Source organism: Actinoallomurus rhizosphaericola (assembly GCF_024055675.1).
Classification (GTDB): domain Bacteria; phylum Actinomycetota; class Actinomycetes; order Streptosporangiales; family Streptosporangiaceae; genus Actinoallomurus; species Actinoallomurus soli.
This window is the reverse complement of sequence record NZ_JAMXMW010000008.1, coordinates 171718-229265: the sequence shown is the minus strand read 5'-3', so window position 1 is coordinate 229265 and position 57548 is coordinate 171718. Positions and strand designations below refer to the sequence as shown.

At 70.7% G+C, this 57548-nt stretch carries 47 protein-coding genes (1 of these 47 running past the window's edge); 16 read left to right on the top strand and 31 right to left on the bottom strand.

Features of this window, described 5'->3' with window-relative positions:
* Positions 1-102 carry the 5' portion of an SDR family oxidoreductase gene (locus tag NE234_RS19950; protein WP_252781971.1) on the bottom strand. Its footprint begins 651 nt before the window's first position, so only the first 102 of its 753 coding nucleotides appear in the window; its start codon is at positions 100-102; its stop codon lies off the left edge, out of view.
* A gap of 193 nt (positions 103-295) precedes the next feature.
* On the opposite strand from NE234_RS19950, the gene NE234_RS19945 reads away from it, so the two are divergent.
* Both NE234_RS19945 and NE234_RS19940 read left to right on the top strand, forming a co-directional pair.
* On the top strand, positions 296-1501 hold the full coding sequence (locus NE234_RS19945; RefSeq protein WP_252781970.1) for a low temperature requirement protein A: 1206 nt from the start codon (positions 296-298) through the stop codon (positions 1499-1501).
* A gap of 104 nt (positions 1502-1605) precedes the next feature.
* Entirely contained in the window at positions 1606-2550 is a 945-nt protein-coding gene (locus NE234_RS19940; protein WP_252781969.1) for a DUF6924 domain-containing protein, read from the top strand.
* 22 nt (positions 2551-2572) lie between these two features.
* Here the strand turns inward: NE234_RS19940 and NE234_RS19935 are convergent, their stop codons facing one another.
* From NE234_RS19935 to NE234_RS19900, 8 genes are all read right to left on the bottom strand, one after another.
* Complete coding sequence (locus NE234_RS19935) at positions 2573-3349, bottom strand: SDR family oxidoreductase (protein WP_252781968.1); 777 nt, start codon at positions 3347-3349, stop codon at positions 2573-2575.
* Complete coding sequence (locus NE234_RS19930; protein ID WP_252781967.1) at positions 3346-4392, bottom strand: zinc-dependent alcohol dehydrogenase; 1047 nt, start codon at positions 4390-4392, stop codon at positions 3346-3348. The genes NE234_RS19935 and NE234_RS19930 overlap by 4 nt, the downstream gene beginning before the upstream one ends.
* A 91-nt stretch (positions 4393-4483) precedes the next feature.
* Complete coding sequence (locus NE234_RS19925) at positions 4484-5383, bottom strand: amidohydrolase family protein (protein WP_252781966.1); 900 nt, start codon at positions 5381-5383, stop codon at positions 4484-4486.
* On the bottom strand, positions 5380-5544 hold the full coding sequence (locus tag NE234_RS19920; protein ID WP_252781965.1) for a hypothetical protein: 165 nt from the start codon (positions 5542-5544) through the stop codon (positions 5380-5382). The genes NE234_RS19925 and NE234_RS19920 overlap by 4 nt, the downstream gene beginning before the upstream one ends.
* On the bottom strand, positions 5541-7466 hold the full coding sequence (locus NE234_RS19915) for a hypothetical protein (RefSeq protein ID WP_252781964.1): 1926 nt from the start codon (positions 7464-7466) through the stop codon (positions 5541-5543). Before NE234_RS19915 ends, NE234_RS19920 begins: the two co-directional genes overlap by 4 nt.
* A 110-nt stretch (positions 7467-7576) precedes the next feature.
* The gene (locus NE234_RS19910) at positions 7577-8533 is read right to left on the bottom strand and encodes a carbohydrate ABC transporter permease (protein ID WP_252781963.1); all 957 of its coding nucleotides are present in this window, start codon (positions 8531-8533) and stop codon (positions 7577-7579) included.
* Positions 8523-9428: a carbohydrate ABC transporter permease gene (locus NE234_RS19905; protein ID WP_252781962.1), complete on the bottom strand. Its 906-nt coding sequence runs from the start codon at positions 9426-9428 to the stop codon at positions 8523-8525. Before NE234_RS19905 ends, NE234_RS19910 begins: the two co-directional genes overlap by 11 nt.
* Entirely contained in the window at positions 9425-10801 is a 1377-nt protein-coding gene (locus NE234_RS19900; protein ID WP_252781961.1) for an ABC transporter substrate-binding protein, read from the bottom strand. Before NE234_RS19900 ends, NE234_RS19905 begins: the two co-directional genes overlap by 4 nt.
* Positions 10802-11195: 394 nt before the next feature.
* On the opposite strand from NE234_RS19900, the gene NE234_RS19895 reads away from it, so the two are divergent.
* Positions 11196-11978, top strand: a complete 783-nt coding sequence (locus tag NE234_RS19895) for a FadR/GntR family transcriptional regulator (RefSeq protein WP_252781960.1) — start codon at positions 11196-11198, stop codon at positions 11976-11978.
* Positions 11979-12154: 176 nt separating this feature from the next.
* Here the strand turns inward: NE234_RS19895 and NE234_RS19890 are convergent, their stop codons facing one another.
* The 5 genes from NE234_RS19890 to NE234_RS19870 all read right to left on the bottom strand — a co-directional run bounded on the left by NE234_RS19890 (position 12155) and on the right by NE234_RS19870 (position 20874).
* A complete protein-coding gene (locus NE234_RS19890) occupies positions 12155-13669 on the bottom strand; it encodes an arabinofuranosidase catalytic domain-containing protein (protein WP_252781959.1) in 1515 nt (504 codons plus the stop codon).
* 100 nt (positions 13670-13769) lie between these two features.
* Complete coding sequence (locus NE234_RS19885; RefSeq protein WP_252781958.1) at positions 13770-15749, bottom strand: alpha-L-fucosidase; 1980 nt, start codon at positions 15747-15749, stop codon at positions 13770-13772.
* A gap of 120 nt (positions 15750-15869) precedes the next feature.
* Complete coding sequence (locus tag NE234_RS19880; RefSeq protein WP_252781957.1) at positions 15870-17276, bottom strand: endo-1,4-beta-xylanase; 1407 nt, start codon at positions 17274-17276, stop codon at positions 15870-15872.
* 380 nt (positions 17277-17656) lie between these two features.
* Entirely contained in the window at positions 17657-19156 is a 1500-nt protein-coding gene (locus tag NE234_RS19875; RefSeq protein ID WP_252781956.1) for an arabinofuranosidase catalytic domain-containing protein, read from the bottom strand.
* Positions 19157-19344: 188 nt separating this feature from the next.
* Positions 19345-20874 carry an arabinofuranosidase catalytic domain-containing protein gene (locus NE234_RS19870; protein WP_252781955.1) on the bottom strand — a complete coding sequence of 510 codons (1530 nt, stop codon included), beginning with the start codon at positions 20872-20874 and terminating at the stop codon, positions 19345-19347.
* A gap of 482 nt (positions 20875-21356) precedes the next feature.
* Between NE234_RS19870 and NE234_RS19865 the strand changes: the two genes are divergently transcribed.
* From NE234_RS19865 to NE234_RS19855, 3 genes are all read left to right on the top strand, one after another.
* Positions 21357-22373: a LacI family DNA-binding transcriptional regulator gene (locus tag NE234_RS19865; protein ID WP_252781954.1), complete on the top strand. Its 1017-nt coding sequence runs from the start codon at positions 21357-21359 to the stop codon at positions 22371-22373.
* A gap of 229 nt (positions 22374-22602) precedes the next feature.
* Positions 22603-24999, top strand: coding sequence for a ricin-type beta-trefoil lectin domain protein (locus NE234_RS19860; RefSeq protein WP_252781953.1), 2397 nt, complete (start codon positions 22603-22605; stop codon positions 24997-24999).
* Positions 25000-25043: 44 nt separating this feature from the next.
* Positions 25044-27464: a ricin-type beta-trefoil lectin domain protein gene (locus tag NE234_RS19855; RefSeq protein WP_252781952.1), complete on the top strand. Its 2421-nt coding sequence runs from the start codon at positions 25044-25046 to the stop codon at positions 27462-27464.
* A gap of 110 nt (positions 27465-27574) precedes the next feature.
* Here the strand turns inward: NE234_RS19855 and NE234_RS19850 are convergent, their stop codons facing one another.
* Positions 27575-29065, bottom strand: a complete 1491-nt coding sequence (locus NE234_RS19850) for an endo-1,4-beta-xylanase (RefSeq protein ID WP_252781951.1) — start codon at positions 29063-29065, stop codon at positions 27575-27577.
* Between the two features lie 14 nt (positions 29066-29079).
* Complete coding sequence (locus NE234_RS19845; RefSeq protein ID WP_252781950.1) at positions 29080-30906, bottom strand: RICIN domain-containing protein; 1827 nt, start codon at positions 30904-30906, stop codon at positions 29080-29082.
* A gap of 406 nt (positions 30907-31312) precedes the next feature.
* Between NE234_RS19845 and NE234_RS19840 the strand changes: the two genes are divergently transcribed.
* The gene (locus NE234_RS19840) at positions 31313-32713 is read left to right on the top strand and encodes an MFS transporter (RefSeq protein ID WP_252781949.1); all 1401 of its coding nucleotides are present in this window, start codon (positions 31313-31315) and stop codon (positions 32711-32713) included.
* A gap of 17 nt (positions 32714-32730) precedes the next feature.
* Here the strand turns inward: NE234_RS19840 and rfbH are convergent, their stop codons facing one another.
* Positions 32731-34074, bottom strand: coding sequence for a lipopolysaccharide biosynthesis protein RfbH (gene rfbH, locus NE234_RS19835; RefSeq protein ID WP_252781948.1), 1344 nt, complete (start codon positions 34072-34074; stop codon positions 32731-32733).
* 113 nt (positions 34075-34187) lie between these two features.
* Positions 34188-35033, bottom strand: coding sequence for an NAD-dependent epimerase/dehydratase family protein (locus tag NE234_RS19830; protein WP_252781947.1), 846 nt, complete (start codon positions 35031-35033; stop codon positions 34188-34190).
* A gap of 407 nt (positions 35034-35440) precedes the next feature.
* Between NE234_RS19830 and NE234_RS19825 the strand changes: the two genes are divergently transcribed.
* The 5 genes from NE234_RS19825 (at position 35441) to NE234_RS19805 (ending at position 39945) form a co-directional block, all read left to right on the top strand.
* Entirely contained in the window at positions 35441-36661 is a 1221-nt protein-coding gene (locus NE234_RS19825) for a nucleotide disphospho-sugar-binding domain-containing protein (protein WP_252781946.1), read from the top strand.
* A gap of 61 nt (positions 36662-36722) precedes the next feature.
* Positions 36723-37511, top strand: coding sequence for a class I SAM-dependent methyltransferase (locus NE234_RS19820; RefSeq protein WP_252781945.1), 789 nt, complete (start codon positions 36723-36725; stop codon positions 37509-37511).
* A 16-nt stretch (positions 37512-37527) separates the two neighbouring features.
* On the top strand, positions 37528-38151 hold the full coding sequence (locus NE234_RS19815) for a dTDP-4-dehydrorhamnose 3,5-epimerase family protein (RefSeq protein ID WP_252781944.1): 624 nt from the start codon (positions 37528-37530) through the stop codon (positions 38149-38151).
* A gap of 49 nt (positions 38152-38200) precedes the next feature.
* Positions 38201-38818, top strand: coding sequence for a mycothiol-dependent nitroreductase Rv2466c family protein (locus NE234_RS19810; protein WP_252781943.1), 618 nt, complete (start codon positions 38201-38203; stop codon positions 38816-38818).
* A gap of 50 nt (positions 38819-38868) precedes the next feature.
* Positions 38869-39945, top strand: coding sequence for a glycosyltransferase (locus NE234_RS19805; RefSeq protein WP_252781942.1), 1077 nt, complete (start codon positions 38869-38871; stop codon positions 39943-39945).
* Positions 39946-40059: 114 nt separating this feature from the next.
* Here NE234_RS19805 and NE234_RS19800 read toward each other — a convergent pair whose 3' ends face one another.
* Entirely contained in the window at positions 40060-41094 is a 1035-nt protein-coding gene (locus NE234_RS19800; protein WP_252781941.1) for a zinc-binding alcohol dehydrogenase family protein, read from the bottom strand.
* Positions 41095-41288: 194 nt separating this feature from the next.
* On the opposite strand from NE234_RS19800, the gene NE234_RS19795 reads away from it, so the two are divergent.
* Positions 41289-41687: a winged helix-turn-helix transcriptional regulator gene (locus NE234_RS19795; RefSeq protein WP_252781940.1), complete on the top strand. Its 399-nt coding sequence runs from the start codon at positions 41289-41291 to the stop codon at positions 41685-41687.
* Positions 41688-41751: 64 nt separating this feature from the next.
* Here the strand turns inward: NE234_RS19795 and NE234_RS19790 are convergent, their stop codons facing one another.
* Positions 41752-42573, bottom strand: a complete 822-nt coding sequence (locus tag NE234_RS19790; RefSeq protein ID WP_252781939.1) for an oxygenase MpaB family protein — start codon at positions 42571-42573, stop codon at positions 41752-41754.
* Positions 42574-42661: 88 nt separating this feature from the next.
* Here NE234_RS19790 and NE234_RS19785 point away from each other — a divergent pair, with 88 nt between their 5' ends.
* Entirely contained in the window at positions 42662-43294 is a 633-nt protein-coding gene (locus NE234_RS19785; RefSeq protein ID WP_252781938.1) for a TetR/AcrR family transcriptional regulator, read from the top strand.
* 61 nt (positions 43295-43355) lie between these two features.
* On the opposite strand, the gene NE234_RS19780 is transcribed toward NE234_RS19785, so the two are convergent.
* Positions 43356-43553 carry a hypothetical protein gene (locus NE234_RS19780; RefSeq protein ID WP_252781937.1) on the bottom strand — a complete coding sequence of 66 codons (198 nt, stop codon included), beginning with the start codon at positions 43551-43553 and terminating at the stop codon, positions 43356-43358.
* 369 nt (positions 43554-43922) lie between these two features.
* Here NE234_RS19780 and NE234_RS19775 point away from each other — a divergent pair, with 369 nt between their 5' ends.
* Positions 43923-45515, top strand: coding sequence for a purple acid phosphatase family protein (locus NE234_RS19775; protein ID WP_252781936.1), 1593 nt, complete (start codon positions 43923-43925; stop codon positions 45513-45515).
* A gap of 43 nt (positions 45516-45558) precedes the next feature.
* On the opposite strand, the gene NE234_RS19770 is transcribed toward NE234_RS19775, so the two are convergent.
* From NE234_RS19770 to NE234_RS19730, 9 genes are all read right to left on the bottom strand, one after another.
* The gene (locus tag NE234_RS19770) at positions 45559-46578 is read right to left on the bottom strand and encodes an LLM class flavin-dependent oxidoreductase (RefSeq protein WP_252781935.1); all 1020 of its coding nucleotides are present in this window, start codon (positions 46576-46578) and stop codon (positions 45559-45561) included.
* Positions 46575-48266: a dipeptide ABC transporter ATP-binding protein gene (locus NE234_RS19765; RefSeq protein ID WP_252781934.1), complete on the bottom strand. Its 1692-nt coding sequence runs from the start codon at positions 48264-48266 to the stop codon at positions 46575-46577. Before NE234_RS19765 ends, NE234_RS19770 begins: the two co-directional genes overlap by 4 nt.
* Entirely contained in the window at positions 48263-49186 is a 924-nt protein-coding gene (locus NE234_RS19760) for an ABC transporter permease (RefSeq protein ID WP_252781933.1), read from the bottom strand. Before NE234_RS19760 ends, NE234_RS19765 begins: the two co-directional genes overlap by 4 nt.
* Positions 49183-50142 (bottom strand): ABC transporter permease, encoded by a 960-nt coding sequence (locus NE234_RS19755; RefSeq protein ID WP_252781932.1) that lies wholly within the window; start codon positions 50140-50142, stop codon positions 49183-49185. The genes NE234_RS19760 and NE234_RS19755 overlap by 4 nt, the downstream gene beginning before the upstream one ends.
* A 3-nt stretch (positions 50143-50145) precedes the next feature.
* Positions 50146-51744, bottom strand: coding sequence for an ABC transporter substrate-binding protein (locus NE234_RS19750; RefSeq protein WP_252781931.1), 1599 nt, complete (start codon positions 51742-51744; stop codon positions 50146-50148).
* A 14-nt stretch (positions 51745-51758) separates the two neighbouring features.
* Positions 51759-52238 (bottom strand): flavin reductase family protein, encoded by a 480-nt coding sequence (locus tag NE234_RS19745; RefSeq protein WP_252781930.1) that lies wholly within the window; start codon positions 52236-52238, stop codon positions 51759-51761.
* A 31-nt stretch (positions 52239-52269) separates the two neighbouring features.
* A complete protein-coding gene (locus NE234_RS19740) occupies positions 52270-53388 on the bottom strand; it encodes an LLM class flavin-dependent oxidoreductase (protein WP_252781929.1) in 1119 nt (372 codons plus the stop codon).
* 91 nt (positions 53389-53479) lie between these two features.
* A complete protein-coding gene (locus NE234_RS19735; protein WP_252781928.1) occupies positions 53480-54676 on the bottom strand; it encodes an LLM class flavin-dependent oxidoreductase in 1197 nt (398 codons plus the stop codon).
* The gene (locus NE234_RS19730; protein WP_252781927.1) at positions 54673-56025 is read right to left on the bottom strand and encodes an NtaA/DmoA family FMN-dependent monooxygenase; all 1353 of its coding nucleotides are present in this window, start codon (positions 56023-56025) and stop codon (positions 54673-54675) included. The genes NE234_RS19735 and NE234_RS19730 overlap by 4 nt, the downstream gene beginning before the upstream one ends.
* Before the next feature lie 290 nt (positions 56026-56315).
* Between NE234_RS19730 and NE234_RS19725 the strand changes: the two genes are divergently transcribed.
* Complete coding sequence (locus tag NE234_RS19725; RefSeq protein WP_252781926.1) at positions 56316-57032, top strand: chitinase; 717 nt, start codon at positions 56316-56318, stop codon at positions 57030-57032.
* Between the two features lie 100 nt (positions 57033-57132).
* On the opposite strand, the gene NE234_RS19720 is transcribed toward NE234_RS19725, so the two are convergent.
* Positions 57133-57366, bottom strand: a complete 234-nt coding sequence (locus tag NE234_RS19720) for an EF-hand domain-containing protein (RefSeq protein ID WP_252781925.1) — start codon at positions 57364-57366, stop codon at positions 57133-57135.
* Between the last annotated feature and the right edge of the window lie 182 nt (positions 57367-57548).

The window sequence follows — 57548 nt, the reverse complement described above, 5'->3', positions numbered from 1 at the left end:
GGTGTTCGGCGAGGCGGGAACCGCCTCGTGACCGTGCTCGCCGAGCTTCGTCACGAGCTTCGACCCGATCAGGCCGGTGCCGCCGATTACCACGATCTTCATGGGGGGCCTTCCTGTCCGCCGGGGCGCTCTGATCGCCACCCGGTCGCCAGCTAAGACAGGCCACTCGTCCGGGCTGTGACAGCTCGGGCGATAATTTCCCGAAGTCGCGGTCATTCAGCGCGAACTGTCACAGGGGGTGCCGCTGCCCGGTCTTCGTCAGCGGGACGGACGTATGGAGCGACGGGAGTAGGGCGTGCCGCCGACAGAAACCAGGTACCGGATCCGGGTCCGCATGACCCCGCGCGCGATCGACGAGCCGCACCGCACCTCGAGCCCGCTCGAGCTGCTGTTCGACCTCACGTTCGTGGTGGCCGTCGCCGCCGTCACCGACCAGTTCGCACACGCCATCGTCGACGGGCACCCCCTGACCGGGATCGCCCCTTTCCTGCAGGTCTTCTTCGCGGTGTGGTGGGCGTGGATGAACTTCACCTGGTTCGCGTCGTCGTACGACACCGACGACGTCGCCTACCGGCTGCTGACCATGGTGCAGATGGCCGGCGTGCTGGTGCTGGCCGCGGGGGTGCCCGCTGCGGCCCGCCGTTCCGACTACGCCGCCGTCACGCTCGGCTACCTCATCATGAGGTTCGCTCTCGTCGCCCAGTGGCTGCGGGCCGGGGCCGAGGACGCCGCGGGCCGCCGCACCGCGCTGCGCTACGCCGGCGGCATCTCCGTCCTCCAGGCGGGCTGGGTGCTGCGTCTCGTTCTCGCCGAGACGGGCGCCCTGACGTCACCGGCCCAACTGCCGTCCTTCATCGTCCTGGCCGTTCTTGAGCTGGCGGTGCCGCGGTGGGCGGAACGGACCGCGCCCACCACCTGGCACCCGCACCACATCGCCGAACGCTACGGCCTGTTCACGATCATCCTTTTCGGCGAGAGCGTCCTGGCCGCGTCCAACGGGGTCGACCGGGCGCTCGAAGCGGCCGAGCTCAGCGGTCCCCTCATCGTCATCGCCGTGTCGGGCATCGTCCTGCTGTTCGCTCTCTGGTGGCTCTACTTCCTCGTCCCGGCCGGTGAAGGTCTCAACGACCGGCGTCACCGGTCCTACCAGTGGGGATACGGCCACTACGGCATCTTCGCCGCCCTCGCGGCCCTCGGCGCCGGCCTCGAGGTCGCGGTCGAACAGTCGGGGCGTGACCTCGACGCCGGCCCCCTCGCCATCTGCTACGCCGTGGCGATCCCCGCCGCGGCATTCGTTCTCCTGTACTGGCTCGTCCACACGCCGCTCATCGCCGAACCCGTCATCCGCCCGGCCGTGGTGCTGTCCGCCGCCACCGCCGTCCTGCTCCTTCCGCTCGCGGCGCCGAGGGCCGGGGTGGCCGCCGTCATCGCGGCGATCGCGGGCGTCTGCGTCCTGATGACCGCCGTCACCATCCTCCAGAAAGTCGACCGCAGGGCTTGAACGCACCGGTCCGGTCCGGACCAGGATGAGGATCACAGAAAGGACGTCCACCGGCCGGGATCGATCACTACGATGCCACCGCAGCAGCCCGTCGGAGGAGGGTCATGTCATTTCCCAGGCTTCCCCAGCCGGGGCCCGGTGCGGTGTTGCTGGTCTGCACGTGTTACGAGGACGGCACAGCGCTGTGGGGCGGGCTGTTCGACGAGATCGGCGGCCGCCGAGAAGGCGACGTGCTCGTCCTTGGGGACGGCGGGGTGCGGCTCCATCTGGTCGAGGGCACCGGATGGGACTTCCTGCACGGCGGGAACGTCCCGGCGCTCGTCCCGGACGGCGGACCCGTGACGCCGGTCGCCGTCTTGGCGGACAGTTCGGTGGTGTACGGCGGGGACGGGCCGTTGCTCGTCGATCTGGCGGCGATACCCGGGCGCGGCGTCCGGGTCGCGTCGGCCCGGCTCGGCGAGATCCTGGCCGCCCTGCTGGGCGGCGCACTCGCGTTCGAGGACCTGGTGCGGGACATGGACGTGTACGGCATGTACCAGGGCGACGGCGGCCGGCCGGCGTTCCCCGCGCCGACGGCGCCGCCGCATCGGGCCTTCCCCGCACTGCCTCCCACCGCCGCGGCTCTGCTCGTCCGCACCTGTTTCGATGACGAGGAGGGCTGGCGCGCCCTGCTCGACGAGTGGGGCGGAGCCGACGAGGACGGCTGGGTCGGCGTGGACCTGGACTCCGACGAGATCGACGTGGAGAACTATCCGCTGACGGCACTGGTCGTCGACGACCGGGCCTTCGAGGGACTCCCGCCGGGTCAGGTCCCCGCGCTCGTCCCGCCTGAGGAGCACGCCACGCTGGTCGCGCTCGCCGACGCCCGGACCTTCGCCGAGCCCGACCGGCCCCTGACCGTCGTCGACCTGTACGACACGCCGGGGCAGACGGCCGTCCTCCCCTGCCGCATGGTCGGATCGATGGCGTGCAACCTGGAGCTCGCCAACATGGACTTCCACGAGTTCATCGCCGAAGACGGCATGGAGCCGTGGTGGGGGGATCTCTGAAGGGCACAGCGTGCCGCGCCGCTCACCTGCCCAGCCAGCCACCGTCCACGGGGATCAGCGCGCCGTGCACATAGTCGGAGGCGTCCGAGGCGAGGAACACGGCGACGCCGCCGAAGTCCTCGGGCCGTCCCCAGCGCCCGGCCGGGATCCGGTCGAGGATCGCCGCGTGGCGGGCCGGGTCCTCGCGCAGCGCGCGGGTGTTGTCGGTCTCGACATAGCCGGGCACGATCGCGTTGACGTTGACGCCCTGTCCGGCCCATTCGTTGGCCAGCGCCCGCGTCAGGCCCGCGATCCCCGACTTCGCCGCGGCGTAGCCGGGCACGTTGATCCCACCCTGGAAGCTGAGCAGCGACGCGGTGAACACGATCTTCCCCCGGCCTCGTTCGAGCATCCGGCGTCCGACCTCGCGGGTGAGCGTGAACTGGCTGCTGAGGTCCACGGCGATGACGTGATCCCAGTCGGCGTCGGAGTGCCGCGCGGCCGGAGCGCGGGCGATGGTACCGGCGTTGTTGACCAGGATGTCCACTGGGCGGTCGAGGTCGGCGAGCCGGGCGGCCAGGTCGGCGACGGCCGCGCGGTCGGCGAAGTCGGCGCTCAGCGCCAGGCACTCGCGGCCGAGCGCGGTGACCCGGGCCTCGACCTCGCTGCCGGAGCGCTCCAGGCGCGCGCTGACCGCGACGATGTCGGCCCCGGCGGCGGCCAGTGCCTCGGCGATGGCGAGGCCGATCCCCCGGCGCGCGCCGGTGACCACCGCGAGCCTCCCGCTCAGGTCGAAGGCCCGGAGATCTGGTCGGGTCATCGCGCCTCCGCCTTCCCGTTCGCGCCGCAGTCGACGAGGATCTTCATGACGCCCGCGCCCGATTCGAGGGCGGCGAAGGCCTGCGTGGCCCGATCGAGGGGTTCGATCCGCGAGATCAGCGTCCGGGCGGGGATCTCGCCCTCGGCGATGAGGCCCACGGCCGTCTCGAAGTCGGCCCGATCGTACAGGCGGGCGCCGAGCAGGGTCAGCTCGCGCCAGAAGAAGCGGTGCAGGCTCACCTCGCGCGCGACGGGGTGGATGGCGACCTGGACCATGCGGCCGCGCGTGGCGAGTGAGTCGACGGCGGTGGTGACGCCGGCCGCCGCGCCGGAGACCTCGAACGCCACCGCGGCGCCCGCCCCGCCGGTCCACCGCTCGACGATCCCGGCGATGTCGGCTCCGCTCGGGTTCGCGACGCTCAGCCCCAGTCCCTCGGCGACGGAGCGCCGGTACGGATCGGGTTCCACCAGCAGCACGTCGGCCCCGGACCGGCGGGCGACGATCCCGATGAGCAGGCCGATCGGGCCGCCGCCGACCACGATCGCCTTCTCCCCCGGCCGCAGTTCCGCGCGCCGTACGTCGTGCACGGCCACGGCGGTGGGCTCGACCAGGGCGGCGTGGTCCAGGGCCAGATCCCGGGGGAGCCGGACCAGCGCGGCCGCGGGGACCGTCCAGGTGTTCTGCATGGATCCGGCCGCGTCGATGCCGAGGAAGACCAGGCGGTGGCAGATGTGCGCGTGGCCCGCCCGGCAGGCGGAGCAGGTTCCGCAGGAGACCAGCGGCATGACGGTCACGTGGTCGCCCGGCCGCCAGTCGCGGACGTCCGGGCCGACCTCCGCGATCCGGCCGGACATCTCGTGGCCGATCACACAGGGCGGGTCGACCCTGCCGTCCATGTCGCCGTGGAAGATGTGCAGGTCCGTTCCGCAGATCCCGGTGTAAGCGACGTCGACGCGGACGTGCCCCGGGGGCGGCGGTGCGGGCTCGGCGGTGTCGATCGTCAGCCGCCGGGCTCCGGCGTAAGTGACGCGTCGGGCGCTCATGCGTGCTCCCCTTCGCGTTGCGGGGCGGCGTCCGGAAAGGGGGAGTCCTCGCGGCGTAGGGGCTGCGGCCGTACGGACCGGGCTGGGCGTGTCACTGCGGGTCCTCTCGTGTCGTGGCGGGACGGCGGACCCGGTAGGTCCGGGCCGCGGTGTCGTACAGGACGGCGTCGGTCGCGGCGGGCGGGTGCGCGGCGAGAGCGGCACGGACCAGATCGAGCCAGCTCCCGTAGTCCGTGGCCAGGGTCATCACCGGCCAGTCGCTGCCGTACAGGCAGCGCTCGGGGCCGAAGACCTGCAGCGCCTCCTGGAGCGTGGCGAGCAGGTCCGAGCGCCCGGTGCCCGGGCCGCTCTCGGTGGCCAGGCCGGACAGTTTGCAGACGACGTTGCCGCACCGCGCCAGCCTCCGGAGCGCCCGCCGCCATGAGGTGTCGCCCGGTGGCGACGGCTTGCCGAGGTGGTCGAGGACGATGGTGGTCCGCGGGCAGGCCGCGGCCAGTTCGGCCAGCTCCGGCAACTGGTGCGCGCGCACGCAGGCGTCGAAGGGCAGTCCTGCCTCACCGAGGAGACGCACCCCGGCGCGGAAGTCCGGGGCCGCGGTGAAACCGGCGGCCTCGTCCTGGACGTTTCGGCGCACGCCGACGACGAACGGGTCGCCGGCGTAGGCGCCGATCACCGCGCGGGCGCGGCCGGGGTCCTCCAGGTCGGCGTGCGCGACGACGCCGCGGATCCACGGCCGGTCCCGGGCCGCGCGGCGGACCCACTCGATCTCGGCGGCCGCCTCCCGCGCGAGCCGTCCCGCCTCCACGAAGATCACTTCGACGGGCTCGGGGCGGCTCTCCGGGAAGTCGCCGGCGGTGAAGGGACGGCTCAGCGGCGCCACGTCCTCCAGCCACGGGTACGTGAGGTTCCGCGGATCCCAGAAGTGGACGTGGGAGTCCAGGATCGCCCGGCCGCCGGGTCCGGCCCCCGGGCCGTCGGAGGTGACGTTCACGGCCGGCCTCGCGGCGGCTCGTTCTCCGGCCGGCCGCCCGGAGCCTGGTTCCCCGGCCGGCGGCCCGGGCTCTGGTTCTCCGGGCGGCCGCCCAACGGCGACGCGCCGAACCTGAGCGCGGAGACCTCCAGGCCGGTACGGCCGAGCGGTCGGCTCCTCATGACGGGCCCCCGTCCGCGTCGAACGGCGTGCGGTAGGACGGAGGGCGCGTGCGCAGGACGAGTTCCAGCGTCAGGCGGATCCGGGTCGACCGGGGCAGCTCCACGAGCAGCCAGGGCCCATCGACACGTGTCTCGGCCGATGTCACCACCGGCCGGCCGTGCCCGTAGTCGTACATGTCGCCGATCCAGGAGGGGTCGTCGCAGACCGTGTGGCGCACCGTGCCGATGGTGTGCTCGGCGAACGCCCCGGCCTGCACGATGACGCGGCGCGCCGACTCCGGATCGAGGTTGACCAGATCGACGACGGTCGCCTCCGGATCGATGCGGGACACGAGGGCCGCGACCGAGGGAGGCAGGCCGGGGCGCCGCGCGTCGGCGTCGTGGTAGCGCACCCGCGCCTGCTGCAGTCCGCCGTTGTAGACGACCTGCGGGCCGCCCCAGGTCAGCTGGACCAGGGCCTCGGTGACCACCGGGTTCGACTGCTGCCAGAGGTGGATGTCGGCCTCGGGCACGTCCAGGCCGCGGTAGCGCTCCATGCGGGTCAGCCGGTGCCGTACCTGGGCCTGCGCGGCGGCGAGGATCCGCTCCGGATATCCGGGGTCGTCGCCGGAGAGGAAGGCGAACCAGGGTTCCTCGTGCCCGGCCTCCTCCTTGCTGCGGAACGCCCGGACCGTGCGCCAGTCGTAGCCGGCGGCCGCGCGCAGGCGCTCGATGCGGTCCCGGTCGGCGCGCGCGGCGGAGTGGTGCCACAGCGCGGTGGGCACCGCCATCAGCATGGGGTTGTAGTCGAACCAGCCGCGGTCGCCGTACCGGAACGGCACGTGCAGCGTCGGCGTGTGGACGTCCTCCTCGAGCTGGACGGTCCACTTCGACTCCAGGCTGGAGTCGGCGTCGGTGAAGGCCATCACCTTGCCGTGCGCGATGATCTCGTCCAGCGCCGGGCGTACGAGGTCGAGGTGGGAGTCGTCGCCGGTCGCGGCGGCCGCGGCGAGGGCGCCGACCATCGCGGCGTGCCCGACGCTGTACCAGCCGTGCGGCCACGACCAGCCGTAGTGGCCGCCGTACCAGCGGCCCTCCAGGAGCCCGCCGACCGTGCCGTCCGGGGCGACGTTGTCGGGCAGGACGCCGCCGTTGGCGGCGGCCCGCTCGCGCCACGCGCCGACGTACTCGGCGATCCAGTCGCGGTAGCGCGGCTCGCCGGACAGGATCAGGGCGTTGAGGACGAGCCCGGCGGCGGCCAGGTTGACGGCGGTGTCCCCGACTCCCATCCTGCGGCGCATCTCCGCGCCGAGCCGCGGATCGCGGGCCGGATCCCCCGGCTCGTCACCGGGCGGCAGGACCCAGTCCAGCGGGAAGCCGTACGTCCGCGCCTCTTTGGGCAGCCAGGGATAGGCGTCGCCGTCGAACAGACCGTCCCGCCGTGGGTCGCTGCCGTTGTGCGGCCGGCGGATGATGCGGTGCTCGGGATCGTAGTTGCCGTGCGCGGGGTCGACGTACAGGTCCGCGAACCGCAGGGCCCGTTCGGTCCAGCGCTCGGGGGCGGCCATGCACAGGAAGTAGAACAGCAGCAGGCTCTCGCCCTGATGGAACCAGTCGTAGCCCCGCTCGTACTCCTCGTGCAGCATGCCCAGCTCGGTCAGCTGCCGGGTGACTCCCTCCCAGTGCCGCTCGGACGCGGCGAGCAGGTCGTCGGCCCCGCCGAGGAGGTAGAGCTGGGGCCAGTTGAAGAAGGTCTCGTAGAAGTCGTCCACGCCGTCGCGTGAGGTGAGCCGGCCGCGGTAGAGCAGGCGCCCGTCCGGGCCGGTGAAGTCGCGCGCGAACCGGCGCCAGGCGTGGTCGAGCAGGTCGAACAGCCGGCGCTGCGCTATCGCCCAGCCCGGTGGTTCGAGCAGCGGTACCGAGGCCGTGATGACGGGGTGCATCCGGGAGTTCTCCATTCCAGGGCGCGGTCGCGCCCGCGGTCGGCGGGCCCGTGCCCGCGCGCCGCCTGCGGCGGCGGGCGCGGGTCGAGCCCGCGGTCGGTCCGGGGCGGTCACTCCTTGGTGGCGCCGGCGAGCATCCCGGCGACCAGGAAGCGCTGCGAGAAGAGGAAGACGAGGAGTACGGGAGTGATCGCCAGCAGCGTGGCCAGCGCCAGTTCGGGCCGCTGGACCTCGAGTGAGCCGACGGTCGGGTTGAACTGCGGAACGTTGTTCAGCAGCGTGCCCAGGCCCACCTGGACCGGGAACTGATCGCTGTCCGGCAGCAGGACGTACGGGAGGAAGTAGTTGGTCCAGTTGGCCACGAAGCTGAAGAACCCGACCAGGGCGACGACCGGTGCGGCCAGCGGCAGGGCGATGCGGCGGAAGGCTCCGAACTCCGAGCAGCCGTCGAGCTTCGCGGCGGCCAGCAGCTCCTTGGGCATCGCGGTGCTGAAGTAGATGTAGGTGAGGTACACGCCGAACGGATAGAACGAGTACGGCAGGATGACCGACCACATCGAGCCGACCAGGTGGACGGCGTTGATCTCCAGGAACAACGGCACCACGAGCGTCGCGTTCGGCATGAGCATGACGACGAGGGTCGCCGCCAGGAGGGTGCGGCGGCCGCGGAACTCGGTCATCGCGAGGGCGTACCCGGCGGGGATCGTCACGCACAGCGTGATCGCTAGCGCGAGGAACGAGTAGAGCGCGGAGTTGCGCAGCCACCGGAAGATGGCGTCGCCCTGGTAGGACGTCAGCGCGTCCCAGTTGTGCCGCAGCGCGGACCAGGACCCGAACGACAGCGGATCGCCGTGGACGAGCTGGTCGTCGGTCTTGGTGGCCGCCAGCAGGAGCCAGAGGACCGGGAGCACGAAGAACAGCAGGAACGCCGTGAGCACCAGGGCGCGCAGCGGGTTCGGCGGCCTGCGGCGATGGGGGCGGCCCGGGCTCCTGGCCCCGCGGGCCGCCGATCCCGCGGCCGTGCCGGCGGGGACGGCCACGGTGGGCCGCCGGGTCTCAGTCGGCATCGAAGAACCCCGATCTGGCGACGAACAGCCCTGCGACGACGAGCCCGACGACCAGCAGCTCGACCGAGATGGCCGCCGCGGAGCCGACATTGTTGTTCTGGAAGGCGAAGTCGTAGGAGAGCTGGTTGAGCGAGTAGTCCCGGCCGGCCACGCCGTTGCTCGCCTGCGACAGCAACTGCGGTTCGACGAACAGCTGGGTGCCCGCGGCGAAGGACAGGATCACCATGTAGACGATCCACTTGCGCAGGAGCGGCAGCTGGATGTGCCGGGCGATCTGCCAGGGGCCCGCCCCGTCGATCCGGGCCGCCTCCAGCAGGTCCGCGGAGATGTTGTTCAGCGCGCCGTACATGACGACGATCCAGCCCCCCGCGCCCGTCCAGAACGCGATGACGGCGAGCAGGATCGGCAGGTGCCCGGGCGCGATGACCTGGCCGAAGGTGCCGAGGCCGAAGGCGCGGAGCAGGAAGCCCACCGGGCTCACCGTCGGGTCCAGCATGAACAGCCAGACCATCGCGCTCGCCGCTCCGGCCAGCGCCCCGGGGATGTAGTAGAGGAAGCGCAGGGCCCGGTCGGCCGCGCGGGCGGCCAGGCCGTGCAGCAGGAGCGCGAGCCCGACGACCAGGACCACCAGCGCGACCAGCCAGACGAGCAGGTAGAGCGCCACGTGGCCGATGGCCGGCAGGAAGCGGAAGTCGGCCGCCGCGGTGGTGAAGTTGGACAGCCCGGTGAAGCGCTCGTTCGCGTCGGTGAAGGCGAAGTAGATCGCGTACACCGTCGGCACGAGGCCGAACGCGATCAGCAGCACTACATACGGGGCGACGAAGCCGTGTCCGGCCCGGCCGGGCCACGACAGGCGTCGTGCCCGGCCGCCGCCGACGCTCGACGGTGCGCTCACCGGCCGACCTTGTATCCGTCGGACCGCGCGTAGTTGGCGATGGCGTTCTGCCAGGCGGGGAGCAGCGAGACGATCGTCTTGCCCGCGGTCACACCCGTCGTGACGGTGGCCGCCCAGATCGCCTCCTGGCTGAACTGGCCGTACCCCCAGCCGGACCACACCTGCCCGGCCGCCGTCTGGAGCGGCCCGGTGATGTCACCGGCGTAGTAGTGGGAGGAGGCCTGGTTCGCCAGCCAGGCCTTGGCCGCGGCCGTGTTCGCCGGATAGCCGGGGGCGACCTTGCCCTGGTAGTCGTTCGCGGTGGTCACCCAGGTGAGGAAGTCCGTGCCGGCCTTCAGGTGGGCGCTGTGCGCCGACAGCAGCCAGGTGCCGCCGCCGACGTTGCCGACGGCGGGAGCCGGGTCGCCGGACCACTGGGGCATCGGGGCGACCGCGACCTGGCCGGCCGGGGTCTTGAAGGTGCCCTGGAACAGCGCGCCGCCGAACCAGGACGGGCCGGGCAGCATCAGGATCCTGCCGGCCTCGTTCTTGTCGAAGTCGGAGCTGAAGACGCTGCTCATCGACATCGTGTGGTTCTTGATCAGGGTGTCCAGCAGCGAGGCCATCCGGGTGCAGTTCGCGCTCGTCGTGTCGACCGTGACCGCCTTGGGACCGGTGATCTGGTTGGCGCCGCACTTGCTCGCCCACATGTAGATCTCCGGGGTGAAGGCGTCGCCCGCGGAGCCGACGATGTACCCGGGGTGCTCGGTGGCGACCTTCTCCCCCAGCGCCCGGTAGTCCTCCCAGGTCGCCGGGACCTTGTAGCCCCACTTCCGCATGAGGCCCGCGTTGTACCAGAGCACGGTCTGGGACAGGTCGTTGCGCAGGCAGTAGATCGTGCCGTTCACCGTGCACGGGTCGTTGGCGCCGTGGGCCCAGCCGTCGAGGGTGGACTGCGGGATCAGGCCCTTGTTCAGCGGGGCGGTGAAGCCGGCCGGCACCGCCCAGGACGCCTCGTTGTTCTGCGAGCTGAAGACGACGTCCGGCCAGCCCTTACGGGTCCGGTTGAACAGGCTCACCTTGGTCTGCAGGTAGTTCGAGCCGTTGGCGTCCCCGTCGTAGGTGACGATGTTCATCTTCACCGCGGGATGCTGCTTCTGGTACAGCTGGGCGGCGGCCAGACGCGTCGAATCCACCCACACCGTCAGCGGCCCGTCGGATTGCGGCGCCTGCCGGAAGCCTCCCTGTGCGCCGGCGGTCCCCCCGCCCCCGCCTCCGCCACCGCCGCAGGCCGTGACGGCCGCCAGCGTGAACGCGCCGATGAGGGCCGGCAGCGATGCGCGGCGGCTCTTGCCTGGTCTCCTCGCGCCGTCGGCGCGGAGCTTGACTGTCATGGGCTGCTCCACTGACTTCGTGGGGCCCGCCGACCGGGGGTGGCGGGCAAGGAGGAATGTGTCTGACTCATCGGGCGGGCTTCGGATGGTCGAAGCGGTCGGCGATGGTGCGGCCGTCACCCTCGCGACCACCTCGGATCGAGTGCTGTCCGTGGTCCCTCATCAGAGCGCCGGAGCGCCACCGCGTCAAGAGGATGAGCGGGCTTATTTTTACGGCTGTGTTACAGCGTTCTGCGGGAGCGATCGACATTCGACCAGTTCATCCGGGCCGCCCCCGTAGGCGAAGGAAGATGAGTCGTACTTATCTTTCGGCTGCTCAGCGGAGATGTATGCTCTTCTCTGGACGAGGGTGAGTCATCCCCTCGCAGCGGACCGCGACGAAGGAGGCACGCCGGTGGACGGCACGCCCAAGCCGGCTGCGACCGACGCGCCGACCCCGGAGCAGGACGGCGACGCCCAGCGGACCGGCGCGTACCGGCCACGCTACGAACTGGTGGCCGAGCAGATCCTGCAGCTCATCGCCGACCTGCGCCTGCAGCCCGGTGACCGGATGCCCACCGAGAACGAACTGGCCGCACGCCTGGGCACCAGCCGGACCGTCGTACGGGAGGCCGTGAAGATCCTCTCCGCGATCGGCCGGGTCCGCGCTCAGAAGGGCCGCGGCCTCTACGTCGCCGATGACGAGGGGATGCTGGGCTCATCGCGCTGGGAGGGCTTCTTCCTGCCGACCGACCTCGATCACGTCTACATGCTCTTCGAGTTCCGCCGGATCCAGGAGACCGCGGCCAGCCGGCTCGCCGCGACTCGGGCGACTCCCGCCGAGCTCCGCGCCATCGAGGCCGCCGCCGAGACGTGCCGGGAGGGCCATGTGACCGGGCAGGCGGCCCTGTTCGATCAGGGTGACGACGCCTTCCACCTGGGCATCGCCGCCGCCTCGCACAACCCCTTCCTCGTCGCGGCCGTCCGCGAGGCCCGCCGACTCCAGCACCAGTCCAGCACGATCGGCCTGCACGGCACGGTCGGCGGCCACGCGGAGGAGGCGATCGAGGAGCACTCCGCGATCTACCAGGCCATCCGCGACGGCGATCCCGATGCCGCCGCCCAGGCCGCCGCCGTCCACCTCGACAAGACCCTCGAGGACTACCGGCGCGAGATCCAGCGCCGCGTCTTCGGCTGATCCGCCCGGGCGGCCGTCGCTCGACCCGAGGCGCCCGCCGCGCGGGCGGTGCCGTGGAGGGTGAATCCGGTCGTTCGTCGGCGGTCGCCCGGACCACCGCCTGGTCCGGCGGGCGGACGCGACCTGGCGTCGGCGCCCGCCCGCCGGCGTACGGAGGTTCCGGTCAGGCCGGGTCCTCAGCGTGGGGTGAAGTCCTGGTTGGAGCCCGCGGCGTTCTTGCACGGCCACTGGTCCAGCTGCTGACCCTGATTACTGCCGGCGCCATAGACGTCCAGGCACAGCCCGCTGCCGCTGTTCTGGAACGACCAGGAACCGTCGGACTGCGCAACCGGCTTCCACATCGTGCTCGCCGCACCACTACGCGCCTGCTGCACGATGTCCGGAGTCCCCTGCGCCGTCGAACCACCCGAAACCCCGACCACCTGACCAGAGCTCTGCGCCTGCAACTCCCCATAACCGTTCGACCCCGGCACGAACTGGAACAACTGATTGCTCTGCCCGTTGCAGGACCACTGATCGATCGCCGCACCCGACGCGGAACTGTTGCCGTACACGTCCAGGCACAAGCCGTTGTTACCGACGACCAGCTGGTGATAACCGCTGGGGAACGAACCGCCGCTCCCGCCACCGGACCCGTACCCGGCGGCCGTGATGCTGTCCTGGACCGCGTTCTCCGTCGCGTCGGACGGATAACCGGAGGTCATCGCGCCTTCGTAGAAGGTCCCGGCTGAACCCTTGCTGTTGTCGCCGCCGATCCCGAGGATGATGGCGCCTTCCTTGTGCATCGGGTTGTAGCCGGAGACGTTGGGGCGGGCGCCGTTGTAGAAGGTGGACAGGCCACCGGACTGGGCGTTGCCGCCGCGGATGGCCCAGTGGTTCGGCTCGCCCTTCACGATCGCGGTGGTGTACCGGTAGTTGATCGTGGGGTCGTTGGCGTTGTAGCCGGCGTTCACTCCGGAGAACAGGCCGTTCTCCAGGTCGGCCATGATCCAGGGCCCGTTTCCGGTGCCGTAGCCCCAGACCCTGATGTTGCCGAAGTAGATGGCCTCCATGTGGCCGTTGCCGGTGTCGTTGTTGCTGGTCTCGGCGTTGCCGTAGTCGAAGCAGCAGCCGCCGTTGTAGTGCGTCCCGTCGAAGATCGCGTACTCTCCCTCCGCCGCGTCTCCGGTCGCGATGCCGTTCGTACGGTCGTTGCGGTAGCCGGTGCCCGCGGCCACGTACACGCCGTAGGCCTTGTGGCCGCCCACCGTGGTCGGCGCCGCCGTGGCGTTGGCGAGGTTGTCCGGCCCGCCGGCCGCGCCGCCGCCGGGCGCCTGGGTGAGGTTGTTGCCGCGGCCCGACTGGTCGTAGATGACGGTGATGACGCAGGTGGTGCCGGAGCAGAAGGAGTCCTGTGCCGCCGCGTCGGCGACTCCGCCGGCGCTCAGCACGCCGATGTCCCGCGTGGTGTTGTCCGAGGAACGCCGGACCTGGTAGAGCGGGCCGTTGTAGGAGGCGTACAGCGCACGGGTGGTGCTGTGCGCCGCGACGCAGGGCGTGCCGCCGCTCGCGTAGATGTCGCACGGCAGCGACGCCGCCGAGGCGGGACTGGTCACCGCGGACGGGCCGAGGGCGAGCACGGCCCCCGCCACCGCCATCAGTGTCGCGGCGACCGGTCGCGCCGGCCGCACGCGGATGGGAAGTAGGGACATCGAAGAGACCTCCGTCATCGCGGATGCGGGATGGAGCGGGCAGGAGTCGGGGGAATGTGTCCTGGGACCCGTGTCACGGCGGGTCCGGTGGCCGGGGCGCTCAGACCCCGGTGATGGTCCACTCGTTGTTGGTGCTGGAGTTCGGCGTCCACAGCACGGTGGTCGCGCCGGCCGTGGTGCTGCCGGCGCCGTCCAGGGCGGTTCCGGTGCCGCGGTTGATGATCTGGTAGCGGCCGTTGCCGAGGCTGTTCAGCCGCCACTGCTGGTTGTTGCCGCCGTTCCAGGCCGCCTGCAGGCAGCTCGCGCCGTTGGCGGTGTTGCCCCAGCTGTCGGCCACCATGCCGTTGGTGCGGTTGACGATGCGGTAGTAACCGCTGCCCAGGTCCACCAGCTGCCACTGCAGGTTGGTGGACCCGTCGTAGTTCCACTGCTTGAGCACCGACCCGGACGAGACGTTGCCGCCGCTGTCGAGGACCAGGCCGCTGGTCACGTTGGCGATCTTCACCCAGCCCGTGGTGGTGCCCCCGCCGCCCAGGGTGGGGATCTGCCCGCTGAAGGTCAGCTTGACGACGTACGCCAGGGCGCCGAAGGGGGCGCCGGACGAGGGCATCGAGATGTGCAGCCCGGCGCCGTCCTGGCTGCGGTTCGGCAGGTTGACGTACGAGCCGGCGGTCTGGTCGAGGAGCTGTACCGAGGTGAGGCTGCTCAGGTTGATCTGACCGGAGTTCAAGGTGGTGATGGTCAGCGTGCTTCCCGGCCAGCCCAGCACGGTCGCGTACAGCACCGTGTTGTCCTTGCTGCGGGTGAACCGGATGTCCTGGGCGGTGCCCTCCCTCGGCGTGGTGAAGGAGCCGCCGCCCATCTGCGTCGGCCCCTCGCCGAAGGACGCCCAGGCGCGGGTGGCGTAGATGGACTCGCCGAACCGCTTGAGGTAGTCCCCCATCCCCTGCAGGATCGCCTGCTGTCCCGACGGGATGGTGCCGTCGGCCATGGGGGCGATGTTGAGCACCATGGTGCCGTTCTTGCTGACCCGGTCGATCAGCGCGTGCATCATGGCCTTGGTCGAGTAGTAGCCGATGCCGACGGTGTAGCACCAGCTGGAGCTGGAGACGCTGTCGTCGGTCTCCCAGTAGGGCGTCTGAATGCCGGCCGGACCGCCGCGTTCGAAGTCGTAGACCTCGCCCTTGTTGTCGAAGCCGTCCTTGTAGGTGGCCACGACGTCCTTGTTCCAGGCGACCGCCTGGTTGTAGTAGTACGCGAGGAACTGCAGGCGCAGCGACTCCTGCACGAGGTTCAGGTCGAAGTCCTGGTAGATGATGTCGGGCTGGTACCCGTCGATGACCTCTTTCAGCTTGTCGTACCAGAGCTGGTTCTCGGCGGCCGACCCGAGCTGGCCGTACAGCTTCTTGAGGGTGGTCGTGGACTGCGCCGGGACGTGGTCGTAATAGCCGTTGAAGTGGTACGCGTGGTGCAGCGACACGTACAGCTTCAGGCCCTTGGACCGGATGGCGTCGGCGTGCTGCCGCAGCAGGTCGAGCCTGGGCCCCGTGGCGACGGAGTTCCACTCGTTGGCGGTGCTGTTCCACATCGAGTAGCCGTCGTGGTGCTCGGCGACCGGACCGGCGAACTTCGCGCCCGCGTCGGCGAACAGCTGCGCCCACGCGTTCGGGTCCCAGTTGCCGCCCGCCGACGTCAGCTTCGGGGCGAACTGCACCCAGTTGCCGGCCTTGTCGCGGGCCCCGTTGATGAAGTTGTGGTAGGGCCACACCGACGGGTCCCCGTACACGCTCTTGTGGTGGTTGTTCTCGTTCGACCCGCTGATGTACATGTTCCGCGGGTACCACTCGTTGCCGAACGCGGGGACGCTGAAGACACCCCAGTGGTAGTAGATGCCGAACTTGGCGTCCTGGTACCACTCGGGCGCCGGCGGGTGCTGATCGACCGACGACCAGCTCGCCGTGTAACTACTCGGGCCGGTGGTGGCTCCGGCGGTACGGATCCCCAGCAGGCCGGCGGCGACGGTGGCGCCTGCCGTGGTGAGGAGGCGCCGGCGGCTCAGCTGGAACTGGTACGAAGACATGACGGGGGAACCTTTCGGCGGGGGCGCACTTCGAAGTGATGCGGCCGGCGGAGCGAGGGGCCGGGCCGGACGCGTCGTGCACACGTCCGGCCGGCGTGGGTGGCGCCTGCGGTCGGGTGATCAGCCGGTGGTGCAGGCGGTGCCGTTGAGCGCGAAGTTCGAGGGCGCCGGGTTACTGCCGTTCCAGGACCCGTTGAACCCGAAGCTCGTGCTGCCGTTGGCAGGGATCGAACCGTTGTAGTCGACGTTGCGGGCGGTCACGTTCGACCCGCTCTGGGTCACGGTGGCGTTCCACGCCTGCGTGACCTGCTGCCCCGCCCCGAACGACCAGGTGAGGGTCCAGCTCGAGACCGCATCGCCCAGGTTGGTCACGGTGATGTTCGCGCCGAACCCGCCGGTCCACTGCGAGGCGATCGTGTACTTCACCGAGCATCCGCCGCTCCCCGGCGGTGTGGGCGTGGGAGTCGGCGTCGGAGTGGGAGTGGACGTACCTCCGCCGCCGCCGTACGGGACGCCGCCGGCGAGCGCGGACAGGACCGCGCTGTAGGCGGCCTTCTTGTTGCCGTTCGCGTCGAACAGGAGCGGGTTCTCGCCGGTCCGCCAGGAGTCGCTGTCGCGGATCCCCCACACGGTGATCCCCGCGCAGCGGGCGACGTTCACGCACGCCTTGACGGTGTTGGAGTAGGCGGTCGACGGAGCCTGGGCGATGTCGAGCTCGGTGAGCTGTACGTCGACGCCGAGGGCGGCGAAGTTGGACAGCGTGGTCTGGAAGCTCGCCGGAGGACCGCCGGAGCCGAAGTGACTCTGGAAGCCGACGCAGTCGATCGGGACGCCGCGGGACTTGAAGTCCTTGACCATGGCGTAGACGCCCTGGGTCTTGGCGTCGCTCCAGTTCTCGATGTTGTAGTCGTTGTAGCAGAGCTTGGCGTTCGGGTCGGCGGCCCGCGCGGTGCGGAACGCCTCTTCGATGAAGCCGTTGCCCAGCACGTTCTGGAAGACGGAGCTGCGATGCTGCGTGCTGCCGTCGGCGAACGCCTCGTTCACCACGTCCCACGCGTAGATCTTGCCCTTGAAGTGGGTCATCTCGGTCGTGATGTGGTTGTCCATCACGCTGCGCAGCGTGTTGGCGTCGGAGATGCCGCTCACCCAGCCCGGGAGCTGGTTGTGCCAGACCAGGGTGTGCCCTCGCATCCGCTGCCCGTGCGCCAGGGCGTGGTTGACGATCTGGTCGGCCGGGCCGAAGTTGAACGAACCGCGGGACGGTTCGGTGGTGTCCCACTTCATCTCGTTCTCCGGGGTGATCATGTTGAATTCCCGGTCGAGGATCGTGGAGTACGTCGAGTTCCCGAGCTTGCCGGCGGCCACGGCGGTACCGAAGTAACGCCCGGACTGGGCCGCCTGCGCGCCGAGCGTGTCCGCGGCCTGCGCGGAGCCGGGCACCAGCAGGGCGGTCCCGGCGACCGCGGCGGCGGCCGACAGCACCGTGACCAGCGCTCGTAGCCGGCGGGGCCGGATCGAAGGTTTCATGGCTCTCCCTGACGTTCGGTATCTCGAACAAGGTGCGAGATATTGAACTACGGATTAAGCCGGGAGTATCCGGGCCGCAGCCGCGAAGTCAAGGCGTCTGATATCTCCGCGCGCCGGCGAATCGTCGCGACGCTGGCAGCGGCGGATCCGCCCAGGTGTGCGCGTGAAAACAGATGAAAGTGACGCGGTAATGGACGCGCCACGCGTCGCACCGATAGGGGTATCACGGCAACGGAGGGTGACCTCTTTCGCCATCGCCGAAAGGCGGTATTCGAGAGCCCTCGACATTCGGTGAACCTCGAGGGCTCTCGTCCTGGTCGGCCGTTCCGCGTCCGCCGCTTTCGGCCGGCCGCCGCCATGGGCGTACCCGGATGATCCCGTCAGCGTGGGGTGAAGTCCTGGTTGGAGCCGGCCGCGTTCTTGCACGGCCACTGGTCCAGCTGCTGACCCTGATTGCTGCCGGCGCCATAGACGTCCAGGCACAGCCCGCTGCCGCTGTTCTGGAACGACCAGGAACCGTCGGACTGCGCAACCGGCTTCCACATCGTGCTCGCCGCACCACTACGCGCCTGCTGCACGATGTCCGGAGTCCCCTGCGCCGTCGAACCACCCGAAACCCCGACCACCTGACCAGAACTCTGCGCCTGCAGTTCCCCGTAACCGTTCGACCCCGGCACGAACTGGAACTGCTGGTTGCTCTGCCCATTGCAGGACCACTGATCGATCGCCGCACCCGACGCGGTGCTGTTGCCGTACACGTCCAGGCACAAGCCGTTGTTACCGACCACCAACGGGTGATAACCGCTCGGATACGAACCACCGCCGGTGCCGCCGCCGGCCCCGTATCCGGCGGCGACGAGGTTGGCCTGCACCGCGTTCTCCGTCGCATCGGACGGATAGCCGGAGACCATGGCGCCCTCGTAGAACGTGCCGGCGCTGAGATTGGCTCCACCACCGGGCTTGCAGCAGTCACCGCCGCTGCCCAGAACGATGGCGCCTTGTTTCTTCATGGGGTTGTATCCGCTTGGAAGGCCGCCGTCCCACAGTGTGGTAAGGCCACCGGACTGGGTACTGGCACCCTTGATCGCGAACCGTGTGGTGCCGTTGTTCTTCAGCATCGCCGTGACGTACCGGTCGGTGAAGGCCCGCTGATTCGAGTTCCAGGACTGGCTTCCTCCGGGGTAGAGCCCCCACTCCAGATCCGCCTGAACCCAGGGTCCTGAACCGGAACAACCGCCGAACCAGCACGAGGTGCTGAAGTTGATGGCATCCATCGCACCGGCGGCGTCGGCCTTTCTGTCGGTCTCGCTGTTTCCGTAGTCGAAGCAGCAACCACCGTTGACGTGCGTGCCGCTGGTCACCATGTACATGCCCTCGGGTGCGGTGCCGGTCGGGACGCCCGTCAGGTGGCCGTCCCTCCAGTAGCTGTTCCCGGGGTTGATATAGAGCGAATAGGCCTTGTCGCCGCCGACCGTCAGCGACTCCGTCGTCGCCTTCGCGGGGCTGCTCTGGCTCGATCCGGGCACGACGCTCGACCCCTGGTACCACAGATCGTTGCCGTGCCCGGACTGGTCGTAGACGACGGTGATGACGCAGGTGGTGCCGGCGCAGAAGGAGTCCTGGGCCGCGGCGTCCGCGTGGCCGCCCGTGCTCAGCACGCCGATGTTCCTAGTCGTGTTGTCGGACGAGCGCCGCACCTGGTACAGGTTGCCATCGTAGGAGCCGTACAGGGCGCGCACCGTGCTGTGCGCCGCGATACAGGGCGTACCGCCCGAGGCGTAGATGTCACAGGGGCCGGTGCCGGCCGCCGACGCCGGCCCCGACCACGCCGACGCGACGCCGATCAGCAGGGCCAGCACCGCCACCACGCGCGCGGCCACAGACGCCGACGATCGCCGGCGGCGCGCCCACCGGCCTGCGAAGAGAACGAATGAAATATGCACTGTTCTGCTCCTTAGGTGGCCGGCGACGGGCATGCGCGCTCGATCTGGTCATCTCCCGCCGATGACATCCAGACAGAGGCCGATGCCCGCCGCCGGCGATCAGAGGTTCCGGTCAGGCCGGGTCCTCAGCGTGGGGTGAAGTCCTGGTTGGAGCCCGCGGCGTTCTTGCACGGCCACTGGTCCAGCTGCTGACCCTGATTACTGCCGGCGCCATAGACGTCCAGGCACAGGCCACTGCCGCTGTTCTGGAACGACCACGAACCATCGGACTGCGCAACCGGCTTCCACATCGTGCTCGCCGCACCACTACGCGCCTGCTGCACGATGTCCGGAGTCCCCTGCGCCGTCGAACCACCCGAAACCCCGACCACCTGACCAGAACTCTGCGCCTGCAACTCCCCATAACCGTTCGACCCCGGCACGAACTGGAACAGCTGGTTGCTCTGCCCATTGCAGGACCACTGATCGATCGCCGCACCCGACGCGGTGCTGTTGCCGTACACGTCCAGGCACAACCCGTTGTTACCGACCACCAACGGGTGATAACCGCTCGGATACGAACCACCGCTGCTGCCGCCCGCCCCGTACCCGGCGGCCGTGATACTCGCCTGCACCGCGTTCTCCGTCGCGTCGGACGGATAACCGGACGTCACGGCGCCCTCGAAGAACTCACCTTGACCGCTGACGCTGTTGTCACCGCCGGTGCCCAGCAGGATCGAGCTGTCGGTGCGCATCGGCGAGTACCCGTTGGGCAGTGGGCCCGAGTACGGGGTTGTCAGACCACCACTGGTCGCGTTGCCGTATTTCAGCGTGAAGTTACTCGTGCCGTTGTTCTTCTCCCATGCGCTGACGAAGGGGAAGTGCACCCCGCTGTTGTTCGGGTCATGGTTGGAGCCGGTTCCGGTGTGGTACATGCCGTTCTCCAGGTCGGCCTCCACCCACGGGCCGCTCCCGGTGCATCCGCCGAACCAGCACGCGGTCCCCCAGTAGATCGCGTTCATGGTGGCGTTGCCGGTGTCGGTGTGGGAGTTCTCGCCGCTGCCGTAGTCGAAGCAGCACCACTGGTTCACGTAGTTCGACGAGGTCACCATGTAGATGCCCTCCGGCTGCGAACCGGTGGGCGCGCCCTTGGCGTGGTCGATGCGGTAGCCGGTCCCGGGCGTGGACTTGATCCCGTACGCCGGGTGGCCGGCCACCGTGATCGGGAGCGCCATGGCGTCCGCCCCGATGTCCGCGCCGTTGGGGCCGGGGCCCTTCCAGTAGCCGCCCGAGGAGATCGGCAGGTCGTTGTGGTTGGCGGTCTGGTCGTAGATCTTCGTGATCGTGCAGGACGTGCCCGCGCAGAAGGACACCTGAGGGGCCGCGTCCACGGACCCGCCCGCGGACAACAGGCCGATGTCGAGGTACTTCTGGTCGGACTTGCGCTGCACCTGGTACAGCGGCCCGCTGTAGGAGGCGAACAGCGCGCGGGTCGTGCTGTGCGCGGCGATACAGGGCGTCCCCCCGGCCGCGTAGATGTCGCACGGAAGCGACGCCGCGGAGGCCGTGTTCACGGCGGCCTGAGTGCCGAGGGCGAGCACGGCCGCCGCCACGGCCAGCAGGCAGGCGGCGAGGAGCCGCCACACCCGGGGTCGGCCCTTGGGAGCTGGAAACATGACGAACCTCCGTCATCCTGCGGCTGCGACGATCCCGTCCGCCGCCGGTGGTGGTCGAACCGATTCGATCGGCGGCTGGGATGTTATGACCGGGTTTCGGGGAGGTCAACGCCCGACCGCAGGTCGCCGGCGACCGCAGCGCGCGGGCCGCGTTCGCCCTGGTCGGGAGGCCGTCCAGGGTGCCCGGCGCCCGTCGGCCTTTCACGGGTTTTCACCGGGCCGGCCCGCACACGGGATCGCTCCGGTGGCGCTTGAGCGGGCGAGAGCCGACCGGCGTGACGCACGGCCGACCGCGGCGCACGGCCCGCCGAGACGCACGGTCGACTGCGGTGCGCCGCCGCCGACGTTGCTCGCCGACAAGCGGGATGCCTACAATTCGTCGAATGTAAGCGGAACGATTCGACCGGTCATCCGCACCCCGTCGAACCATCCGGCCGGTTGGCACGACCCGCGCCGGCCGTGTCGGCGCGCGAAGGAGCTCGATGAACATCGGGGAGATCGCCCGCCGCTCCGGAGTGTCGCGCAGCACCGTGTCGTACGCGCTCAGCGGCAAGCGTGCCGTGTCCGAGGCGACCCGGCAGCGCATCCAGGCGGTCATCGACGAGTTGGGCTATCAGCCGAACGCCGCCGCGCGGGCGCTGAAGGAGGGGCGTACCCGCACACTCGGGCTGGTCGTTCCGCCGACACGGCGGCGGCTGACGTTGATGCAGCTGGACTTCGTCGCCGGCGTCATGGAGGCCGCCGACCGCGCCGACCTCGACCTACTGCTCTCCCCCTCCGGCGACGACCACGACCGTTCGTTCGAGCGGATCGTCGGCGGGCGCCGGGTGGACGGCGTGATCCTCATGGAGATCCGCCTGGACGATCCCCGCGTCCGACGGCTGCAGGATGTACGGCTGCCGTTCGTGACCATCGGCCGCACCGCCCGGCCGGAGGGCACGTCCTGGATCGATGTCGACTACACGACGCTCATCGACCGGTGCGTGAACCATCTGGCCGACCTCGGGCACCGTCACATCGCGCTGATCAACCGCTCGGCCGAGCTCGTCGCATCCGGCTACGGCCCCGCGCACCGGGCCCGCGAGGGCTTCGCCGGTGCCGTCGCGCGCCGCGGCGTCGAAGGGGCGGAGTTCTGCTGCGCCGACGACGCGCCGGCCGGCGAGGCATGCGTTCAGGAGATCCTGCGCACCCGTCCCGAGGTCACCGCGATCACGACGATCAACGAGGCGGCCCTGCCCGGCGTCCAGCGGGCGCTCGAGAACGCCGGGCAGGACATCCCGGCCCGGTTCTCCGTCGCCGGCGTCGCCGCGCGGTACTGGGCCGAGCAGTTCCATCCTCAGCTCACCGCCGCCGACGTGCCCGCGACGGACATGGGTGCGACCGCCGTCGACTTCCTCGTCGAACGCATCGCCGAGCCGGACGCGCCGCCCAGGCAGCACCTGTTCGTTCCGCCGATCTCACTCCGGAACAGCACCGGACCGGCGCCCGCCCCACGCTGAGCGCCCGGTGCTCCCCGCCCCGATCCCGCGGCGTACGGGGAGGCCGGCCGTCGCGGCACGGGCGGCCGCGTCGCGAACGAACCGGTTCGAAAGGCGCTGTGAAAGGCGTTGACCGGCTTGATCACCGGTCGTACCATCCGCTCGAACCGGGCGGTAAGCGAATCGATTCGCCAGGCCGACGTCCGACGGCCGCCGGCGATGCCGTCCCCGTTGCGAGAGGCATCCCGTCATGTCTTCCTCACTCCCGTCCGGCCGCCGCCGCCCTGCGGCCGTGGCCAGAGCCGCCGCCGTCGGACTGACCGCGGCGTTCGCTTTGATCTCTCCGGCGGCCCCCGCATCGGCGGCCACCTCGACGATCTACGCCTCGCCGTCGGGCGGCGGAAGCGCCTGTACCGCCGCGCAGCCGTGTTCCCTGGCGGGCGCGCAGGCGGCGGTACGTTCGCTGACCGGATCGATGTCCGGTGACGTCATCGTCCAGCTGGCCGACGGCGTCTACCGGCAGACCGCTCCGCTGAGGTTCACCTCCGCCGACTCCGGCACGAACGGTCACAACGTCATCTGGCAGGCGGCCCCCGGGGCGCACCCGGTGATCACCGGGGCCAAGGCGGTCACCGGATGGAGCGTCGCCGACTCGTCCAAGAACATCTGGAAGGCCTCCGTCGGCACCGGGATCGACACCCGGCAGCTCTACGTCGACGGGGTCGAGGCCACACGGGCCCGCACCCAGGTGAACCGCTCCGACTTCACCGCCACCGGCAGCGGCCTGCGGTTCGGCAACAGCGCCCTCGGCTACCTGAACAACCTGGCGAACCAGAACCGCGTCGAGGTGGAGGTCGTCAACTCCTTCACCGACCGGTACGCACCGGTGCAGAGCATCAGCGGGAACTTCCTCACGATGCAGCAGCCCGCCTGGAACAACAACTCCTTCGGCTACGACACCTTCGCCAGCCCGTTCCGCGCGGGGCCGATGTACCTGGAGAACGCCTACGAGTTCCTCGACTCCCCCGGCGAGTGGTACCTCGACACCGGCACCGGCACGCTCTACTACATCCCCCGGTCCGGGCAGAGCATGAGCAGCGCCGACGTCGAACTGCCCGTGGTCCAGTCCCTGGTGGACGTCGGCGGCACCTACGACGCCCCGGCCCACAACATCTCCTTCTCCGGCATCTCCTTCACCGGGACGAGCTGGCTCGGCCCCAGCAGCAACCAGGGGTACGCGGACCAGCAGACGGGCGCGTACATCTCCGGTAACCAGTCCTGGCCGTCGTTCGGGTCCTGCAACTCCGGCTGCACCCAGTTCGAGGCCGTCCGGCCGCACTGGAGCCAGATGCCCGCCGCCGTCCAGGTCTCGGCCGCCAACAACATCACGTTCACCGGCGACCAGTTCGTCAACCTCGGCCAGACCGCGGTGGGCATCGGCAACGACGCGAACGCCCATGCCAGCGGCGTCGGCCTGGGCGCCGCCTCCATCACCGTCACCAAGTCGACGTTCACCGGTGACGCGGCCGGCGCCATCGTGGCCGGCGGCGTGCAGGCCGACGCGCACCACCCCAGCGACTCGCGGATGACGAACCGCGACATCACGATCAGCTACAACACGGTGCACGACATCGGCCTGGACTACCGCGGCATCAGCTCGTTCCTGCCGACCTATGTCACCAACGCCACGATCTCCCACAACGAGGTCTACAACATGCCCTACTCCGGCATCACGGTCGGGTACGGCTGGGGCGCGAACGACGCCGGGGGCAGCAACGACTACGCGAACCGCGGCCTGTACAACTACCAGCCGCGCTACAGCACGGCCACGACCGCGTCGAACTACCAGATCACCGACAACTACGTGCACGACGTCATGCAGCAGATGAACGACGGCGGATGCATCTACACGCTGTCGGCGAACCCGAACGGGCGAATCAGCGGCAACTACTGCCTGCGGACCAACGGCTACTTCGGCCTGTACTTCGACGAGGGCTCGCGCTACTTCACCGCTACGAACAATGTGTTCTCCGGCATCGGCGGCACCTGGGCCACGATGAACGCCAACGCCAACAACAACACCGGCACGCTCACCCTGACCAACAACTGGTACAGCAACGGCGGCACCAACATCGTGAACGGCGACCGCGGCAACACGGTCAGCGGGAACGTCCAGGTGAGCAACGGCAGCTGGCCCTCCGGTGCGCAAACCGTGATCGCGAACGCGGGCACCCAGTCCGGCGGCGGGACCTCCGGCTCCACGGGGGTGCTGCGCGGGGCGGCCTCCAACCGCTGCCTGGACGTGCCGAACGGCGCCCAGACCGACGGCACGTACCTGCAGATCTGGGACTGCAACGGCGGCGCCGGCCAGCAGTGGACCCTGACCTCGGGCGGTCAGCTGACCGTGTACGGCGGCGCCAAGTGCCTGGACGTGCCGAATCACGCCACGGCCGCCGGCACCCGCGTGGAGATCTGGACCTGCAACGGCGGGACCAACCAGCAGTGGCGCCTGAACTCCGACGGCACCGTGGTCGGCACCGAGTCGGGGCTGTGCCTCGACGTCACCGGCAACGGCACCGCCAACGGCACGGCCGTGGAGATCTGGACCTGCAACGGCGGCAGCAACCAGAAATGGACGCGCAGCTGACCGGCAGAATCCCCCACCCATCTCCCTGAAAGGGGCGAACCCTCATGTCAGGAACCAGCCGGTTGCTCCGGCGGCTAAGGTTCTCGGTGATCGTGATCGTCGGCCTCGTCCTGGCGGCGAGCGGCATCGTGAACGCCGCGACGACGCCGGCCCGGGCGGCCACCTCGATCACGATCAACGGCACGTCGGGCGGCCGGACGTTCGACGGCGTCGGCGCGGTCAGCGGCGGAGGCGGCAACAGCCGCCTGCTGATCGACTATCCCGAGCCGCAGCGCAGCCAGATCCTCGACTACCTGTTCAAGCCCGGCTACGGCGCCTCCCTGCAGATCCTCAAGGCCGAGATCGGCGGTGACACCAACTCGACCAGCGGCGCCGAACCCAGCCACTCCCACTTCCGCGGCGACCTGAACTGCGACCGCGGCTACGAGTGGTGGATCATGGAGCAGGCCAAGGCGCGCAATCCCAACATCAAGCTGGTCGGCCTGGCCTGGGGGGCGCCGGGATGGATCGGCAACGGCACGTTCCTGTCCACCGACATGATCAACTACCTGGTGTCGTGGCTGGGCTGCGCCAAGCAGCACAACCTGTCGATCGACTACCTCACGGCCGCCCAGAACGAGAAGCTCTGGGACGTCAACTGGACGATCAACCTGCGCAACGCGCTGAACTCGGCCGGCTACTCGGGCGTCAAGCTCATCGTCGGCGACCAGTACCCGGGAGCCTGGGTCGGAGCCGACCAGGTCGCGAGCAACGCCACCTTCCGGAACGACGTCGACGTGCTGAGCGGACACTATCCGTGCGGGTACCTGAGCGCGCAGACCTCGTGTTCGGTGCCGTCGAACTTCATCAACTCCGGCAAGACGCTGTGGTCGAGCGAGAACGGCTCGCAGGACTACAACGGGGGCGCCGCGCCGCTGGCCCGGGGTGTCAACCGGTCCTACATCGACGGCAAGATGACCGCCTACCTGAACTGGGACCTGATCGCCTCGGTCACGCCGAACATCCCCTGGCCGACCGTGGGCCTGATCCTGGCGAACCAGCCGTGGTCGGGCTGGTACGCGGTCGGCAAGGACACGTGGGCGCTGGCGCACACCACCCAGTTCACCGCCCCCGGGTGGAAGTACCTCGACTCCTCCAGCGGCTACATCGGCGGCAACCGGAACAACGGCAGCTACGTGTCGCTGAAGTCGACGAACAACACCGACTACAGCACGATCATCGAGACGATGGACGCCACCGCCGCCCAGACGCTCAACCTCAGCGTCACCGGCGGGCTGTCCACCGGCCAGGTGCACGTGTGGGCGACCAACCTCAACTCCGGCAACCCGGCCGACTACTTCGTGCACACCACCGACATCACCCCGTCCGGCGGGAACTTCTCCCTGACCGTCCAGCCCGGCTACCTCTACACCGTCACGACCACGACGGGCCAGGGGAAGGGCACCGCCGCCGGCCCGTCCCAGGGCGCGCTGAACCTGCCGTTCGGTGACGACTTCGACTCCTACGCCGCCGGCCACGAGGCGAAGTACCTCATGGACATGCAGGGCGCGTTCGAGACGAGCGCCTGCGGCGGCGGCCGTTCCGGCATGTGCGTCCGCCAGGCGAGCACGCAGGCCGCGATCGGGTGGAAGCCCATCTCCGACCCGTACGCGCTGCTGGGCAACACCAACTGGAACAACTACACCGTCTCCTCCGACGTGCTGCTGGAGAAGTCCGGGTACGCCGAGGTCATCGGCCGCGCGGGCGCGCAGAGCACCGGCGATCCGAACGGGTTGAACGCCTACTACCTCCGCGTCAGCGACACCGGCGCCTGGTCGATCCTGCGCTCCAACACCAGCGCGCAGTGGACGACGCTGCGCAGTGGCACGACCTCCGGGCTCGGTACGAACCGGTGGCACACCCTCGCCCTCGGGTTCTCCGGCGGCACCATCACCGCCACCGTCGACGGCACCGCGGTCGGCTCGGTGAGCGACTCCACCTACGGAACCGGCCAGATCGGCCTGGGCACGAGCCAGGGCGAGACCGCCCAGTTCGACAACCTCAAGGTCACCCCGGGCTCGGGCGGCGGTACCGGCGGGTCGACCTCCGCGCTGGCCAATGCGGCGTCCGGCCGTTGCCTGGACGTACCGAACGTCTCGCAGACCAACGGCACCCAGGTCGAGCTGTGGGACTGCAACGGCGGGACCAACCAGCAGTGGACGTCGACGTCGTCCGGGCAACTCCAGGTGTACGGCTCCAAGTGCCTGGACGCCGAGGGCGCCGCCACGTCCCCGGGCACCCGCGCGATCATCTGGGACTGCAACGGCGGCGCGAACCAGCAGTGGAACCTGAACACCGACGGCACGATCACCGGTGTGCAGTCCGGCCTGTGCCTGAGCCCGAACGGCTCCGGAACCGCCAACGGCACCCTGATGGTCCTCGGGACCTGCAACGGCGGAAGCGGCCAGAAGTGGAGCCGGAGCTGAACCCGTGATGTTCACCCGGTGACCGCAGCACAGTGGGCCGGGTCCGGGGTCGCCCCCGGGCCCGGCCCACTCGGCGGTCTGCCGCCGCCCGGTGCCCCGCGTTCAGCTCGTCATCCGAGGGTCCATTGCTGGTTGGCGCCGCCGTTGCAGTTCCACAGCTCGACCAGGGCGCCGTCGGCGCTCGACGCTCCGGTCACGTCCAGGCACAGGCCGGACTGCACGCCGGTGATGGTGCCGTTCGCGTTGACCTGCCACTGCTGGTTGGTGCCGCCGTTGCACGGCCAGGTCTCGACCTTCGTGCCCGCCGAGGTCTGCTTGTTGTAAGCGTCCAGGCACATGGTCGTGCCGCCGGTGGAGACGGTCAGCTCGTTCGAGGCGGTACGCGTCCAGATCTGGTTGCTGCCGCCGCTGCAGCTCCAGATCTGAAGCTGAGTGCCCGCCGTCGCGCTGGAGTTGGGAACGTCGAGGCACTTGCCCGCGCCCACCGCGTGCAGCTCGCCGCTGCCGGTACCTCCTCCGCCGCCGGTCGAGGAGCCGCCGAGGGCGGCGACGGTCGAGTTGTAGGCGGGTTTGGGCTGGTAGTTGGAGTCGTACATGGTGGCCGCGCCGTAGCCGGGGAAGGTGCCGGGGATCCACGAGTGCCCGTCGTCGACCCCCCACTGGGAGACACCGACGCAGTGGGAGACGGCCAGGCAGTCCTTGACCACGGTGCCGTAGTCGGTCGCCTGCTGCGCCAGTGAAGCGCTGGACGCGGGCAGCTGGATGCGGTCGTCGAGTTCGGTGACCGCCACGTCCAGACCGAGAGCGGCGAACCGCTGCATGTTGGCGAGCATCGAGGAGGGGACCTGCCCGACGATGAAGTGGCTTTCGAGCCCGATGCCGTTGAGGGGCACCCCCTGGGACAGCAGCGACTGCGCCAGGTTGTACATGCCGTTGCTCTTGGCGTTCTCGCCCTCGATGTTGTAGTCGTTCAGGTAGAGCTTGGCGTTCGGGTCGGCGGCGTGCGCGGTGCGCAGCGCCTCGGCGATGTAGCCGCTGCCGCCCATTGCGTTGGAGAACACGTCCGCGCGGAGGCTGCCATCCTCGTTGAACGGTTCGTTGACCACGTCCCAGGCGTACACCTTGCCCTTGTAGTGCGTGGCCTCGGTGGTGATGTGCGCGTCCATCGCCGACTTGACCTGGCTGGAGGGCAGGCTGGACACCCAACCGGGCAGCTGCGCATGCCAGACCAGGTTGTGCCCGCGCACCCGCATGCCGTGCGACTGGGCGAAGTTGAGGATCTGGTCCCCGGGCCCGAAGTTGTAGGAGCCGTTCGACGGCTCCGTGGTGTCCCACTTCATCTCGTTGCCCGGGGTCACCATGTCGAACTGCGCCGTCGCGACGCTCATCTCGCCGCTGATGCCCAGATCCCCGGCCGTCAACGCGGTACCGAAGTAGCGTCCGTTCGCCTCGGCCAGGCCCTTCAGCGCCGTCGCCGCCCGCGCCGGCACGACGACGCCCAGCGCCACGGCGAGCGCCGCCACCGCGACGGCCGCCACGGTGGCGGCCCGGCCGCGGAGCCGGGCACCCCCTGCTCTGAACGTGCTTTCACTCCTGGTCACATCCGGCCTCCCTTTCATCGTGGGGTGAAATCCTGGTTAGAGCCCGCGGCGTTCTTGCACGGCCACTGGTCCAGCTGCTGACCCTGATTGCTGCCGGCGCCATAGACGTCCAGGCACAGCCCGCTGCCGCTGTTCTGGAACGACCAGGAACCATCGGACTGCGCAACCGGCTTCCACATCGTGCTCGCCGCACCACTACGCGCCTGCTGCACGATGTCCGGAGTCCCCTGCGCCGTCGAACCACCCGAAACCCCGACCACCTGACCAGAGCTCTGCGCCTGCAACTCCCCATAACCGTTCAACCCCGGCACGAACTGGAACAACTGATTGCTCTGGCCGTTGCAGGACCACTGATCGATCGCCGCACCCGACGCGGAACTGTTGCCGTACACGTCCAGGCACAAGCCGTTGTTACCGACCACCAACGGGTGATAACCGGTCGGGAAGCTCCCCCCGCTCCCGCCGCCGGACGCCGGCGTCAGGTAGATGCCGAACGCGTCGTGGGAGGCCTGGAACGTGACGGGCACCGTGACAGAGCCACCGCCGGTGCTCAGGTCCTGGTCGAGGACCACCTGCCGCGCGGTCAGCGGGGACTGGTCCGGGATGCGGTACACGGTGACGTGGACGCTGCCGTTGTTCGTCAGCCAGGGCACCGATGACAGTCCGTTGAAGGTCACGGAGGCGCTGCCGGTGTATCCGCTCGAGTCCCCGAGGATGGCGACGGCCCGCTTGCGCGCGCTGTCCTCGGCGGCGGAGATCGCCGTGCTGCCGACCTGCCCGGAGGTGGAGACCAGGCTGCCGGTGAGGTCGGCGTAGGTACGGAACGTCCACCAGTTTCCGGTGGCGGCGAAGCTGCTGCCGTTCACGGCGACGATCCCGGTCAGATTGGGGATCAGGCAGCAGACCCAGTTGCCCCGCATCGCGTTGGTGTAGCCGGACTGGGCGAAGCGGGCGAGGTACCAGGCCGTCACTCCGGCGGTCTGCCGGTCCGCCGGCTGATACTCGTTCGCCGACAGCGGGCGGCGTGCGATGCCGGCGGAGTCCAGGGCACTGTTGAGGGCCTGCGACACGGCCACCGGGTCGTCGACGTCGCCCTCGTCATGGTTGGTGATCTCGTCGGGCACCGTCCCCGCGGTCTTCACATGCGCCAGCCACGTCTGCCACTCCCCCCGGTTCGCCAGTGGGGTGAACGCGAACGACGGCCCCACGATCTTCGCGTCCGGGGCGATGCGCCGGATCTCCCGGTAGGCGGTGTCCCACATCTGGAAGTACTGGGCACTGTTCACGCCCCGGGTCCAGAAGACGGAGATGTCCGGCTCGTTGTCGATGTCGTAGGCGAACTTCAGCCCGGACGCCTGCAGCGCGCCGACCGTCGCGTCGATGAAGCTCACCCAGTTGGAGCAGTCCCCGTTGTCGCACGGGTAGACCGTGTTGGACGGCTGCCCTCCGTCGAGGCCGTACAGGTCGGTGACGAGTACCTGGAACTCCGGGTTGTACGGGGCGAGGCGCTTGGCCTGCGCGATCACCGTGCCGACGTCCGTCTGCGTACCCGAGCCGTACTTGTAGCCGTCGCCGATCCAGCCTCGCGTCACGTGCCCGCCGGCACGGTAGGCGTTGGGTTGGAGCGGCTGCAGGTACTGGTCCGGCGGCTGTGTGCCGTCCTGGTTGATGCCGTACAGGAAGCCCTGGCCGACGCCGGTCGACGGCCCGGTCGCGGCGGACAGGTTCACGGTCATCGACTCGGTGGCGGCCCGCGCGGGCGGCGACAGGACCGTCGCCAGCGCCAGCACCGCACCGGCGGCCGCCGTAACCAGGCGGCCGAATCTCGCTTTCGTACTCATCTGACTTCCTCCGGTCTGGGGCGACCCGAATCTGGCCTGATCGGGGGGATGGCGGCCGCCCTTCTCGTACGGTGCGGTCGACGAGGCGGCAGTGGCGGACAGCGCGCGACGACAGCAGGACCGGCGCCGTCGAGGGTGTCGAATCGATTCGCTGGGATGTTAGGACCGAGGTGAGGGAGGGTCAACGCCGGGAACGCCCACACCGGACCGGGTTGATCCGATCGTCGGGACGGCCGCTGATCGGCGGTGTCCGCGTGCCTCAGAACGCCGGCGACGGATCGTACGGCTCCGTGAAAGTTTCACGCCGCGGCCGCGCGGTCGTTCCATGACCTCTCGCGTAATCGCCACGATGCGGGCTCGGCGGCAGTCTCGACCTCGTAGCCGCCGACAGAGCAGGAGACGACGAATGACCGCCATCAAGGCGCCCGCGGCCGCCCCCGTACGGGTGGCCGCCCCCGGCTGGGGGACTCTGCTGGTCCTCCTCACCGGGATCTTCATCACCACCCTCGACTTCTTCATCGTCAACGTGGCGATCCCCGCCACTCAGCAGGACCTGAACGCCACCCCGTCGCAGGTCCAGTTCCTCGTCGCGGGCTTCGGCGTCGCGCTGGCGGCCGGGCTGATCACCGCGGGCCGGCTCGGTGACCTGTACGGCCGGCGGCGGATGTTCGCCATCGGATTGACCGTGTTCACGCTGGCCTCGGCGGCCTGCGGGCAGGCCCCGACCGCCGGGTTCCTCATCGGCGCGCGGGTCGCGCAGGGTCTCGGCGCGGCTCTGCTGATGCCCCAGGTCCTGGCGATCATCAACACCGTCTACACCGGCGAGCACCGGGCCAAGGCGTTCAACGCCTATGGCGTCGCGATGGGCTTCGGCGGCGTGTTCGGGCAGCTCATCGGCGGCGTCCTGATCAGGGCGGACATCGCCGGGCTCGGCTGGCGCACCATCTTCCTGATCAACGTGCCGGTGGGCGTGGTCGCGCTCGCGCTGGTCCCGCGGCTGGTGCCCGAGTCCCGCGCCGCGGCCGGCGCGCGACTGGACCCGGTCGGCACGGTACTGGTCTCCCTCGGCCTGGTCGCGATCGTCTTCCCCCTCGTACAGGGCCGTGTGCAGGGCTGGCCGGCGTGGACGTGGGCGTGCCTGGGAGCCGCGGCCGTCCTGTTGACGGCGTTCGCGCTGTACCAGCGGCGGGCCGCCGCCCCCCTGGTGGCCCCGGCGCTGTTCCGGCACCGCTCGTTCACCGCGGGCGCGGCGGTGAGCCTGCTGCACTCGATGACGATGGGCTCGTTCTTCCTGGTCCTGGCCCTCTACCTGCAGCAGGGTCGCGGACTGTCCGCGCTGCAGTCCGGGCTGATCTTCCTCCCGCTGGGGCTCGGCTACTTCCTGTCCTCCGCGCGCGCCACCGCGGTCGCCGCGAGGCTCGGACGTCAGGTCGTCGCGGTCGGCGCGCTGGGCATGGCGGTCGGGTACACCGTGCTCGCGCTGACCGCCTCCGAACTCGGCGGGCACGGCGCCGTGGGCTGGATCATCCCCGGCCTGGTGGTCGCGGGCGCCGGGATGGGCCTGGTCATGGCGCCGCTGCCCGCGCTGGTGCTGAACGGAGTCGCGCCCGGGCACGCGGCCGCCGCGTCCGGCGTGCTCAGCACCGCCCAGCAGGCCGGCGGCGCGGTCGGCGTGGCCCTCATCGGGGTCGTCTTCTACGGCGCGCTCGGCACTTTCCCGCACGCCTTCGCCGCCGGGCTGGTCCTGCTGATCGTTCTGGACGCGCTGGTCGTGGCCCTGGTCCAGGCCCTCCCCCGCGCACGGTGAGGAAGAGCGCCGGAGGCTCAGCGCGGGACGGTCTGCGGCGCGGAGCGGGCCGGGAGGTCATCCCACCGGCCCGTGAACTCCCGTATCGAGGCGGCCATGAAGTCGATCATTTCGTCGGACAGCCCGGGATGGACCCCGATCCAGAACGTGCGTTCGGTGATGATGTCGCTGTTGGTGAGCTCTCCGACGACCCGGTAATCGCGTCCCTGGTAGGCGGGGTGGCGGGTCAGGTTCCCGGCGAAGAGCAGGCGTGTGCCGATCCGGCGCGACTCCAGGAACTCGACCAGCTCACGACGCCCGAACGCGGCGTCCGCCGCGACGGTGATCGCGAAACCGAACCAGCTCGGATCGCCGCCCGGCGTCGCCTGCGGCAGCAGCAGGCCGGGCACGCCGTCCAGGCCGTCGCGCAGCCGCCGCCAGTTGCGCCGCCGTGCCTCCCCGAAGGCGGGCAGCTTCCGGAGCTGGCTGATGCCGAGCCCCGCCTGCAGGTCCGTCGCCTTCAGGTTGTATCCGACGTGCGAGAACGAGTACTTGTGGTCGTACCCGTACGGGAGGTCGGCGAGCTGGTAGCCGAACCGCTTGTGGCACCTGTCGTCCTCGCCCGGCTCGCACCAGCAGTCACGCCCCCAGTCGCGCAGCGACTCGACGATCCGCGCCAGCGTGAGGTCGTCGGTGAGGACGCAGCCGCCCTCCCCCATGGTGATGTGGTGCGCCGGGTAGAAACTGACGGTCGCGAGGTCGCCGCGGGTGCCGGTGAGCCGTCCGTTGTAGCGCGAGCCGACGGCGTCGCAGTTGTCCTCGATCAGGAACAGCCCGTGGGCGGCGGCCAGCTCGGCGATCTCGTCGACCGCGAACGGGTTGCCGAGGGAATGGGCGATCGCGATCGCCCGCGTACGAGGGCCGATCGCCGCCTCGATCCGGTTGGGCGTCGTGTTGTAGGTGCGCAGGTCCACGTCCACGAAGACCGGGATCAGCCCGTTCTGGACGATCGGGTTGACCGTCGTCGGGAAGCCCGCGGCGGCCGTGATCACTTCGTCGCCCGGCCGCAGCCTGCGATCTCCGAGTACGGGTGAGGTCAGCGCGGAGACGGCGAGAAGGTTGGCCGATGACCCGGAGTTCGCCAGGTGGGCCTTGCGCCGGCCGAGCGTGCGCGCGAACTCGCGCTCGAATCTCAGCGCCCGGGCGCCCGCGGCGATGCGCAGATCCAGCGCCGCCTCCACGAGCGCGACACGGTCGTCCTCGTCCAGTACCGCTCCGGCGGGGGGCAGTCGTGTCACCCCGGGAATGAATTCCGCCGCCGACGACGCCTCGGCGTGATAAGCACGGACCTGGTCCAACAACATCGACTTAGCCTCGGTCACCGCATGCCTCCATGAGCGCTCATCTCGGGAGTTTCACAGGGCGCTCTCCAGGCACCATCGAGTCTCCCTCGAAAATCCGAAATTCCGCGATGATCGAGCCATTTCGGTGCCGATCAGCACGCGCCTGCGTCCCAGGCGGTGTAGAGGGTGGGGAACACCGGCCGGAAGCCGAGTTCCGCGCGTATTCGAGTGGTGTCCACGATGCCCGCCCACGGGTCGTCCAGCGGCCGGTCCGCCGCCTCCGCGTCGAGAGGCCGCCCGTACAGCCGGTGCAGTTCGGCGGCCGTGATGGGCGCGTCGTCGGCGACGTTGAACGCGCGACCGTCCACGCCCTCCGTGTGCAGAGCCCTGAGCACGGCCTGCCCGGCGTCGGCGTGGTGCACCAGGTGCAGGCGCCGGTGCGCCGGCCACGTCCGGATCCGCGCCATGGAGGTCGTCAGGTGCGGGTCCCCGTAGCCGTACACGAGAGCGAACCGCATGATCCGCAGTTCCAGTCCGTCTCGCCGATGCAGCTCGCGCAGCGCGTCCTCGGCCGCCGCCTTGCTGTTCGGGTAGTCCCCCTGCGGTTTCAGGTCGTCGTCCTCGGCCGCGGGACGCCCGCGACCCGGGCCGTAGACGAAGTACGTGCTGGCGAAGACGAAACGAGCCGCTCCCGCGCGCAGCGCGGCACGGGCGAGCGCCACGGCGGCGTCCCGGTTCACCGACGCCATCTGCTCCGGGCCGGCCTCGCGCCCGGTCGCCGCGGCGAGATGCACCACGGCGTCCACGCCGTCGACCGCTCCGCGCAGCGCGGCGGGATCGCGCAGGTCACCGCTCATCACCTCGGCGCCACGGGCCGCGAGCGGACCGCCTCGTGCCTCGTCGCGTACGAGGACGCGCACTTGGTCACCGCGGTTCAGCAGCAGGGGCGCGACCCGGCTGCCGACCCGGCCGGTGCCGCCGGTCAGCAGAACCCGCATGTCCGCCGACTCGCCGATGACGGACGACCGGGTACGGTCATCTCTTCGCTCTGAGGATGCATGCAGGACTCGATCCGACTCCGACGCTGAACCGGGCATTCATCGTGTGCGCCGGAAATCGCGCGGCGGTCGAGTAGAGGTCGAAGGGCCGGGGAACCGCCGGTCGAGTTCCGCCCCGTGCCCCAGCGGCCCGCGCCTTCACCGTGCTCGTCCGAGTGTGGACATGACGCAGTTGAACACGACCATCGATATGGCGCCATTGCCGACCGATCCGGGTTGAACGCTCGCGACCTCGATCGGGCTCACGGTAGAAATCTCCGGAAGCCTGCCGGCAGTGGTCTTCACCGCGCTTGAGAGACGATTTTTTCATTCCACGTGCCCGTCCCCTGGAAGGCGTCCGGTGTGCCATGAGAATTCTGTTCGTCGTCACGGGATCCCAGCCGACCTATTTCTCAGTCGCCCCGCTGGCGACGGCCGCACGGAACGCGGGGCATCAGGTCATGCTGGCCGCCCACGAGCCGTGGGTGAAGACCGCGGAGTCCATCGGCCTGCCCACCTTCTGTTACGCCACCGAGCCGATCCGGAAGTTCATGGGATTGCCCGACACCCGCGATGACGCCCTGCGGCTTCCCCCGACGCCGCCGGACGAGCAGATGCTCGGGCAGGGCCGGGGATTCGCCCGGATGGGCCGGGCCGGGCTGGAGCCGCTGCTGGAGCTGGCCGATGACTGGGCTCCGGACGTGGTCGTCGGCAGCGCGTTGTGCTTCGGGGCGATGCTGCTCACCGCCCGCCTCAAGCTCCCGTACGTGCGCCACATCGAGAACCAGATCCCGGTGGCCCGCACCGACGTGGGAGCCGCGGCGGAGCTCCGGGCCGACCTGGAGCGTCTCGGGCTGGACGGGCTGCCGCAGCCCGATCTGATCCTCGACGCCACTCCGCCGTCGCTCCGGCCCTCGGACGCACCCGGTCCCGCGCAGCCACTGCGCTGGATCCCGAGCAACCCGCAGCGCCGTCTCGAGCGATGGGTGTACAACCGCCCCGAGGGACGCCGCCGCGTTCTGATCACCTCGGGAAGCCGCAGCCTCATGTTCCATGACCAGGGATGGGGCATGCCGCAGCTGGTGGGCGAGCTGACCGGGATGGGGGTCGACGTGCTGATCGCCGCCTCCCCGGGGAACCGGGAGCTGACCGCGCACCAGATCCCGGACCGCATCTCCGTCGCCGAACGGTTCGGCCAGGACATGGGCGACGTGCGCGTCGGCTGGATCCCGATGGACGCGGTCGCCCCCACCTGCGACCTGGCCGTCAATCACGGCGGCGCGACCACCGTTCTGACGCTGCTGGCCGGCGGCGTACCCCAACTGATCATCCCCGAGGGCAAGCCGGACTATCACCGGGACGCCGTCGCGCAGTCCCTCAGCGACTTCGGCGCGGGCAGGTCGCTGTGGCCGCAGGCGGAAGGGGAGGCGGCCGGCAGGGAACCGGGTGAGGTGATCGCCGCGGCCTGCCGGGACATGCTCGCGGAGCCCGGTTACACCGAACGGGCGCACCTCCTCGCCAAGGAGATCGCGGCCCAGCCGACGCCGGCCGAGGTCGTCCCGATGCTGGAAGCGCTGATCTCCCGGTAGCCGGAGGCCTGGCCGGCCACGGGGATCCACGACGACCTCATGGAAGCTGGAGCAGAGTTCAATGACGAGTTCCCGGTACCCCGATTCCCGGTACACCGATCCGCGGATCGTGCCGCATGAGTCGGCGACCGAGCGTGAATCGCGCGAGCGGCTGACGGAGTTGTTGGCCAAGACCCCGATCCCGGTGGAGTACCTGATCGACCACCTGGCCGTGTACCTGCGCCGGTGTCAGATGAGTGACCTGCTGAGCATGGACGCGTTGTACCGGCAGGCGCTCCCGGTGCCCGGGGTGATCATGGAGTTCGGGGTGCTGCACGGCCGTCACCTGGCGGCGCTCACGGCGCTGCGCGGGTTCTACGAGCCGCAGAACTCCCTGCGCCGGATCATCGGTTTCGACACCTTCACCGGGTTCCCCGACGTCCACGAGGTGGACCAGGTCAGCCCGAGCGCGGTCGCCGGCCGGTTCGGCACGGCGGCGGACTTCCCGGAGCATCTGCGCCAGGTGCTGCGCGCCCACGAGCTCGGCGAACCCCTCGGGCACGTCCAGCGCAGCTTCATCGTCGAGGGCGACGTGCGGGAGACGGTTCCCCGGTATCTGGAGGACAACCCGCAGACCGTCATCGCGATGGCCTATTTCGATCTGGACCTGTACGAGCCGACCCGCGACGTGCTGCAGGCCATCGCCCCGTACCTGGCCAAAGGCGCCATCGTCGCCTTCGACGAGCTGGCCCACCCGAAATGGCCGGGAGAGACCACGGCGCTGCGGGAGGTGCTGGACCTGGGGCAGGCCACCCTGCACCAGATCCCCGGCCGTGAGCCCCCGGTCATCTACCTGCGATGGAACGACTGATGCGACGGAGCAGACGGTGCTGATCACGGCGATGACGGTCCCGGGCGCGTACCGGATCGAACCCGAACCCATCACGGACACGCGGGGACGCTTCTTCGAGTCGGTACGCGCCGGCGTCCTGCTGGCCGCCACCGGCCGGCACTTCGAGGTCCGGCAGGTCAACTACTCGGTGTCCAGGCGGAACACCCTGCGGGGCATCCACGGCACCACCGTTCCGCCGGGCCAGGAGAAGTTCATCACGTGCGTACGGGGGCGCGCCCTGGACATCGTCGTGGACATCCGCGCGGGCTCACCGACCTTCGGCCACTACGACGTCACCTACCAGAGCCCCGAGACCGGGACGGCGGTGTACCTGCCCGACGGGTTCGGCCACGCCTTCCTGGCCCTCACCGACGACACCTGCATGTGCTACCTGTGCTCCACCGAGTACGTACCCGGCACCATGATCGAGCTGGACGCGCTCGACCCGGACCTGGCCCTGCCCTGGGACCTGGCCGAACCCCCGATCCGCTCGGTCAAGGACGCCGCCGCCCCCACCCTCGCCCAGGCCGCGGAGGCCGGCCTCCTGCCCACCTACCAGCAGTGCCCGACACGCCCGCTCTCCCTGCCGGACGCGCACGTCGTCGGGGAGTCGTCGTAGGCGGGCGCTGAGCACGCCATGAGTTCGGAGTTCGGCGAGGAGGCCGACATTGTCGCAAGACGCCCGTATCCCGGTGGACTTCTGGTTCGACCCGGCCTGCCCCTGGGCGTGGCTCACCTCTCGATGGATCCTCGAGGTGGCGAAGCTGCGGCCCGTGGAGCCGCGCTGGCACGTGATGAGCCTGACCATGCTCAATGAGGGCCGCGCCGACCTGCCCGAGCAGCAGCGGAAGGGGCAGGCGATGAGGCTGGAGGCGGTGCGCATCTGCATCGCCGCCGAGCAGAAGTACGGCCCCCGGGTGCTGGGAGGGCTGTACACCGAATTCGGCATCCGGTTCCATCACGAAGAGGCGCCCAGAGAGCGGTCCACCTACGAGGCGGCGCTGGTCGCCGCGGGCCTCGACTCCGCCCTGGCCGGAGCGGCGTGGTCCGACGAGTTCGACGACGCGCTACGGGCCTCGCACAAGGACGGCATCGATCGGGTCGGCACCGAGGTGGGCACCCCCATCATCGCGGTGGGGAACGCGGCGTTCTTCGGCCCGGTGGTGTCGCCGACCCCGCGCGGCGAAGCCGCGGTGCGGCTCTGGGACGGCGTCCTGGCCGTGGCCGGGATCGACGGCTTCTTCGAGCTCAAGCGAAGCCGTACCCGCCCTCCGATCCCCACCTGAGCCTGCCGCGGGCGCTCCACCGTCGTCTCACGGGAAGAAGCTGAACCTCCATGAAGATCCTGTTCACCGTCGGCGGCAGCCAGGCGATCGTCTTCGCCGTCACCCCCCTCGCCTCGGCCGCGCGGAACGCCGGGCATGAGGTCCTCCTCGCCGCCGACGAGCCGCTCATGGAGGCCGCCGAGTCCGTCGGCCTTCCCGCCGTCTGCATCACTCCCGACCGCATGCGGTACGGCCAGGACGGCATGACCGCCACCGACCGGCTCGACGCCCTCCTGGAGCTGGCGGAGGTCTGGACGCCCGATCTGGTCGTCGGCGGCCTGTCCCACGTCCCCAGGGTTTTCGCCGCCCGGATCAAGGTCCCGTACGCGCGTCAGGTCTGGCACGTCGCCTCGATGGCGCACCGCGACCGTACGGCGGAGGAGATGCTTCAGCCGGAACTGGAGCGCCTGGGGATGGGCGAGCTGCCGGAGCCCGGCATGTTCATCAACCTCTGCCCGCCGTCCCTCCGGCCGCCGGGCTCGCCCGCCGCGCGGTCGATGCGCTGGGTCCCCCGGGTGCGCCAGCGTCGTCTCGAGCCCTGGGTGTACACCCGTCCCGGCGGCCGCCCCCGCGTGCTGATCACCGCGGGAACCCGCAACCTCGTGCTCGACACCCTCGGCACTCCCCTGCGGAGGCTGGTGGACAAGCTGACCGGGGCGGGGGCCGAGGTGCTGGTCGCGGCGCTCCCCGAGGCGGCCGAACGGCTCGGCGTGGAGCTCGGCGACGTCCGCGTCGGCTGGATCCCCCTGGACGTGGTCGCCCCCACCTGCGACCTGGCCGTCCACCACGGCGGCGCGACGACCGTCGCGACGATGATGAACGCGGGCGTGCCTCAGATGATCATTCCCGACAAGCGCATGAGCGCGAACGTCGCCGAGTCCCTGTGCGGCTTCGGCGCCGCCCTCATGGTGGACGGGCAGCGTCCGGACGCGGGCCGCGACCCTGGCGAGCTCATCGGCGCGGCCTGCCGGGAGATCCTGTCGGACCCGCGGTACGCCGAGCGGGCGCGGCTCCTCGCCGAGGAGAGCGCCTCGCTGCCGACCCCGGCCGAGGTGCTGCGCGAGCTGGAGGTCCTTCCCGCGCCCTGACCGCCTCCCGTACGGGTCTCCCCGGAGGGGAACCGTAGAGGGACGCAGGCCCCGGCCGCACCGCCCCCCATGGGACGTGACGCCCGCGACGGCCGGGCCGCGTCGTCGGCCGGGTCAGAAGCCGGTGAGGGTGATCTTGCCGATCGCCGTGCCGGATTCCAGGATGCGGTGGGCCTCGCGCAGGTTCGCGGCGTTGACCGGGCCGAGGTCGCGCGTGGCGGTGGTGCGGAGGATGCCGGCGTCCACGAGCCGGGCGACCTGGGTGAGGATGTGGTGCTGCACCGCGATGTCGGGGGTCTGGTACAGCGAGCGGGTGAACATGAGCTCCCAGTGGAAGGAGATGCTCTTGGACTTCAGCACTCCGATCTCCACGGGCCCGAAGTCGTCGATGGCGAGGAGCCGGCCGAACGGCTTGAGCATGTCGGCGTAGGCGGCGAGGTTCCGGTCGGTGCCGGCGGTGCTGAAGATGTGGTCCACCCCGCCGGGTGCCACCTCGACCACCTGCTGCGGCAGCGGGCGGTGGTGGTCGACCACGTGCGTCACACCCATCCGGCGGGCGAACTCCACGGTCTCCGGCCGCGAGGCCGTGCCGACGACCGTCAGGCTGGTGAGGGCGCGCGCCAGCTGCGCGACCATCGCGCCGACGCCGCCGGCCGCCGCCGTCACCAGGAGCGTCCCGGTTCCCTCCAGGGCGCCCTCGCGCAGGCCCAGCCGCTCGAACAGGCCCTCCCACGCGGTGAGCGAGGTCAACGGCAGCGCCGCCGCCTCGGTGAAGGACAGCGTGGCCGGCTTGCGGGCGACGATGCGCTCGTCCACCGCGTGGAAGCGGGAGTTCGTGCCCGGCCGGTCGATCGCGCCGGCGTAGTAGACCTCGTCGCCGACGGCGAACAGCTGCACCTCGTCGCCCACCGCGACGACCGTGCCCGCGGCGTCCCAGCCGAGCACCTTGGGCTCGCCGCCCGGGTCGGTGTTCTGGCGGACCTTGTAGTCCACGGGGTTGACCGCGACGGCCTCCACGCGGACCAGCAGGTCGCGCGGGCCGGGCCGGGGCACCGGGAGTTCGACGTCGAGCAGGCTCGCGTCGTCCTCGATCGGCAGGTTCTTGCGGTAGGCGACCGCGGGCATGGTGGTGTCTTGTGTGTCGCTCATCGGTGTTTCCGGCTCTCCTGACGCGGCCGGTGCGCGGCACCGGCCGGGCGCTGATCTGTACGAGGTCTCGGCCTCCGGCTGTCCGGCCGCGCGCGTGACCGGTGTCGGCCGGAGGCAGGGCCACAACGTACCCAACGGGGGGTAGTAACCTGCAAGAGCTCCTACTTCCCTTAGGGAAGTACGGGCACTGAGCGATGTCCGAACAGACGGGGACGATCACGATGACCACGACCTGTACGACGGGCCGGCACGACCGACACGACGTGTACGCGGCGCAGTGCCCCTGCCGCGACGTGCTCGACCTGCTGGCGAGCAAGTGGTCCGCGCTCGCCATCGGGGCGATGGAAGAGGGCCCGCAGCGGTTCGGCGCGCTGCAGCGCCGCCTGGAGGGTGTCAGCCCGAAGGTCCTGACCAACACGCTGCGCCGGCTGGAGGAGATGGGGTTCGTCGACCGGACCATCTACCCCGCGGTCCCGCTGCACGTCGAGTACTCGCTCACACAGCTCGGCCGGAGCGTCGCGGCGCCTCTGGCCGGGCTCCGCCACTGGGTGGAGGGACACATCGACGAGATCCAGCCCGCGCGCCCCGCGTGATCCGGGGCCGCCGGGCCGTCCGTATCCGGGCCGTGACCGTGCCGGGACCGGTCCGGCCGTCCGGTCACACGAGTGGGCGGCCGGTGCGGACGCGGCGGCGCACGTCCCACAGCAGGACGTTGAAGGGGAACCGGCGGAGCGCGACGGGCTGGAGCCGGGTCAGCACCCGGAGGACGGCGATGAGCCGGTCGAACCGGCGCTGGTCCCGGGCGTTCCATGGCAGGCCCATGGGCTCGCGGAACTCCGGTGGCAGGAAACCCGTCGTGACGAACCGGTTGAACCCTCCCAGGAGCGCGCCGACCGGCCGGGGCAGGAACCGGAGGTCGGCCAGCGCCAGCAGATAGCGGCGTACCGGATCGTCGATCGAGACGTGCCGCAGCTCCTCGCGCCAGTACTTCTCGAACGCCTCACGGTCGGCGGGCCAGTCCCGGGGCCGCACCTGCAGGGTGGTGCCCAGAGTCGCCGAGGAGTGGTAGAGCCGGTCCCGTACGACGGGCGTCAGCGGGCCGATGAACGCCTCGTAGGTGTCCTCGAGCCCCCGGTAGAGACAGGCGGCGACCCAGAGCTGCAGGGCGGGGTCGAAGGCGTTGTACGACACCGGGCTGGAAGGGCCGGAGCGCACCTGCGCGTGGACCTTGTTCACGGCCTTGCGGTAGGCGGCCTTGTCGTCCGGGTCGCCGAGGAGGGCGACGGCGAGGTAGCTGAAGGTCGTCCGTGCGCGTTTGATCGGGTGGCGGTGCAGTTGCCCGCTCTCCACGCGGCTCTCGATCACGCCGTACCCGACGCCGGGCCGGGCCAGCTGCATGATCACGTTGGCTCCGCCCGCCAGGAGCGCCGCCCCGACGATCGCCTCGCCCTCGAACGGAACGGGTTCGGTGGTGGCCATGGACACTCCTCGGCGATCCGGCTACGCGATCTGACAACGCTTGTTTCCAGATCAGACTCCGACTCGGGCGATCTGTCAAGATGGCCGCATGGCCGGTTCGGAGATGCGGGTCTACGGCGGGATGACCGGCGCCGATCGCCGGGCGGAGCGCCGGGCGCAGCTGATCGAGGCGGCGCTCGACCTCCTGGGCGGCGCCGAGGAGGACCAGCTCACCGTGCGCCAGGTGTGCCGGCGGGCGGGGCTGACCCCGCGCTACTTCTACGAGAGCTTCGCCGACCGCGACGAACTGGTGGCGGCCGTCCACGAGCACGTCGTGCAGACCGTCGCCGCCACCACCCTGGCCGCGGTCGAGGCCGCCGGGGCGCGGCCCGAGGCCAAGATCCGAGCCGGGATCCAGCAGCTCGTCCGCGCGGTGGCCGGCGATCCGCGGCACGGACGGGTGCTGTTCTCCGTGACCCTGACGGATCCCCTGCTCGCGAGGCGGCGCCTCGAGTCCTCCAGGTTCTTCGCGCGGCTCCTCAGCGGACAGGCCCGCCGGTCCTACGGCATCCCCGACGGTCCCCGGCTCGAACTCATCGCACAGTTCCTCGTCGGCGGCCTCGCGCAGACGCTGACCGCCTGGCTGGCCGGCGCCCTCCCGATGAGCGAGGACGAGATCGTCACCGAGTGCGTCGGCATCTTTACCGCCCTCGCCGCCCGGGCCCCCCGCACGTCCGGCTGACCCTCACGGGACACCGCCGGTACCGCCTCCTCAGGTCGCCTGACGAGGCGGTTCCCCGCGGTCACTTGCTGGGCTCGGGCGTCTTGCAGGAGATCTTCGGGTTCACTCCGATGTAGTTGAGGGGGCCGGCGACGATCGTGACCAGGAGCGTGCCCGCCTGGGAGCAGTTCTTCGGACCGTGGTTGTAGTAGTGGCGTTGCCCGGCGGCGATGGCACCGATGATGAGCCACAAGATGACGACGACCGAGGTGATTCTCATCGTTACTCCAACGACTGCGTCGGCCGGCGACCGGCACCGGGGAACGACGGGGGGCTGACCACGTGCCGACGGTTGGGGGCATTGACGCCGGGCTTGTACCCGAATCTTGGTGAATTAGGCGGGCCACCGCGACGCGGGACGACGCGGGACGATCCCGGCCCGGCGCGGGCCCGTCCTCACCCGAGCTTCCGCCGACCGGTACGCGGTGGTGTCGATGGACCGGTCCGCGCGCAGCATGCGAATGACCTGTTCACCGCCCTCTTTCACCGCAGGAACGGCACACTGTTCACGTGCCCGAGAGGGCCGGTTCACTCGTCGATCACCGGCGACGGCGATCGTGCTCCCGGTATCGAATGACAAGGAGTGCTGATGGCCGAGTCCCCGAACGAGTCGTCCAACGAGGTCGCCCGGCGGCAGGTTCTACGCGGGCTGGGCGGCCTGGCCGTCGCCGCGCCCGTCCTGGGCCGGGCCGGCAGCGCCGCCGCGCTGGTGACCACGGCGGATGAGGCCGGAGCACCCGCGCCGGAACAACTGCACCTGCAGTTCGGCGCGGACGCCGCCCATGAGATGGCGGTGTCCTGGGCCGCGCCCCAGCGGGTCCGTCGCCCGGTGGTCCGGCTCGGCAGGCCGGCCCACGGGCTCGGGCTGGAGATCCCGGCCGAGGAGCGGGTCTACACGGAGGCCCTCACCGGAGAGACCGTCTTCACCTACCACGCCGTCCTGCCCCGGCTCGCCGCCGACACCCGGTACGAGTACGAGGTGGCGCACCGCGGCGCGGCGCCGCTGAGCGGGTCGTTCCGCACGGCGCCGCACGGCCGGTCCAAGGGCTTCCGGTTCACGAGCTTCGGCGATCAGGCGATCCCCGCCAAGGTCGGCAAGGGGCTCGGCCCGGCGACGGCGAACGCCGGTTACATCGTCGACGCCGTGGAGCGCCTCGACCCGTTGTTCCACCTGCTCAACGGCGACCTGTGCTACGCGAACCTCAGCGACGCCCCCGTGCAGACGTGGCAGTCCTTCTTCAACAACAACCAGCGCTCGGCGCGGAACCGTCCGTGGATGCCCTGCCAGGGCAACCACGAGAACGAGGTCGGCAACGGCCCGGAGGGCTACCTGTCGTACCAGACCCGGTTCACCCTGCCGGGCAACGGGTCACGGGAGTTCGCCGGCAACTGGTACGCCTTCACGGTCGGCCCGATCCGGGTGATCTCCATCAACAACGACGACGTGTGCCTGCAGGACGGCGCGTTCAGCGCCTACCGGCGCGACAACGTCCCCGGCTACAAGGCGAAGGGGTACGACCCCTACATCCGCGGCTACAGCCACGGCGCGCAGAAGGCCTGGCTGGAGCGGACGCTCCGCGCGGCGAGCGAGGACCCCGGCATCGACTGGATCATCGTCTGCATGCATCAGGTCGCGATGTCCTCCGCGCACTTCAACGGCGCCGACCTGGGCATCCGCCAGGAGTTCCTGCCCCTCTTCGACAAGTACGGCGTGGACCTCGTCGTGGCGGGGCACGAGCACCACTTCGAGCGCACGTTCCCCGTCAAGGGAGTGCTGCCGGGCAGCTCGCTGCTCACGCCGGCGCCGCAGGAGACCAACGCCTCGGTCATCGACACCACCAAGGGCGCCGTCCACATGATCATCGGTGGCGGCGGGCACTCCTCCGCGACGCCGTGGTCGGCGTTCGACTCGCCGCACGACGGTGTCGTGATCTACGACGTCGGCCCCGGCGACCCGACCACCCAGCGCGCGTCCAAGACGACGACCGAGCCGGCGCCCTGGTCCGCGTACCGGGACCTGCAGCGGCCGTACGGCTTCGCCGCGTTCGACTTCGAGCCGCACGCCCCGGGCGGGAAGACCGAGATCACCGTCACGCACTACGGCGCCGACCTCGGCTCCGCCGACTACCAGGAGCTGGACCGGTTCGTGCTCCGCAAGCCCCGCGGCGGCCACCGGGCGTGAGCGACGGAGCCCACGGCGGTCGGGACCGCCGTGGGCTCACTCGTCACCGGCGGTCCCCCGTGGGCCGCCGGCCCAGTTCCGGGGCGATCAGCGTGCGGACGTCGTGCAGGATCTGCTCGTAGTCCTTCTCATCGAACTCGTACGGCAGCTCCAGGCGCAGTTCGGACACCGCGGCGACGGCCCGGTCGGCGCGCAGCCGTTCGACGATCTCCTCGGCGGTGCCGACGAGGTCGGGGGCGAAGAGCATCCGCCGCTCCCCCTGCGGCGCGAGCGTGCGCTCGTGCCGGCTCGCCGCGTAGCGGCGGTAACGCTCCCGGGTCGCCGCGTCCGCGCCGTCGAGCGGCACGATGACCCGGCCCAGCGCCACCCGGCCGGGCCGGCCCGGAGGCAGGAGGCGGCGGTACTCCTCGATCAGCGCGAGCTGCGCGGTGACGAAGTCGTCGGTGCCCTCGCCCTGAACGATGTTGCCGGTCAGCAGGTTCAGTCCGTTCTCCGCGGCCCAGCGGACGGACCGCAGGCTGCCCCCGCCGTACCAGATCCGGTCCAGCAGCCCGGGACTCCGCGGCTGCAGCCGTGGCCGCTGGACGTTCCCCGGCGAGTGGATGACGGTGTCCGGGCCGCCGAGGTAGTCACCGCGCAGGTTGTCGAGCAGCCGGCCGATCCGCCCGTACGACAGGTCGTGGGAACGCCAGTCGCCGTCGTGCACCAGGTCACCGAGCAGGTCCGCGTGCGGCATCCCGGTACTGAACCCCGGTTGCAGCCGGCCCCGGGCGAGCACGTCGACGGTCGTCAGGTCCTCGGCCAGCCGGAAGGGGTTCTCGTAGCCGATCGGGATCACCGCGGTCCCGAGCTCGATGCGCGTGGTCCGCTGGCTCGCGGCGGCGAGGAACACGGCCGCCGAGGAGACGCCGTGCTCCAGGTGCCGCTGCCGGATCCAGGCGCCGTCGAACCCCTCGCGCTCGCCGAACTCGAACAGCCGGAGCGTCGCCTCCAGCCCGGTGTACGGGTCGTCGTCGGGATAGTTGCCGGGGCTGAGGAAGGAGAGCGAACGGATCGTGGTCATGCGTCGGTTCCGGCGGGGGTCATGTCCGGTCCTCCGGTCGATGGGGGGTTCGTACGGGCGCGGGCTCTCCGGCCGGGAATGGCGGCCAGCAGTTCGCGGGTGTGGGGATGGGCCGGATCGCCGAAGATCTGCTCGGTCGGCCCGGCCTCGACGACGCGCCCGCCCTGGAGCACCGCCACCCGGTGCGCGATCTGGCGGACGACGGCGAGGTCGTGGGAGATGAACAGGTAGGCCACACCGGTCTCGGCCTGCAGCTCGGCGAGCAGCTCCAGCACCTGTGCCTGGACGGAGACGTCCAGCGCCGAGACCGGCTCGTCGCACACCACCAGGTCGGGTTCGAGCGCGAGCGCGCGGGCGATCGCGACCCGCTGCCGCTGTCCGCCGGACAGCTCGGCCGGCCGGCGGTCCAGCGTCGAGGCCGGGAGCGCGACGCGGTCGAGCAGTTCCCGTGCGCGGGCCGTGCGGGAGGCCCGGTCGCCGATGCCGAACGCCCGCAGCGGCTCGGTGATCACCTCCCCGATCGAGAACCGCGGGTCGAGCGAGGCGTAGGGGTTCTGGTAGACGAGCTGGGCACGGCGCCGCAGCCGGCGCAGCGCCGTGCCCCGTACGGCGGTGACGTCCTCCCCGTCGAAGACGATCCGTCCCGAGGACGGCTCGGCGAGGCGCAGCACGAGCCGGGCCGTGGTCGACTTGCCGGAGCCCGACTCACCGACCAGAGCCAGCGTCCGGCCGCGGTGGACGGTGAGGCCGACGTCGTCGACGGCCCGCACCGTACGCGCCGTTCCCCGCCGGTGCGGCAGCGGGAACTCCTTCACGAGATGCTCGGCGACGACCAGTGGCGCCGCCTCGGGCGAGGGCGAAGCCGTCGCGGGCGGCCGTACGCGCGGCCGGACGGCGGTGAGGCTCGGCGCGCTCCGCAGCAGCCGCCGGGTGTACGGGTCCTGCGGGTCGTCGAGCACCCGCCGCGCCGGGCCGGCCTCGACCACGCGCCCCTCGGACATCACGATGATGCGCCGCGCCCGGTCCGCGGCCACGCCGAGGTCGTGGGTGACGAGGAGGACCGCGCTGCCGAGTTCGCCGGTCAGATGCTCGAGATGGTCGAGGATCCGCCGCTGCACCGTGACGTCCAGGGCGCTGGTCGGCTCGTCCGCGATGATCAGTTCCGGCGAGGCGGCGATGGCGATCGCGATCAGCGCGCGCTGCCGCATGCCGCCGGACAGCTCGTGCGGGTACTGCCGGGCCCGTACCTCCGGGTCGGGCAGGCCGGCGCGCTCCAGCACCGCGACCGCGTCCGGGAACGCGGAGCGGCGCGTGGACCGGCCGTGCAGGCGCAGCACCTCCGCGACCTGCTCGCCGACCCGCTTCACCGGGTTGAGCGACACGGTCGGATCCTGCGGGACCAGGCCGATCCGCGCGCCGCGTACGGCCCGGAGCCCGCGTTCGGACAGCCGCGTGAGGTCCTGTCCGGCGAACCGGATCCGCCCGGCGTCGATGACGGCGTTGCCGGCGAGCAGCCGGGGAACGGCGTGCGCGGTCGTGCTCTTGCCGGACCCCGACTCCCCCACGAGCGCGACGATCTCGCCGGGGTGGACGTCGAGGTCGACGCCGCGCACGGCGGTGAGCCGGCCGGTCCTGGTCCGGTAGGAGACGGTCAGGTCCCGGATCTCCAGCAGCGGCACCTTGGTCATGAGGCCCTCGCCGCCTCGCCGTCCAGAGCGCGGGCGATGCGGTTCGTGGCCAGCACGGTCGCGGCGATGGTCAGCCCGGGAAGGGTGGTCATCCACCAGGCGTTCGCCAGGTAGTTACGGCCCTCGGAGATCAGGGTGCCCCACTCGGGTGCCGGCGGCGGCGCGCCGTACCCGAGGAAGCTGAGCGAGGACACCGCGAGGATCGCCGTCCCGAAGTCCAGCGTGGCCAGCACCAGGACCGGGCCGATCGCGTTCGGCACCACGTGCCGGGCCAGCACGCCGTACCATCGCACGCCGCAGGAGCCGGCCGCCTCGACGAAGACGGCCTGGCGCACCCGCAGCACCTCGGCCCGCATCACGCGGGCGAACGTCGCCACGCTGGCGACGCCGACCGCGACCGCGACCTTCACCGTCCCGTAGCCGAGCGCGGTGACCAGGGCCAGCGACAGGAACAGCGCGGGGATCGACAGCAGAACGTCGACGAACCGCATCAGCACGTCCTCGACCCAGCGGCCCGCGAACCCGGCCAGCAGGCCGAGCAGCCCGCCGAGGACGAACGCGACCGCGACCGCGATGAGCGTCGCCTTCAGCGAGAGGGCGGCGCCGTGCACGACCCGGGCGAACAGGTCGCGGCCGAGTTCGTCGGTGCCGAACCAGTGGGCGGCGCCCGGCGGCCGGAACGCCTGCGACGGCGTTCCGGTGAGGGGGTCGCGCGCGGTGAACAGGCCGGGCCCGAACGACGCCGTGACGACCACGGCGACCATGAGGATCGACAGGATCAGTCCGGGGCGGCGCAGCAGGAACCGCCCCGTACGCACGAGGTCGAACCGGCGGTGCGCGGTCCACGCGTCGGTGGCGGGCCCGACCGCTCCGCCGAGGGCGGCCTCGGCCACCAGGTCCTCGTCCAGGGTCCGGCTCATGGGAAACTCCAGCGGCCGGCGCCGACCACGACGATCCGCGGGTCGAGCAGGGGATAGATCAGGTCGACGGCGAGGTTGGCGAGCACGAACACCAGCGATCCGAACACGATGACGCCCTGCATCACCGGGAGGTCCTGCGTGGCCACCGCGCTCGCGGTGACCCGTCCGAGGCCGTTGCGGGAGAAGACGGTCTCGACCACCACGGAGTTGGCCATGAGCTGCCCGGCCAGGACCCCGACGACCGTCAGGGCGGGCAGGGACGCGTTGCGGAGCACGTGCCTGAAGTGGATCTGAGCCCGCCCGGCGCCCTTCGCCCGCGCCGTCTGCACGTACGGCTCGCCCAGGGCGGTGAACAGGCTCTTGGAGAGCACCTGGGCGATCACCGCGCCGCTGAGGACCGCCAGCGTCACGGCCGGCAGGACCAGGCCGCGCGCTCCGGCGTTGCCGAAGGCCGGGAACAGGTGGACCCGGAAGGAGAACAGCTCCACCAGCATCAATCCCACCCAGAACACCGGGACGGACACGCCGAGCGGCGGCAGCGCCAGGAGCGCCTGCCGCAGCCAGCGCAGCGAGGTGCAGGTCGCCAGCAGCGCCAGGCCGCCCCCGAAGACCACCGCGAGCAGGAGCGCGGTGCCGGTCAGCTCCAGCGTCTGCGGGAGCGCGTCGGCGATGGTCGAGGTGACGGACCGGCCGGTGGAGACCGAGTCGCCGAAGTCGCCGCGCACCGCCTTGCCGAGGTAGTCGGCGTACTGGACCAGCACCGGCTTGTCGAAGCCGTACTCCGCCTTCAGCCGGGCGAGCTGCGCCTGGTCGACGGCGCCCTGGTCGGCTCCCTGGCCGGCCATCGCCGAGACGGGGTCGCCGGGCAGGTAGTCGAGCACCAGGAACGACACCGTGTAGGCGGCCCACAGCACGCCGGCCGCCTGCGCGAGACGTCGCAGAATGTAGCGGCGCATCGGTCAGCCGATCCAGGTGTCGTGCAGCTGGATGCGGCTGGAGGCGTCGAACCGCAGGTCGTGGACCTTCCTCGCCACCCCCAGCTCGGTCTGCAGCTCCACGACCGGGATGGTGTACGCGTGCCGGGCGATCTCCTGCTGTGCCTGCGCCACGACCGGGAGGCGCTTCGCCGGGTCGGCCGCGGCCGCCTGCCCGTCGAGGACCGCGTCGAGCCCGGTCTTCGGCAGGTGGTAGGTGTTCGCCAGGTGCGTGGAGAACGTGCTGCGCAGGATGTCCGGGTCGGCGCGGGTGATGTTCCCCCACAGCAGGTCGAACCCGCCGCTCTGTTGTACCTGGACGAGCTGCGTGATCGGCAGTTCTCTGAGGTCGAGCTGGACGCCGACGGCCTTGAGCTGCTGCTGGATGAGTTCGAGCGTCGGCTGGTTGGTGCCGGCGTTCGCGAACCACGTGGCGGTCAGCCGCAGCTTCGCACCGTTCTTCTGCCGGACGCCGTCGCTCCCGGGCGCCCACCCGTCCTGGTCGAGCAGGGCCGCCGCCTTGGCCTGGTCGTGGGCGAGGATCGCCGACAGGTCGGTGTAGCCGGGCGTGGTGTGGGCCAGGACGCTGGTGGCGGGCCGAGTGCCGGCCGGGAAGACGGTGTCGGCGATCTGCCGGCGGTCGATCGCCAGGGAGATCGCCTGCCGGACCTTCTCGTCGTTCAGCGGGGACCGGGCGTTGTTCGGGCTGAGCCCGAAGACGATCCCGGGGTTGGCGCGGGCCTGCAGGTGGACGCCGGACGCCTTGAGCGCCGCCTCGTCGGCGCGCCCGACGCTGCCGATCGCGTCGACCTGCCCGGACTGCAGCGCGCCGGTCCGTACGCCCGACTCGGGCAGGATCCTGAACACGAGCCGGTCCAGGTACGCCTCGCCCGGTCTCCGCCACAGCGAGGAGCCCCAGGCGTATCCCCGGCGCTTGGCCAGCGCGATCTCCTGGTTCGGGACGTACTTGGACAGCACGAACGGGCCGGAGCCGACGACACCCTCGGCGCACCGCTGCTGCGGTGTCTTCCGGGTGGTCGCCTCGGCGACGATCCCGAGCGAGTGCGTGGCCGTGGCCTGGAGGAACTGCGCGTTCGGCTGCTTGAACGTCACCTTCGCCGTCAGGTCGTCGACGACGGTGGTGCCGGTGTAGCCGCTCAGGTAGCCCTCCGCCAGGAGGCCGAGGGCCCCCAGCTTGGGGACGGCGTCGAAGTTGGCCTTGACGACCGCGGCGGTCAGCGGCGTGCCGTCGCTGAAGGTCACCCCGGGACGCAGGTGGAACGTGAACGTCCGCGCGTCGGGGCCGACCTGCCAGCTCCGTGCGAGCCAGGGCACGATCCGGCCCGATGACGGGTCCTGGTCGGTCAGTGAGTCCACGAGCTGGCGTACGGAGTAGATGGTGTCGTTGCTGCCGACCTGCTGAGGGTCCACGCAGCCGGCGTCCGACCCCACCGCGAAGGTGAGCGTGCCGCCGGTCCTCGGACCGCCGGTGCCGGCGGCGTCGCCGCCGCCGGAGCCGCACGCGGCCGTCGTCCCGATGGCGACCACGACCGCGGCGGCGGGCACCCACGTGCTTCGTCTCATGGGGGATCCCCTCCTCATGCCCGGCTCAGCCGGTGGAAGCCGCTGGCGTGGAAGACGAGCGGAGCGACCTCGGCCCGCGCGTCCAGATCACGCACCCGGAACACCACGATGTCGTGATCGCCCGAACGCACCTGCTGCTCGATCGCGCAGTCGAACCACGCCGCCGCGCCCTCGATCAGCACGCACCCGTCCTCCGTCGCGCGCCACTCCACGCCCGCGAACCGGTCACCCTCGCGCGACCCCAGCCGTCGTCCCACGGGTTCCTGATGCGCGCCCAGCACGCTGATCCCGATCCGCGGCAGCCCGCGCAGCAACGGCCATGTCGTCGAGGTGTGCGCCACGCACACCGATACCAGCGGAGGATCCAGCGACACCGGAACGAACGAACTCGCCGCGATCCCCACCGGCCGCCCACCGACCAGACCCGCCACCACCGTCACACCCGTCGGATACGCGCCGTACACCCGGCGCAACTCCAGTCGCACTGCGGTCATGCTGATCCCCTCTCTCCGGTGCGGACCCGGCTCAGGCGTTCCACTCTTCGGCCAGCAGCCGGAAGGAACGGACCCGGTCGGCGTGGTCGTGGGTGATCGTGGTGATGAGCAGTTCGTCCGCGCCGGTCACCCGCTGGAGCACCCGGAGGCGTTCGGCGACCGTCGCCGGCGAGCCGGCGAACTGCGTGTCGATCCGGTCGGCGACCAGCGCCCGGTCCTCCTCCGTCCACTCGTGTGCGGCGGCCTCCTCGGGTGTGGGGAACGGAACGGCCCGCAGGTCCTTGCGGATGCTGCGCACCCACAGCCCGTACGGAGAGGCGAGCCGGCGGGCGGTGTCGTCGTCCGGGGCGACGACCACGTCGGCCGAGACGAGGACGTACGGCTCGGTGAGCACCTCGGACGGCTTGAAAGCCTCCCGGTAGGCGTTGACCGCCTCCAGGACGGTGGCCGGGCTGACGTGGTAGTTCGCGGCGAACGGCAGGCCGCGTTCGCCTGCGACCTGGGCGCTCTGCCCGCCGCTGCTGCCCAGGATCCACAGCTGCGGATCGGCGCCCTCTCCGGGGGTGGCGTGCGCCTCGTGGCCTTCGGGTGATCGGTAGGTCCCGGACAGAAGCGCGATGATCTCGTCGACCTGGTCGGCGAAGTCCGGCGACTCTGCGCCCGGCTGCTGCAGCAGCGCCCGGGACAGCGCGAACAGCGGGGATCCGGCCAGCGCCGCGAACGAGTACGGACGCGGAATCAGCAGGCCGTCAACGACCCTCGGCTCGCGCACCGGTGGTGGGGTGCGCGCGGCGCGGGCGAGTTCGGCGTTGCGCTGCCCGGAGCGGCCGAGGCCGAGGTCGATCCGGCCGGGATGCAGGGCGTCGATGGTGCCGAACTGCTCGACGACGGCCAGGGGTGTCCGGTGACCGAGCTGGACGGCGCCCGAACCGACGCGGATCCGGCTGGTGGCGGCCGCGACCAGGCCGATGAGCACCGCCGGAGCCGAGCTGGCGACTCCCGGTGCGAGGTGGTGCTCGGCGAGCCAGTACCGGTGATAGCCGGCCTCCTCCGCTCGCCGGGCCAGGTCGATCGTGTTGCGCAGCGCGTCGCGGACCGTTCCCCCGGAGGGAACCGGCGCGAGATCCAGGATGGACAGGGGTACGGGCATGGTCACCGCTCCTCGCGAGCGTCGGCCGGCGTCCCGCGCCGGCGGGTGGGGAGCGTCGCGTCGGCCGGCGTCCCGCGCCGGCGGATGGGCGTCACGACGTCCTCGCGTACCGGTTGGCCGGTCGGCCGAGGCCGAGCAGGCCGCGCAGGGTCCCGGCCTCGTACTCGTCGCGGAACGCGCGGCGTCGCCGCAGCTCCGGAACCAGCCCCTGAGTGATGGCGGTCAGGTCGTGCGGGAGGGCCGCCGGCCGCAGCCGGAAGCCGTCGAGCCCGGCGGCCCGCCAGTCCAGGAGCAGGTCGGCCAGGCCGGTGGGCGTCCCGGTGAAGACGAGGGCGTCCGAGGAGTAGGGAGCGCCGTCGAGTTCGTCGAGCCGGTCCTTGCGGGCCCGTGCCGTGGAGGTGCCGTCGTCGAGGAGGACGACCAGGTCGGCGAAGATCTTCAACGGCTCACCGGATCGGCCGACGCGCTCCTCGGCGGCGCGCACCCGGCCGATGATCGCCGCGACCTGGTCGCGGGAGTGCGGGGTCACGTACACGGCGTCCGCTCCCCCGGCGGCGAACTCGTACGGGACCTCGTCGTGCGCGAGCGCCGTGACGAGCGGCTGTCCCTGCGGCGGCCGGGGCGTGATCGAGGGGCCTCTGACGCTGAAGTACGCGCCCTCGAAGTCGATGTAGTGGAGCTTGTCGCGGTCGACGAACCGGCCGGTCGCCACGTCGCGGATCTCCGCGTCGTCCTCCCAGCTGTCCCACAGCCGCCGGACGACCTCGACCGCGTCGGCGGCCTCGGCGAACAGGGCGCGCACGTGTTCGGCGAGGTCCGGGTCGTTCCAGGCGCCGGGGCGGAGTTCGGGGAACTCACGGCGGCCGAAGTGCCGGGCGTCGCTCGCCCGGCCGGAGATCTGCGGGCGCCAGCCCGCCCGGCCACGGCTGACGTGGTCGAGCGTGGCGATGCCGATCCCGACGTGGAACGGCTCGGTGTGGGTGGTGCTCGTCGTCGGCACCAGCCCGATCCGGGAGGTGAGCGGCGCGATCCGGGCGGCCAGCAGCACGGCGTCGAGCCGGCCCCGTACCTGGTCGGTGCGGTCGTCCGGGCCGTCGAAGGCCGACGACTGCGGGCCCAGGGAGTCCTCGAAGGTCACGAAGTCGATGCGGGCGCGTTCGGCCTCGGTGACCAGGTCGGCCCAGTATCCGGCGGTGAACAGATCCTCCGGCCGTGCGTCCGGCGCGCGCCATGCGGCCGGGTGCCAGCCGGCACCGTCCAGTGCGACGGCGAGGTGAAGATGGGTCACAGGACGGCCTCCTGACGGTACGGCGCGGCGGCGAGGCCGAGGTGGTCCCGGAGCGTGGGCCCGGTGTAGTCGGCGCGGAAGACGCCCTTCTCCTGGAGCAGCGGCACGACCTTGTCGACCAGGTCGTCCAGACCGCCGGGCGTCAGGTGCGGCACGAAGATGAAGCCGTCCGCGGCCTCCGTCTGGACGAACTCGTCGATCTGGTCGGCGACGGTCCGCGCGGTGCCGATGAAGGTCTGCCGACCGGTGACCTCGATGACCAGCTCGCGGACGGTGAGCCGCTTCTCCCGGGCCACCTCCCGCCAGTGCTCGACCGTCGCCCTGCGGTCGCCGCGGAACTGGGCGCGGCCCTTGGAGACGCCCTCGGCGAAGTCGGGCTCGATGTCGGGCAGCGGTCCGTCCGGATCGATGTCGGACAGGTCCCGGCCCCAGACCCCCTCCAGGAAGGCGATGGCGTTCTGCGGGCTGACCTGCGCCCGCCGGATCTCCGCCGCGCGCTCGGCGGCCTCCTCCTCGGTGTCGCCCAGGACATAGGTCACCGCGGGGAGGATCTTCAGGTCCTCGGGCCGCCGGCCGTACTTGGCGAGCCGGGCCTTGACGTCCTTGTAGAACGCCCGGCCCTCTTCCAGCCGGCTGTGCCGGCTGAAGATGACGTCGGCGTCGGCGGCGGCGAACTCGCGGCCCTCCTCGGAGTCGCCCGCCTGGATGATGACCGGGTGGCCCTGCGGCCCGCGCGGCACGTTGAAGCGCCCTTCGATGGCGATGTGCCGTCCCCGGTGGCGGAAGGTCCCGACGCCGCCGGACCGGACGAACTCGCCGCGTGCGGGGTCGGCCGCGACGGCGCCGGGCCACCAGGAGTCCCACAGTTCCCGGGCCGTCCGGAGGAACTCGGCGGCGCGGGAGTACCGGTCCGCCTCCTCCAGGTAGCCGCCGCGGCGGAAGTTCTCTCCGGTGAAGGCGTCGAAGCTCGTGACGACGTTCCAGGCCGCCCGCCCGCCGCTCAGGTGGTCGAGCGTCGCGAGCCGTCTGGCCACCTCGTACGGCTCGTTGAACGTGGAGTTGACGGTCGCGGCCAGGCCCAGGTGGGAGGTGACGGCCGCGAGGGCGGACAGGACGGTCAGGGACTCGGGCCGCCCGACGACGTCCAGGTCGTGGATGCGGCCCTTGAGCTCGCGCAGGCGGAGCCCTTCGGCGAGGAAGAAGAAGTCGAACCTACCGCGCTCGGCGGTACGGGCGAGGTGGACGAAGGAGTCGAAGTCGATCTGGCTTCTGGACCGGGGGTCGGCCCAGACGGTGGTGTTGTTCACGCCGGGGAAGTGCGCCGCGAGGTGCACCTGTCTGCGTGTCATCGGACACCTCTCCCTGTCAGGGGTCTTGCACGATCTCGACTAACTCGATCGAGAAGGTAGGGAAATCTTAGGAATGTCCTACTAATCCGGTCAAGATACTTAGGAGTGGAAGAATGACCGTTATGGGCGATCAGGGGGGGCGCCACGACGTGACACGCTCACCGGAGCGTCACGATCGGGAGCATCTCTGCTACAGATGGTAGTCGCGTACGGATCATTCGTCGTCCGGCCGCACCACCGGAAGACCGGTCTCTCAGCGGTCGGTCCACGCTGCGCGAGGAGCAGGAGAGATGCCCGTACATCCCGTGATCTCAGTCGCCGTGACGGGCGTTCTGGCCCTGGTCGGCCCGGCGGCCGCCGCGACGAGCGCGACCCGGACCGACGCCGCCGCGTTCGTGGTCGGCCAGGCGCAGTTCGAGGCGATGTTCCCGGGCCGCAACGCCTTCTACGGTTACCAGGGCCTGACCGACGCGCTGCGCGCCTACCCGGGTTTCGCGAGGACGGGCGACGACGTCACGCGAAGGCGCGAGGCCGCGGCCTTCCTCGCCAACGTCGGCCACGAGACCGGCGGCCTCAGGTACGTCGTCGAGCAGAACACCGCGAACTACGGCCACTACTGCGACCGGACGCGGCCCTATGGCTGCCCGGCGGGCGCGAGCGCCTACTACGGGCGCGGCCCGCTGCAGTTGAGCTGGAACTTCAATTACAAGGCCGCCGGCGACGCCCTGCACCTCGACCTGCTGCACGACCCCTACCGGGTCGAGAGGGACGCCGCCGTCGCGTGGCGGACCGGTCTGTGGTTCTGGAACACCCAGAGGGGCGCCGGCACCATGACCCCGCATGAGGCCATGGTGAACGACAGGGGCTTCGGAGCGACGATCCGCGCCATCAACGGCGCCCTGGAGTGCGACGGGAAGAATCCGGACCAGCGGCAGAACCGCATCGACCTCTACAAGAGGTTCGCCGGCATCCTCGGCGTCAGCGCCGGCCGGAACCTGTCCTGCTGACCTCCGCCCCGGTCCGGTCCGCGCCTCGGCGCCCCCGGCGACGGAACCAGCCCGCCGCCGAGGAACGCCGCGCACGCGTCGTCGGCGCGCGCGGCCGGTCCTACGAACCGAGCTCGGGGAGGTTCTGGGCCAGCGGTACGAACTCGGCCGCCGACAGCAACCCGTCGCCGTTGGTGTCGTACTGGGCGAACAACGCCCTGATGATCCCCGACAGGTCGTCCACCTCGGCCGCCGGGAACATCCCCGCGATCGCCGCGGTCACCTCGTCCACGGTGAGCCGCCCATCCCCATCGGTGTCGTAGCGAGCGAACACCGCCTCGTACTGATCGGACATGATTCCCTTCCACCAGAGCGACCGTGATCCCTGATCGTAACGATCCCCGGGAGTACGACCGCCCGCAGGCGGGAAGAAGCCCGTCTTTCACGTTCGCCCGGCTACGGCCGTGGCCGGAATCAGCCAGGCCGGCCACCGGCCTGCCCCCGAACCCGCAGGTCGTCCGGCGGATGAAGGCCGGC

What these genes read in the sequence shown, in the direction of transcription:
- NE234_RS19940 (WP_252781969.1), top strand. Translation starts at nt 1,606, where the DNA reads ATGTCATTTCCCAGGCTTCCCCAGCCGGGGCCCGGTGCGGTGTTGCTG.
- NE234_RS19830 (WP_252781947.1), bottom strand. Translation starts at nt 35,033, where the DNA reads ATGCGGGTTCTGCTGACCGGCGGCACCGGCCGGGTCGGCAGCCGGGTC.
- NE234_RS19730 (WP_252781927.1), bottom strand. Translation starts at nt 56,025, where the DNA reads ATGACACGCAGACAGGTGCACCTCGCGGCGCACTTCCCCGGCGTGAAC.
- NE234_RS19805 (WP_252781942.1), top strand. Translation starts at nt 38,869, where the DNA reads ATGAAGATCCTGTTCACCGTCGGCGGCAGCCAGGCGATCGTCTTCGCC.
- NE234_RS19910 (WP_252781963.1), bottom strand. Translation starts at nt 8,533, where the DNA reads ATGCCGACTGAGACCCGGCGGCCCACCGTGGCCGTCCCCGCCGGCACG.
- NE234_RS19785 (WP_252781938.1), top strand. Translation starts at nt 42,662, where the DNA reads ATGGCCGGTTCGGAGATGCGGGTCTACGGCGGGATGACCGGCGCCGAT.
- NE234_RS19855 (WP_252781952.1), top strand. Translation starts at nt 25,044, where the DNA reads ATGTCAGGAACCAGCCGGTTGCTCCGGCGGCTAAGGTTCTCGGTGATC.
- NE234_RS19840 (WP_252781949.1), top strand. Translation starts at nt 31,313, where the DNA reads ATGACCGCCATCAAGGCGCCCGCGGCCGCCCCCGTACGGGTGGCCGCC.
- NE234_RS19845 (WP_252781950.1), bottom strand. Translation starts at nt 30,906, where the DNA reads ATGAGTACGAAAGCGAGATTCGGCCGCCTGGTTACGGCGGCCGCCGGT.
- NE234_RS19865 (WP_252781954.1), top strand. Translation starts at nt 21,357, where the DNA reads ATGAACATCGGGGAGATCGCCCGCCGCTCCGGAGTGTCGCGCAGCACC.
- NE234_RS19915 (WP_252781964.1), bottom strand. Translation starts at nt 7,466, where the DNA reads ATGCACCCCGTCATCACGGCCTCGGTACCGCTGCTCGAACCACCGGGC.
- NE234_RS19740 (WP_252781929.1), bottom strand. Translation starts at nt 53,388, where the DNA reads ATGCCCGTACCCCTGTCCATCCTGGATCTCGCGCCGGTTCCCTCCGGG.
- NE234_RS19755 (WP_252781932.1), bottom strand. Translation starts at nt 50,142, where the DNA reads ATGCGCCGCTACATTCTGCGACGTCTCGCGCAGGCGGCCGGCGTGCTG.
- NE234_RS19880 (WP_252781957.1), bottom strand. Translation starts at nt 17,276, where the DNA reads ATGAAACCTTCGATCCGGCCCCGCCGGCTACGAGCGCTGGTCACGGTG.
- NE234_RS19725 (WP_252781926.1), top strand. Translation starts at nt 56,316, where the DNA reads ATGCCCGTACATCCCGTGATCTCAGTCGCCGTGACGGGCGTTCTGGCC.
- NE234_RS19860 (WP_252781953.1), top strand. Translation starts at nt 22,603, where the DNA reads ATGTCTTCCTCACTCCCGTCCGGCCGCCGCCGCCCTGCGGCCGTGGCC.
- NE234_RS19720 (WP_252781925.1), bottom strand. Translation starts at nt 57,366, where the DNA reads ATGTCCGATCAGTACGAGGCGGTGTTCGCTCGCTACGACACCGATGGG.
- NE234_RS19780 (WP_252781937.1), bottom strand. Translation starts at nt 43,553, where the DNA reads ATGAGAATCACCTCGGTCGTCGTCATCTTGTGGCTCATCATCGGTGCC.
- NE234_RS19770 (WP_252781935.1), bottom strand. Translation starts at nt 46,578, where the DNA reads ATGACCACGATCCGTTCGCTCTCCTTCCTCAGCCCCGGCAACTATCCC.
- NE234_RS19900 (WP_252781961.1), bottom strand. Translation starts at nt 10,801, where the DNA reads ATGACAGTCAAGCTCCGCGCCGACGGCGCGAGGAGACCAGGCAAGAGC.
- NE234_RS19930 (WP_252781967.1), bottom strand. Translation starts at nt 4,392, where the DNA reads ATGAGCGCCCGACGCGTCACTTACGCCGGAGCCCGGCGGCTGACGATC.
- NE234_RS19795 (WP_252781940.1), top strand. Translation starts at nt 41,289, where the DNA reads ATGTCCGAACAGACGGGGACGATCACGATGACCACGACCTGTACGACG.
- NE234_RS19820 (WP_252781945.1), top strand. Translation starts at nt 36,723, where the DNA reads ATGACGAGTTCCCGGTACCCCGATTCCCGGTACACCGATCCGCGGATC.
- NE234_RS19870 (WP_252781955.1), bottom strand. Translation starts at nt 20,874, where the DNA reads ATGTTTCCAGCTCCCAAGGGCCGACCCCGGGTGTGGCGGCTCCTCGCC.
- NE234_RS19885 (WP_252781958.1), bottom strand. Translation starts at nt 15,749, where the DNA reads ATGTCTTCGTACCAGTTCCAGCTGAGCCGCCGGCGCCTCCTCACCACG.
- NE234_RS19935 (WP_252781968.1), bottom strand. Translation starts at nt 3,349, where the DNA reads ATGACCCGACCAGATCTCCGGGCCTTCGACCTGAGCGGGAGGCTCGCG.
- NE234_RS19825 (WP_252781946.1), top strand. Translation starts at nt 35,441, where the DNA reads ATGAGAATTCTGTTCGTCGTCACGGGATCCCAGCCGACCTATTTCTCA.
- NE234_RS19890 (WP_252781959.1), bottom strand. Translation starts at nt 13,669, where the DNA reads ATGTCCCTACTTCCCATCCGCGTGCGGCCGGCGCGACCGGTCGCCGCG.
- NE234_RS19760 (WP_252781933.1), bottom strand. Translation starts at nt 49,186, where the DNA reads ATGAGCCGGACCCTGGACGAGGACCTGGTGGCCGAGGCCGCCCTCGGC.
- NE234_RS19800 (WP_252781941.1), bottom strand. Translation starts at nt 41,094, where the DNA reads ATGAGCGACACACAAGACACCACCATGCCCGCGGTCGCCTACCGCAAG.
- NE234_RS19765 (WP_252781934.1), bottom strand. Translation starts at nt 48,266, where the DNA reads ATGACCAAGGTGCCGCTGCTGGAGATCCGGGACCTGACCGTCTCCTAC.
- NE234_RS19790 (WP_252781939.1), bottom strand. Translation starts at nt 42,573, where the DNA reads ATGGCCACCACCGAACCCGTTCCGTTCGAGGGCGAGGCGATCGTCGGG.
- NE234_RS19775 (WP_252781936.1), top strand. Translation starts at nt 43,923, where the DNA reads ATGGCCGAGTCCCCGAACGAGTCGTCCAACGAGGTCGCCCGGCGGCAG.
- NE234_RS19745 (WP_252781930.1), bottom strand. Translation starts at nt 52,238, where the DNA reads ATGACCGCAGTGCGACTGGAGTTGCGCCGGGTGTACGGCGCGTATCCG.
- NE234_RS19750 (WP_252781931.1), bottom strand. Translation starts at nt 51,744, where the DNA reads ATGAGACGAAGCACGTGGGTGCCCGCCGCCGCGGTCGTGGTCGCCATC.
- NE234_RS19920 (WP_252781965.1), bottom strand. Translation starts at nt 5,544, where the DNA reads ATGAGGAGCCGACCGCTCGGCCGTACCGGCCTGGAGGTCTCCGCGCTC.